General features: G+C 62.7%; 47 protein-coding genes and 1 riboswitch. Of the genes, 19 read left to right on the top strand and 28 right to left on the bottom strand.

Annotated features, from left to right (window positions below; genetic code table 11):
- Positions 1-1,177: hypothetical protein (locus ACFQ95_RS22795; protein WP_422834767.1), on the bottom strand; the 1,177-nt coding region annotated here is incomplete at its 3' end.
- Between the two features lie 40 nt (positions 1,178-1,217).
- Positions 1,218-2,294 carry a Bug family tripartite tricarboxylate transporter substrate binding protein gene (locus tag ACFQ95_RS22790; RefSeq protein WP_422834765.1) on the bottom strand — a complete coding sequence of 359 codons (1,077 nt, stop codon included), beginning with the start codon at positions 2,292-2,294 and terminating at the stop codon, positions 1,218-1,220.
- A 176-nt stretch (positions 2,295-2,470) separates the two neighbouring features.
- On the opposite strand from ACFQ95_RS22790, the gene ACFQ95_RS22785 reads away from it, so the two are divergent.
- On the top strand, positions 2,471-3,163 hold the full coding sequence (locus tag ACFQ95_RS22785; protein WP_422834763.1) for a GntR family transcriptional regulator: 693 nt from the start codon (positions 2,471-2,473) through the stop codon (positions 3,161-3,163).
- Between the two features lie 9 nt (positions 3,164-3,172).
- Here ACFQ95_RS22785 and ACFQ95_RS22780 read toward each other — a convergent pair whose 3' ends face one another.
- Positions 3,173-4,162 (bottom strand): LysR family transcriptional regulator, encoded by a 990-nt coding sequence (locus ACFQ95_RS22780; protein ID WP_422834769.1) that lies wholly within the window; start codon positions 4,160-4,162, stop codon positions 3,173-3,175.
- Positions 4,163-4,299: 137 nt separating this feature from the next.
- Here ACFQ95_RS22780 and ACFQ95_RS22775 point away from each other — a divergent pair, with 137 nt between their 5' ends.
- Positions 4,300-5,820 carry a CoA-acylating methylmalonate-semialdehyde dehydrogenase gene (locus ACFQ95_RS22775; RefSeq protein WP_422834761.1) on the top strand — a complete coding sequence of 507 codons (1,521 nt, stop codon included), beginning with the start codon at positions 4,300-4,302 and terminating at the stop codon, positions 5,818-5,820.
- 170 nt (positions 5,821-5,990) lie between these two features.
- Positions 5,991-7,715, top strand: coding sequence for a GMC family oxidoreductase (locus ACFQ95_RS22770; RefSeq protein ID WP_422834759.1), 1,725 nt, complete (start codon positions 5,991-5,993; stop codon positions 7,713-7,715).
- A 23-nt stretch (positions 7,716-7,738) separates the two neighbouring features.
- Here the strand turns inward: ACFQ95_RS22770 and ACFQ95_RS22765 are convergent, their stop codons facing one another.
- Genes ACFQ95_RS22765 through ACFQ95_RS22755 form a run of 3 tightly spaced genes read right to left on the bottom strand, consistent with a single transcriptional unit; the run spans position 7,739 to position 11,285 of the window.
- A complete protein-coding gene (locus ACFQ95_RS22765; RefSeq protein WP_422834758.1) occupies positions 7,739-9,880 on the bottom strand; it encodes a GspE/PulE family protein in 2,142 nt (713 codons plus the stop codon).
- Complete coding sequence (locus ACFQ95_RS22760) at positions 9,880-10,350, bottom strand: hypothetical protein (RefSeq protein WP_422834756.1); 471 nt, start codon at positions 10,348-10,350, stop codon at positions 9,880-9,882. The genes ACFQ95_RS22765 and ACFQ95_RS22760 overlap by 1 nt, the downstream gene beginning before the upstream one ends.
- Positions 10,347-11,285 carry a prepilin-type N-terminal cleavage/methylation domain-containing protein gene (locus ACFQ95_RS22755; RefSeq protein ID WP_422834755.1) on the bottom strand — a complete coding sequence of 313 codons (939 nt, stop codon included), beginning with the start codon at positions 11,283-11,285 and terminating at the stop codon, positions 10,347-10,349. The genes ACFQ95_RS22760 and ACFQ95_RS22755 overlap by 4 nt, the downstream gene beginning before the upstream one ends.
- 465 nt (positions 11,286-11,750) lie before the next feature.
- Here ACFQ95_RS22755 and ACFQ95_RS22750 point away from each other — a divergent pair, with 465 nt between their 5' ends.
- A complete protein-coding gene (locus ACFQ95_RS22750) occupies positions 11,751-12,509 on the top strand; it encodes a sulfite exporter TauE/SafE family protein (protein ID WP_422834754.1) in 759 nt (252 codons plus the stop codon).
- 14 nt (positions 12,510-12,523) lie between these two features.
- Here the strand turns inward: ACFQ95_RS22750 and gudD are convergent, their stop codons facing one another.
- A complete protein-coding gene (gene gudD / locus ACFQ95_RS22745; RefSeq protein WP_422834752.1) occupies positions 12,524-13,867 on the bottom strand; it encodes a glucarate dehydratase in 1,344 nt (447 codons plus the stop codon).
- A 26-nt stretch (positions 13,868-13,893) separates the two neighbouring features.
- On the opposite strand from gudD, the gene ACFQ95_RS22740 reads away from it, so the two are divergent.
- A complete protein-coding gene (locus tag ACFQ95_RS22740; protein ID WP_422834751.1) occupies positions 13,894-14,046 on the top strand; it encodes a hypothetical protein in 153 nt (50 codons plus the stop codon).
- Here the strand turns inward: ACFQ95_RS22740 and mrdA are convergent.
- The 4 genes from mrdA to ACFQ95_RS22720 are packed head-to-tail and all read right to left on the bottom strand — an operon-like array spanning position 14,027 to position 18,523.
- On the bottom strand, positions 14,027-15,970 hold the full coding sequence (gene mrdA, locus ACFQ95_RS22735) for a penicillin-binding protein 2 (RefSeq protein ID WP_422834749.1): 1,944 nt from the start codon (positions 15,968-15,970) through the stop codon (positions 14,027-14,029). The two genes, ACFQ95_RS22740 and mrdA, sit on opposite strands and share 20 nt — an antisense overlap.
- Complete coding sequence (mreD, locus tag ACFQ95_RS22730) at positions 15,967-16,497, bottom strand: rod shape-determining protein MreD (protein ID WP_422834747.1); 531 nt, start codon at positions 16,495-16,497, stop codon at positions 15,967-15,969. The genes mrdA and mreD overlap by 4 nt, the downstream gene beginning before the upstream one ends.
- A gap of 31 nt (positions 16,498-16,528) precedes the next feature.
- Positions 16,529-17,461, bottom strand: coding sequence for a rod shape-determining protein MreC (gene mreC, locus ACFQ95_RS22725; protein ID WP_422834745.1), 933 nt, complete (start codon positions 17,459-17,461; stop codon positions 16,529-16,531).
- A gap of 15 nt (positions 17,462-17,476) precedes the next feature.
- Entirely contained in the window at positions 17,477-18,523 is a 1,047-nt protein-coding gene (locus tag ACFQ95_RS22720) for a rod shape-determining protein (RefSeq protein WP_422834743.1), read from the bottom strand.
- Positions 18,524-18,723: 200 nt separating this feature from the next.
- Between ACFQ95_RS22720 and gatC the strand changes: the two genes are divergently transcribed.
- From gatC to gatB, 3 genes are read left to right on the top strand one after another with little or no spacing between them, the layout of a single operon-like run.
- Positions 18,724-19,023, top strand: a complete 300-nt coding sequence (gatC, locus tag ACFQ95_RS22715; RefSeq protein ID WP_422834741.1) for an Asp-tRNA(Asn)/Glu-tRNA(Gln) amidotransferase subunit GatC — start codon at positions 18,724-18,726, stop codon at positions 19,021-19,023.
- Positions 19,024-19,047: 24 nt separating this feature from the next.
- On the top strand, positions 19,048-20,553 hold the full coding sequence (gene gatA / locus ACFQ95_RS22710) for an Asp-tRNA(Asn)/Glu-tRNA(Gln) amidotransferase subunit GatA (protein ID WP_422834739.1): 1,506 nt from the start codon (positions 19,048-19,050) through the stop codon (positions 20,551-20,553).
- Complete coding sequence (gene gatB / locus ACFQ95_RS22705; RefSeq protein WP_422834737.1) at positions 20,554-22,035, top strand: Asp-tRNA(Asn)/Glu-tRNA(Gln) amidotransferase subunit GatB; 1,482 nt, start codon at positions 20,554-20,556, stop codon at positions 22,033-22,035. It abuts the gene before it with no gap.
- A gap of 54 nt (positions 22,036-22,089) precedes the next feature.
- Here the strand turns inward: gatB and ACFQ95_RS22700 are convergent, their stop codons facing one another.
- A complete protein-coding gene (locus ACFQ95_RS22700) occupies positions 22,090-22,683 on the bottom strand; it encodes a DUF4124 domain-containing protein (protein ID WP_422834735.1) in 594 nt (197 codons plus the stop codon).
- 44 nt (positions 22,684-22,727) lie between these two features.
- Entirely contained in the window at positions 22,728-23,438 is a 711-nt protein-coding gene (pyrE, locus tag ACFQ95_RS22695; protein WP_422834733.1) for an orotate phosphoribosyltransferase, read from the bottom strand.
- Between the two features lie 10 nt (positions 23,439-23,448).
- Between pyrE and ACFQ95_RS22690 the strand changes: the two genes are divergently transcribed.
- Entirely contained in the window at positions 23,449-24,270 is an 822-nt protein-coding gene (locus ACFQ95_RS22690) for an exodeoxyribonuclease III (RefSeq protein WP_422834731.1), read from the top strand.
- On the opposite strand, the gene ACFQ95_RS22685 is transcribed toward ACFQ95_RS22690, so the two are convergent.
- From ACFQ95_RS22685 to ACFQ95_RS22650, 8 genes are read right to left on the bottom strand one after another with little or no spacing between them, the layout of a single operon-like run.
- The gene (locus ACFQ95_RS22685) at positions 24,267-24,704 is read right to left on the bottom strand and encodes a nuclear transport factor 2 family protein (protein ID WP_422834729.1); all 438 of its coding nucleotides are present in this window, start codon (positions 24,702-24,704) and stop codon (positions 24,267-24,269) included. The genes ACFQ95_RS22690 and ACFQ95_RS22685 overlap by 4 nt on opposite strands.
- Before the next feature lie 11 nt (positions 24,705-24,715).
- Positions 24,716-25,501 (bottom strand): SDR family NAD(P)-dependent oxidoreductase, encoded by a 786-nt coding sequence (locus ACFQ95_RS22680; protein ID WP_422834727.1) that lies wholly within the window; start codon positions 25,499-25,501, stop codon positions 24,716-24,718.
- A gap of 10 nt (positions 25,502-25,511) precedes the next feature.
- A complete protein-coding gene (locus tag ACFQ95_RS22675) occupies positions 25,512-26,057 on the bottom strand; it encodes a DUF3833 domain-containing protein (protein WP_422834725.1) in 546 nt (181 codons plus the stop codon).
- On the bottom strand, positions 26,042-27,289 hold the full coding sequence (locus tag ACFQ95_RS22670) for an MFS transporter (RefSeq protein ID WP_422834723.1): 1,248 nt from the start codon (positions 27,287-27,289) through the stop codon (positions 26,042-26,044). Before ACFQ95_RS22670 ends, ACFQ95_RS22675 begins: the two co-directional genes overlap by 16 nt.
- The gene (locus ACFQ95_RS22665; RefSeq protein WP_422834721.1) at positions 27,286-27,786 is read right to left on the bottom strand and encodes a chalcone isomerase family protein; all 501 of its coding nucleotides are present in this window, start codon (positions 27,784-27,786) and stop codon (positions 27,286-27,288) included. Before ACFQ95_RS22665 ends, ACFQ95_RS22670 begins: the two co-directional genes overlap by 4 nt.
- A 22-nt stretch (positions 27,787-27,808) precedes the next feature.
- The gene (locus tag ACFQ95_RS22660) at positions 27,809-29,029 is read right to left on the bottom strand and encodes a class I SAM-dependent methyltransferase (RefSeq protein ID WP_422834719.1); all 1,221 of its coding nucleotides are present in this window, start codon (positions 29,027-29,029) and stop codon (positions 27,809-27,811) included.
- A 27-nt stretch (positions 29,030-29,056) separates the two neighbouring features.
- Positions 29,057-29,836 carry a DUF1365 domain-containing protein gene (locus ACFQ95_RS22655; protein WP_422834717.1) on the bottom strand — a complete coding sequence of 260 codons (780 nt, stop codon included), beginning with the start codon at positions 29,834-29,836 and terminating at the stop codon, positions 29,057-29,059.
- The gene (locus ACFQ95_RS22650; RefSeq protein WP_422834715.1) at positions 29,833-31,320 is read right to left on the bottom strand and encodes an NAD(P)/FAD-dependent oxidoreductase; all 1,488 of its coding nucleotides are present in this window, start codon (positions 31,318-31,320) and stop codon (positions 29,833-29,835) included. The genes ACFQ95_RS22655 and ACFQ95_RS22650 overlap by 4 nt, the downstream gene beginning before the upstream one ends.
- Positions 31,321-31,455: 135 nt before the next feature.
- Here ACFQ95_RS22650 and ACFQ95_RS22645 point away from each other — a divergent pair, with 135 nt between their 5' ends.
- Together ACFQ95_RS22645 and ACFQ95_RS22640 are read left to right on the top strand one after the other, a co-directional pair.
- Complete coding sequence (locus ACFQ95_RS22645; protein ID WP_422834713.1) at positions 31,456-32,382, top strand: MerR family transcriptional regulator; 927 nt, start codon at positions 31,456-31,458, stop codon at positions 32,380-32,382.
- A 109-nt stretch (positions 32,383-32,491) separates the two neighbouring features.
- Positions 32,492-33,124 carry a LysE family translocator gene (locus tag ACFQ95_RS22640; RefSeq protein ID WP_422834711.1) on the top strand — a complete coding sequence of 211 codons (633 nt, stop codon included), beginning with the start codon at positions 32,492-32,494 and terminating at the stop codon, positions 33,122-33,124.
- A 3-nt stretch (positions 33,125-33,127) separates the two neighbouring features.
- Here ACFQ95_RS22640 and bla read toward each other — a convergent pair whose 3' ends face one another.
- Positions 33,128-34,006: a class A beta-lactamase gene (gene bla / locus ACFQ95_RS22635; protein ID WP_422834709.1), complete on the bottom strand. Its 879-nt coding sequence runs from the start codon at positions 34,004-34,006 to the stop codon at positions 33,128-33,130.
- Between the two features lie 112 nt (positions 34,007-34,118).
- Between bla and ACFQ95_RS22630 the strand changes: the two genes are divergently transcribed.
- The gene (locus ACFQ95_RS22630; RefSeq protein WP_422834707.1) at positions 34,119-34,982 is read left to right on the top strand and encodes a LysR substrate-binding domain-containing protein; all 864 of its coding nucleotides are present in this window, start codon (positions 34,119-34,121) and stop codon (positions 34,980-34,982) included.
- A gap of 68 nt (positions 34,983-35,050) precedes the next feature.
- Here ACFQ95_RS22630 and ACFQ95_RS22625 read toward each other — a convergent pair whose 3' ends face one another.
- A complete protein-coding gene (locus ACFQ95_RS22625) occupies positions 35,051-35,905 on the bottom strand; it encodes a M48 family metallopeptidase (protein ID WP_422834705.1) in 855 nt (284 codons plus the stop codon).
- Positions 35,906-35,937: 32 nt separating this feature from the next.
- Here ACFQ95_RS22625 and ACFQ95_RS22620 point away from each other — a divergent pair, with 32 nt between their 5' ends.
- The 3 genes from ACFQ95_RS22620 to ACFQ95_RS22610 all read left to right on the top strand — a co-directional run bounded on the left by ACFQ95_RS22620 (position 35,938) and on the right by ACFQ95_RS22610 (position 39,556).
- The gene (locus ACFQ95_RS22620; protein WP_422834703.1) at positions 35,938-37,305 is read left to right on the top strand and encodes an AmpG family muropeptide MFS transporter; all 1,368 of its coding nucleotides are present in this window, start codon (positions 35,938-35,940) and stop codon (positions 37,303-37,305) included.
- Between the two features lie 140 nt (positions 37,306-37,445).
- Positions 37,446-38,162: a response regulator gene (locus tag ACFQ95_RS22615; RefSeq protein WP_422834701.1), complete on the top strand. Its 717-nt coding sequence runs from the start codon at positions 37,446-37,448 to the stop codon at positions 38,160-38,162.
- Between the two features lie 14 nt (positions 38,163-38,176).
- The gene (locus ACFQ95_RS22610) at positions 38,177-39,556 is read left to right on the top strand and encodes a sensor histidine kinase (protein WP_422834699.1); all 1,380 of its coding nucleotides are present in this window, start codon (positions 38,177-38,179) and stop codon (positions 39,554-39,556) included.
- Positions 39,557-39,599: 43 nt separating this feature from the next.
- Here ACFQ95_RS22610 and ACFQ95_RS22605 read toward each other — a convergent pair whose 3' ends face one another.
- Genes ACFQ95_RS22605 through ACFQ95_RS22595 form a run of 3 tightly spaced genes read right to left on the bottom strand, consistent with a single transcriptional unit; the run spans position 39,600 to position 47,611 of the window.
- Entirely contained in the window at positions 39,600-44,849 is a 5,250-nt protein-coding gene (locus tag ACFQ95_RS22605) for a PAS domain S-box protein (protein ID WP_422834697.1), read from the bottom strand.
- Complete coding sequence (locus ACFQ95_RS22600; protein ID WP_422834695.1) at positions 44,846-46,426, bottom strand: GAF domain-containing protein; 1,581 nt, start codon at positions 46,424-46,426, stop codon at positions 44,846-44,848. Before ACFQ95_RS22600 ends, ACFQ95_RS22605 begins: the two co-directional genes overlap by 4 nt.
- A gap of 33 nt (positions 46,427-46,459) precedes the next feature.
- Positions 46,460-47,611, bottom strand: a complete 1,152-nt coding sequence (locus ACFQ95_RS22595; protein WP_422834693.1) for a response regulator — start codon at positions 47,609-47,611, stop codon at positions 46,460-46,462.
- Between the two features lie 230 nt (positions 47,612-47,841).
- Between ACFQ95_RS22595 and ACFQ95_RS22590 the strand changes: the two genes are divergently transcribed.
- The 3 genes from ACFQ95_RS22590 (at position 47,842) to ACFQ95_RS22580 (ending at position 50,631) form a co-directional block, all read left to right on the top strand.
- On the top strand, positions 47,842-48,630 hold the full coding sequence (locus tag ACFQ95_RS22590; RefSeq protein WP_422834691.1) for a fumarylacetoacetate hydrolase family protein: 789 nt from the start codon (positions 47,842-47,844) through the stop codon (positions 48,628-48,630).
- A 121-nt stretch (positions 48,631-48,751) separates the two neighbouring features.
- Entirely contained in the window at positions 48,752-49,783 is a 1,032-nt protein-coding gene (mgrA, locus tag ACFQ95_RS22585; RefSeq protein WP_422834689.1) for an L-glyceraldehyde 3-phosphate reductase, read from the top strand.
- Between the two features lie 11 nt (positions 49,784-49,794).
- Positions 49,795-50,631 (top strand): hypothetical protein, encoded by an 837-nt coding sequence (locus ACFQ95_RS22580; RefSeq protein WP_422834687.1) that lies wholly within the window; start codon positions 49,795-49,797, stop codon positions 50,629-50,631.
- Between the two features lie 47 nt (positions 50,632-50,678).
- On the opposite strand, the gene ACFQ95_RS22575 is transcribed toward ACFQ95_RS22580, so the two are convergent.
- Together ACFQ95_RS22575 and ACFQ95_RS22570 are read right to left on the bottom strand one after the other, a co-directional pair.
- On the bottom strand, positions 50,679-52,103 hold the full coding sequence (locus ACFQ95_RS22575; RefSeq protein WP_422834685.1) for a hypothetical protein: 1,425 nt from the start codon (positions 52,101-52,103) through the stop codon (positions 50,679-50,681).
- A gap of 122 nt (positions 52,104-52,225) precedes the next feature.
- Positions 52,226-52,322, bottom strand: a riboswitch (cyclic di-GMP riboswitch).
- A gap of 88 nt (positions 52,323-52,410) precedes the next feature.
- A complete protein-coding gene (locus tag ACFQ95_RS22570) occupies positions 52,411-53,133 on the bottom strand; it encodes a GntR family transcriptional regulator (protein WP_422834683.1) in 723 nt (240 codons plus the stop codon).
- Between the two features lie 192 nt (positions 53,134-53,325).
- Between ACFQ95_RS22570 and ACFQ95_RS22565 the strand changes: the two genes are divergently transcribed.
- A partial coding sequence (locus tag ACFQ95_RS22565) for an ABC transporter substrate-binding protein (protein WP_422834681.1) occupies positions 53,326-54,271 on the top strand: 946 nt, incomplete at its 3' end.

The following is a 54,271-nucleotide window of genomic DNA, read 5'->3' as shown; positions in this document are numbered from 1 at the left end:
CCTCCAGCAGCTCGACCGGGTCGCCCCAGCGTTTGGCTGCGGCCACAACGCTGGGATCGCGCAAGGCACACAAAAAGCCTTTGTCGACCAGCAGGTTTTCGCCTGCCGTGACCGTGCTGTCCAGCGTGACCAGGTCCATGTGCACCGGCGGCTCCTCCCAGTCGGGCATGACGCGGCGGATGTAGTCGCTGGGCTGCGCCAGATCAATACCAAAATGCAGGGCACCGGGGGCATTGGAGCCTGCCGGGTACACCGTATGGCGCGGTGCCTTGGGGTTGAAGCCGCAGCCGCCGCCTTCTATCATGCGCCCGCCGACCAGCATGTCACGCAGGATGCGCGCTTCGTCTGACTCGCCTTCGACCCGGCTGACCGTGTCGCCCTCGAAGAACACCCCAATCCTTTCGGCAAAAGGTCGCGCAAAGCCCACCGCCCACTGCGGATAAAGCACACCGGACATGGGCACCACGGCGCTGAAGTCATTCTTCACCGAGTTGTGGTCCCAGAAGTTGGGCCCGTGTGTGGCCAGGTAATGCACGTAGCAGCCGTTTTCTTCGGCCGTCATCTGCCCGCGCCAACGGTTGGTGGCCAGTTGGTTGTCGCGCATCTCGGGCGTGAACGCAATCCGGAAGTCGCTGCCACGTTCGTCGGTGAAACGCAGGTCGAAGTTCTGCCCCTGCGGGTAGCGGCTGGCCGTGGCGCGGATGATTTCGCCCACCAGATCCAACGGAAAACGCGCCTGCGGGGTGTGCAGCAGGTCCAGGTTGCGGAAATAGGTGATCTTGACCCAGCGTTGGCCTTGGCGGCGCAGCTGTATGCACAGCGGGTCGAGGATGGAGCAAAACCAGGTGGAAACCACAAACGTCGCCTTGGCCAGCAGCGCATGCACAGTCTCGGGCACGGCCGTCACCTGTGTGCTGGGCTCCATGTAGATGCGCACACTGGCCCCGCGCGACTTGGCCAGGCCGATCACAGCGTCGATCACACGCGGATCAAGCAGCGGGTCGGCCAGAAACAGCACCTCGTCGCCGGGGCGGATGGCGAACACACGCTGAAAGTTGTCCAGCGCCTGGAAGAAGTATTTGGTGGCGGTGACCGCAGGGTCAGCCGGCGGCGGCAGGCCCTGCCAGGTGTTGCCGGTTGAATAGGTTGGCGCGGTGGCGATAGCGGGTTGGGGCATGGAGAACATCGTCGGATCCAATATCTGAAGTCGGTGGTTTTTAATCGGTCGAAGCCCCGGAAGACTTCACCGCTGCCCCCCAGCGGGCGATCTCGGCCTTCACAAACTGGCCCAACTCGGCGGGTGAACCGGGCGCGACCTCAGCACCACGATCCGCCAGCTGTTTTTTCAGCTCCGGGTCGGCCAGGGCTTTGCGCACCGCCTCGTTCAGCGTGGCCACAATCGGCGCCGGCGTGCCAGCGGGCACAAACAAACCGTCCCAGGCGCTGACGTCAAAACCGGGCACGCCGGATTCCGCAATCGTCGGCAAATCGGGCATGCTCGCAACGCGCGACGCGGTGCTCACCGCCAGGCCACGCAGCTTGCCACCACGCACTTGTGGCGCGGTGTTGGGCATCACATCGATCAGCATGTCGACCTGCCCACCGATCACATCGGTGATGGCCAGGGCGCCGCCACGGTAAGGCACATGCAGCATCTGCAGCCCGGCGGTGGACTTGAGGATTTCGCCCGCCAGATGCGAGGTTGTGCCGTTGCCGGCAGAGGCAAAGGTGTACTTGCCCGGGTTCTTGCGCACCAGGCTCAGCAGTTCCGGCATGGTCTTGGCCGCAAAGTCCGGCCGTACCACTACCATGGCCGCGATACGCGTGAACTGGCTCACGGGCTCGAAATCCTTCACGGCATCAAACCCCGGGTTCTTGTACAAGGTCTGGTTGATGCCGTGGGTGCCATTCGTGCCATAGGCCAGCGTGTAGCCGTCAGGCGCAGAACGTGCCGCCGCCAGCGTGCCGATGTTGCCGCCCGCGCCCGCCATGTTCTCGATCACCATGGCCTGCCCCAACTCGCGGCCCACCCGCGTCAACACCAGGCGTGCCAAAACGTCACCCCCGCCGCCCGGCGGGAAGGGCACGATCACACGTATCGGCTTGCTGGGATAGCCCGCCGCGCCCTGTGCCTGGGCTGGGCTGGTGGGCAAGCCCAAGGCCAGCGCCACCACGGCACAGGAAACTGCAGCGCCCAGCAGATGGCGACGGCCTTGCCGCGGGGTGTTTTGAGTAGCGGCTTGCGCCTGGTTAGCTGGGGGCTGAACAAAAGAAGAAAAGCGGCTGATGCGCATGGTGAAGTCTCCGTGGGGATCTGCTGAGAACGCAGATTTGTTTTGTAATTGCGTGCAATATTAATATTAGCACCCTAAGTATTTTTTGAAAATTAAGGGATAACACTCAGAAAAGCACTCAGTCGCCTCAAGAAAATGCATGCAATTTAGACTTTCACCTCCTTTCAAGCATCTTTATGGCATCGCAAATCGAACGCGTCACGCAGGCTTTGCGCCGCTGCATCTTCTCGGGTCAACTGGCGCCGGGTGAGCGGCTGGTGGAGCTGCAGTGGGCGGCAACATTGCAGGTTTCGCGCACCCCGCTGCGTATTGCGCTGGGTGAGCTGGAGAAACAAGGTTTGCTGGAACGGCTGCCCAAACGCGGCTTTCGCGTCAGGGCATTCACGATGGAGGCCATCAGCGACGCTATCGACGTGCGCGGCGCACTCGAAGGCTTGGCAGCTGAGCGCCTGGCCGAAAAAGGTGTTGCGGCCGAGCCGCTGGCCACCTTGCAAGCCTGTCTGACCGAAGGGCGGGCGTTGGTGGAGGCCGCGCGCGCCGACGGTTTGCGTCTGGACGCCGCGGGCTGGATCGCGATGAACGCGCGCTTTCATGCCTGCCTGGTCGAGGCCGCAGGCAATCAAATGCTGAGCGACGCGCTGGAAATGGTCAGCAAGACACCGATGGCCGGAGCTGCCTCGCTGGGGCTGGACGGCGCGTTGCCGGTGCTGGAGTTTGCGCTGATTGCACGTGCACAGGAAGACCACGAAGACATTGTGCGGGCCCTTGGCAGGCGCGAAGGCAGCCGGGCCGCCAGCCTGATGCGCGAGCATGCGCGCCGCAGCCGCGACAACAAGCAGGCCATACTGTTGCGGCGCCAGAACCCCTGAAACACCGGTTCAGCTGCGTGTTTTGCCGGCGGTGTTGCGCACCGCCGCCTCGTCCGGGGCAGCGCGAAAACCTGCCTGCAAGCCTATTCGCAGATGCTGCACAAACAGCGACACGGCCCGCGGCACGTGCAGGGAATAGGGACGAATGGCGAATATTTTTTCGGCAAATGCGTGCACTGGCCGCCACTGCGGCAGCACTTGCACCAGTTGGCCGCTCGCCAGCGCGGTTTGCACGCTGAAATCCGGCACCAGCGCAATGCCCAGGCCCGCCAGGGCCGCGTCGCGCAAGGCTTCGCTGTTGTTCGCCGCCAGGGGTCCGGCAATCGGCACGGTGGTGCGGCCTGCAGACTTCAAACGCCCCGCCTTGGGTTCAAACGACCAGACTTTGGAGTCCGCTCCACGGGGGTAGTGCAGACAATCGTGCGCGGACAGTTCGGCGGGCGTCTGCGGTGTGCTGCGCCGGGCAAGATATTCCGGACTGGCGACCAGCAAGGAGCTGACATTGCACAGCGGCCAGGCGACATGGGTGTCGGGCGGTGCCGCCGTGTGGCGAATCGCCAGGTCAAAGCCTTCTGTGGCCAGCGAATTGAAGCGGTCCGAAAGCTCCATTTCTATGCGGATGAAGGGGTGTTCGCGCAAAAAGGCCGACACCCGTGGCACCAGTTGCTGGCGGCCAAAAGCCACTGGCGCGGTCACCCGCAACAGGCCACGCGGCTCACCCCCCACGTCACGTGCACCGTTGAAGCTTTGGGCGATGCGCTCGAACGACTCGCGCGTTTCGTCCACCAAACGCTGGCCGGCTTCGGTCAGGCGCATGCTGCGTGTGGTGCGCCGCACCAGCGCCACACCCACCGCGCGCTCCAGCTCGGTGATATGCATGCTCATGGCAGCTTTGCTGACACCCAGCCGCGTCGCCGCCCCGGTGTAGCTGCCTTGGTCGGCCAATACGATGAGCCAGCGCAGGTGCGCCCACAAGCTCTCAATGTTTGGCGGCTCCATCATAGTTGTCACTTTATTGTTCATTTAATTGAACAAACAGTTTAGCGCCGTGGCATAGGCAAGGAGCGCTCAAATTTTTAGACTGACGGCCACGCTTTTGTCTTCATTCCTCATCGTCATTTCACCCTGTCCCTACCATGAGCACATCCAAGATCTCCAGCATTGACCACTACTTCAACGGCCAGGTGGTTGCCGGCACGTCCGAACGCTACCAGGACGTCTACAACCCGGCCACCGGCGCGGTCAGCGGCCGCGTTGCGCTGGCCGATACGGCTGAAGTCGGCAAGGCCGTGGCTGCGGCGCAAGCGGCCTTTCCGGCCTGGGCCAACACGCCGCCGATTCGCCGCGCACGGGTGATGTTCAAGTTCCTGGAGCTGCTGAACCAGCACAAGGACGAACTCGCCCATCTGATCACGGCCGAACACGGCAAGGTGTTCACCGATGCCCAGGGCGAAGTCTCGCGCGGCATAGACATCGTGGAATTTGCCTGCGGCATTCCACAGCTGCTCAAGGGCGACTTCACCGACCAGGTCAGCACCGGCATCGACAATTGGACCCTGCGCCAACCGCTGGGTGTGGTGGCCGGCATCACACCCTTCAACTTCCCGGTGATGGTGCCGATGTGGATGTTCCCGGTGGCGATTGCCGCCGGCAACACCTTTGTGCTCAAGCCCAGCCCAACCGACCCCACACCCTCCCTTTTTATGGCCGCGCTGCTGCAGCGCGCCGGCCTGCCCGATGGCGTGTTCAACGTGGTGCAAGGCGACAAGGTGGCGGTCGATGCGCTGCTGGTGCACCCGGATGTCAAGGCCGTGAGTTTTGTCGGCTCGACACCAATCGCCAACTACATTTATGAAACCGGTGCGCGCCACGGCAAACGTGTGCAGGCCTTGGGTGGCGCGAAGAACCACATGGTGGTGATGCCCGATGCGGATATCGATCAAGCCGTGGACGCACTGGTGGGTGCGGGTTATGGCTCGGCCGGCGAGCGTTGCATGGCCATCAGTGTGGCCGTGTTGGTGGGCGATGTGGGTGAGCGTTTGCTGCCCAAGCTGATAGAACGCACCAAGACGCTGAAGGTACTGAACGGCGAGAACCTGGCCGCCGAGATGGGCCCCATCGTGACACGCGCCGCACACGAGCGTATCACCGGCTACATTTCCACCGGGGTTGAAGAAGGCGCCAAGCTGCTGGTGGACGGACGTGGTTTCAACGGCGCCCAGGCAGGCAATGGTTGCGACAACGGTTTCTGGATGGGCGGCACGCTGTTCGACCACGTGACACCCGAGATGCGCATCTACAAAGAGGAAATTTTCGGCCCGGTATTGAGCTGCGTGCATGTGGCCGACCTCAAGTCGGCGGTCGACCTGATCAACGCACACGAGTTTGGCAACGGCGTTTCCTGCTTCACCCGCGACGGCAATGTGGCGCGTGAATTCAGCCGGCACATCCAGGTCGGCATGGTCGGCATCAACGTGCCGATTCCGGTGCCCATGGCCTGGCACGGCTTTGGCGGCTGGAAAAAAAGCTTGTTTGGCGACATGCACGCCTACGGCGAAGAAGGCGTGCGCTTCTACACCAAACAAAAATCCATCATGCAGCGCTGGCCTGAAAGTATCGCGAAAGGCGCGGAGTTTGTAATGCCTACCGCAAAGTAATGAATTGGGCCTCCCGGCTTTGCACGCCGCACAGCGGCGTGTCATTCGCCTCCTCCCGGGGAGGAGGCGTGGCCGGCTTGGGGCGGCCCTGCGCTCTGCCACATCAGCGTTAACAGCGCGCCATGGAGACTGGGAAACACCAGTCCCGAAAAACAGCGGAGACAAGCTCAATGAGCGACAACAGTTTTGACTACATCATCATCGGTGGGGGCACCGCTGGCTGCCTATTGGCCAACCGGCTCAGCGCCGACCCACGCTTTCGGGTGCTGCTGATCGAGGCCGGTCCTAAAGATGATTACCACTGGATCCACATCCCCGTGGGTTACCTCTACTGCATTGGCAACCCGCGCACCGACTGGCTCTACAACACCGAGCCCGACGCCGGCCTGAACGGGCGCAGCCTGCGTTATCCGCGCGGCAAAACACTAGGCGGTTGCTCCAGCATCAACGGCATGATCTACACCCGCGGTCAGGCGCGCGACTACGACCAGTGGGCGCAACTCACGGGAGACAACACCTGGTCGTGGCATAACGCTCTGCCCTACTTCAAGATCCATGAGGACTATCACAAAGGCGCAGATGCACTGCACGGCGCCAAAGGCACTACGCCTGAGCTGTTGCGCGGTGCCCATCAGAGCCTTGACCCATATCTGCGCGCACTCGACCGCCGCAAGTCAGGTGGTGAATGGCGCGTGGAAAAACAGCGCCTGCATTGGCCCGTGCTGGATGACTTTGCCCAAGCGGCACAGCAGGCCGGCATCCCCGCCAGCAACGACTTCAACCGCGGCGACAACGAAGGCGTGGGCTATTTTGAAGTCACCCAGAAAGACGGCTGGCGCTGGAACACACCCAAGGCCTTTTTGCGCCCCACCTGTTATGGCCGCCCCAACTTTGAGCTCTGGGCGAACGCCCAGGTGACCCAGCTGGACTTGCAAACGCTGCCCGATGGCAGCCAGCAATGCACCGGTGCCACGGTGTGGACCGGCAAAGACATGGTGAAGGTACACGCGGCGCGCGAAGTGATCTTGAGCGCAGGCGCCGTGGGCTCGCCGCAACTGCTGCAACTCTCGGGCATTGGCCCGCGCGCCCTGCTGCAACAGCATGGCATAGAAACCACGGTGGACCTGCCCGGCGTGGGCAGCAACCTGCAAGACCACTTGCAAATTCGGGCCGTGTTCAAGATCAAGGATGCGCTGACCTTGAACGAGATTTCCAGCACTGCGTGGGGCAAGCTCAAGATTGGCCTGGAGTACGCCTTTAAACGCACCGGCCCCATGAGCATGGCGCCATCACAACTCGGTGCCTTCACCCGCAGCGACCCCAGCCAACCCTATGCCAATATCGAATATCACGTGCAACCGCTGAGTCTGGATGCGTTTGGCGAACCGCTGCACAGCTTCCCGGCCATCACCGCCAGCGTGTGCAACCTGAACCCCACCAGCCGCGGCACGGTGAATATTCGCAGCGCACGGTTTGAAGATGCGCCAGCGATCGCTCCCAACTACCTCAGTACGCCCGAAGACCGCAAGGTGGCCGCCGACTCATTACGCGTGACGCGCAAAATCGCCGCGCAACCGGCACTGCAGAAGTACCAGCCCGAAGAATGGAAACCGGGTGTGCAGTTCCAGACGGACGAGGAACTGGCCAAGTTGGCTGGCGACATTGCCACAACGATTTTTCACCCAGTGGGCACCACCAAGATGGCACCGGCCAGCGACCCCATGGGTGTGGTCAATACGCGCTTGCAGGTCTACGACGGGCGCGGTGGCGTGGTGCGCGGCCTGCGCGTGGTGGATGCGGGCGTGATGCCCACCATCACCAGCGGCAACACCAATGCACCGGTGCTGATGATTGCCGAGAAGGCGGCCCACTGGATCTTGCAGGACGCCGGTTAAGGCGGCGCAGAACAAGCCCCTTATCAGGTGGTAAAGGCCAACGCGTTCTTGATGAAGGCGTTGAATTGCTCCAGCGAAGCCGGGCGCGGTGCCATGCGCGTGTGCTCTTGTGCGCCAATGTACTGATCTAGTGCCGCGTTGTCGCCGCTCTCAAATGCAAGCATGGGCAATGCGGCCCCAGCCAGCGAGTCGCGTACCGTCAGCAGCAAGCGCACGCGCTCTTCTACCAGTTGCTCGGTATCGACCACCAGCAGGGCGAAGTCTGAGTCGCGTTCTATGGCATCCCACACGTCCTGCTCGTTGTTCACCACCTGGATGCGCCACGCAAGTTGCTTGAGCCAATCCGTCAAGGTGTTGCGCCATTCGGCGTCTTTGGCCACCAGCAAGATGGCACCCCGGTCTTCCACGTCCTGGCCCAGGGCCACGGCTTTAATCAGCTCATCAGGCGGTTGCACACCCACTGCCTCGCCAATTTCGCGCCAGAAGTCGGCGCCCATCACGCGCAACACTTCGTCCACGGTAGTAAAACCCCGGCGCACACGGTCCAAGGCACTTTCAGACAGGAAGCGCATGCCTTCCTTGCGTGCCAGTGCACGTACATCGCTCAGCGGTGCACCTTGGGCCAGCAAACGCGCAATGCCGGCGCTATTCGTGAGCACCTGCATGATGGCGCGGCGCCCACGGTAGCCGGTGCCGCCACAAACCGTGCAGCCCACGGCACGCAGGCTGCCCTCGAGCCCGGCATGGGCATGCAGCCAGGCTTCAGCCGGAGTAAACAAGGCCTGCGCGGGCTGGGTGCACTGATGGCATAAGGCCCGCACCAGCCGCTGCGAGACAATGCCGCGCACAGCCTCTGCAGCCAGGTCTTTGGCCACGCCTAGGTCCGTCAGACGCGGCAGCACACTCACGGCATCGTTGGCATGTACAGAAGCAAACACCAGGTGGCCTGTGATGGCCGCCTGCATCGCAATGCCGGCGGTTTCGCGGTCGCGGATTTCGCCTATGAGGATGATGTCCGGGTCTTGCCGCACCACAGAACGCAAGGCGCTGGCAAAGCTCAAACCAGCCTTTGGATTCACTTCGGTTTGCGCCAGGCGTGGCATGCGGATCTCTACCGGGTCTTCCACGGTGACGATGTTGACCTCGGTGGTGTTTTTCTCGGCCAGCACGCTGTAGAGCGTGGTGGTTTTGCCCGACCCTGTAGGCCCCGCCACCAACACCACGCCCATGCTGGAGTTGATGAGCCCCTGAAGTTGCTGCCGCTCACCTTCGGGCAAGCCCAAATCCGCCATGCGCACCACACTGTGGCCGCCCAACAGGCGTACCACCAGCTTTTCGCCACCGGCCACGGGCAAGGTGGCAATACGCAAGTCTAGGCGGCGCTTGCCCAGCACGGCGCGTATATGGCCGTCCTGTGCACAGGTGCGGTCGGTGGGATCCATGCCCGCCACGGCCTTCACGCGGGTGATCAGCCGCATCATCACCGGCAGCGGCAGACGCCCGACTTTGCGCAACTGGCCATCTATGCGCATGCGCACCAAGCCACCGCCCGAGACCGGTTGCACATGTACGTCGCTGGCGCCGCGCTCAATCGCCTGGCGCAACATCAGGTTGGACAGCCGCACCACGGCCACGTCGGCCACTTGGTCTTCCACACTGATCTCACCCACGCGTGTGCGCACCGCGCCGGTATCGGCCGCATCGGCTTCGTCCGCCACATCCGGGCCCAAGGTTTCGCGCAGGGCACGGATGTCTGCCGGCGGCGCCACCACCAATTCAATCGGGATGCCGCAGGCAAAACGCAGGTCTTCGTATAGATCGGGTTGCGCAGGGTTGGACACGGCCACCACCAGGTAACCGTCGAGATGGCGCAATACCACAGCGTCGTGCTCGCGCGCCACGCTGGTGTTGAGCCAAGTGGCGGCCTCCGCAGGCAAACTGGCCGGAAGCGACTCAATGCGCAGCCCATACTGACGCGCCACTTCACGCGCCAACGCCCATGGCGTCAAGCCGCTGGACGCCGCAGCCAACGCCCAGGCCGGCTCCAGCTCGGCAGGCAAGACCGGTAGCGTCTTGGCCAGCCCTGGTTGCATTTTGTCGAGCACCTGGGCCAGCCACGTGGAGTCCATCACGGGATGAAGGACGACGGAGGGGGTGGTGAGCATCATGGGTTCTTAACTGTCAAGCGTCGACCATCGCTGAGATTCACGGAAAGCTGGTAACCGCCGCGCACCCGCAGGTAGGTCACACCCACATCCAGCGGCATGACGGTTTGCAGGTCTTCTGGATAATCGCCGTTGACCTGCACGTGGTCGGCCAGATTGGCGGCCAGCAACTCCAGCATGGCGCGGCGACCACGGTCCAGGTCGGCAGGACTGGGAGGCGACGGTGGCAGCAACCACCACAACGCGCTGCACAGCAAGCCCACCAGTAAAAGCAAGGTGGCCACCTGCCGCCAAGGGGCCCGCCTTACCTCGTCGAGCGCCATCGATCTGGGCTGAAGTTGTGCTGCGCGCGCCTCGCTTGTTTCTTCCTCTCGGGAAGCGCGTTGCACCAGTTGCTCCCAGTTGGGCGCCTCGCGTAGCTCGGAGCCGGGCGCTGCTGGTTCAGTGTGAGGAGGGGTGGGGGTACTCATCGCTTTGCCGCCGATGGGGTGGACGAAGCCGTTGTTGCCGCTGGTGCAGGCGTGCCGGCACGTACAGCCGCAGGCATGGCAATCTGAATGGAGGTTAGCTTGCCATTCCACTTGATGGGTGGATCGGTCGGCCAGTAGTAGGAAATGCCCGTGACCTCAAAGCGGCAGCCGGTGACAAGCTCGCCGCGGCTGGCATTCGCACTCAGGCCGTCGACCTTGAACGACGTCTTGCCGTCGGTCAAATTGCCCAGATCATCCCAACTGCGTTGGGTTTTCTGGCCGTCCCAAGTGGTCACGTCCAGAATCACTTTCACATGTATGCCCGCGTTCACGCCCGTCAGCAACTTGCCGTCCGTGCCATATACCGACAAGGTAGCGGCGCAGGTCCAGGTGTTGTTGGATCCCGGTGTGCTCCCATCTTCCCAGTCACCGCCGCCCGTGGGCGGCACCACTGCACCCGCGGCCGCACGGTTCACCAGCGGGAAGGCCAATTTGTCAGCGGTGAGCCAAATTTTGTCCCCTGCGTCGAAAGGCAGGGCTTGGCGCAGTTCTGCCAGGCGTTCAGCGCTGGCGTTGCCGGTGAGGTCGGCAATCAGCCCATAACGCGCCTCATTGGGCGAGGAAGCGAAAAAACCGGCGGGTGCGCGGATCAACAGCAAGCGTAAACCGCCAGGCTCGTTGAAAGCAGCATCAGGCACCACCTGCAAGCGCGGAGGCGCTTTTCCGGGCAACGCCCCGCGCTGCAAGGCACGGCGGCCAGAGGCATCTTCAATTTGCACTGCGGTGGAAATCTGGTCCACCTGCAGCAGCAGTTGCGCCAGTTGCGCCCGCTCTACATAACGCAGGTAGCTGGGCACCGCCAAAGCCACCAGCACGGCCGCGATGGCCACCACAACCAACAACTCCAACACGGTAAAACCGCGACGGCGAAGCAAAGACGTTGGATGCACGATCAGACCATCTCCCTGGGCGAAGTTGATCAGTATGCCAATGAATATAAAAATTGGGCTCCAAGGTGTCGGTCGCGAACAACGCCTGCCTGCATGCAGGCAAAACACAGCATTCGCGCCCAAACGAAATCGAATCCGAACCCAAGCGCCGCCATTCGCACCGCACGGATGGCCCAAATGGGAGGGAAACCCCCAATGCACTGAATATGTGCGCCGGATAAAGTCTCGTCACTCGCTTACAGGGGCCTACAAAGCCGCTGATAAGCACGAGGGGCCGAGGAGACAAACCTAGCCACACGACCAAAAATATTCAGCTAACATCCGCACGAGATGTATTCACAAAGCGCCGCATCGTCGGCGCTTTTTTATTTGCCCACGGCGCCCAAACGCCCGTCTGGCCTCACATTCCCCCCTTTGTCTCCTTCGTTTTTGCCTTAGCGCCGTTCGGTCATGGATTTGTTTGTTGTTTCCCTAGCGTCCTTGCTGGCGGGTTTTGTAGACGCCATCGTCGGCGGCGGCGGCCTTGTTTTGGTCCCTGCGCTGTTTGCCACCTTCCCCTCTGCGCACCCGGCCACCCTGCTCGGCGTGAACAAAGGTGCATCAATTTGGGGCACGGCTTTTGCCACCTGGCGCTTCAGCCAACGTGTGGAAATGCGCTGGAAAACGCTGCTGCCGGCCGCAGGCGCCGGGTTCACTGGGTCGATGACCGGCGCCTGGATGGTGACGGTGATGTCGCCCGACTTTCTGCGCAAGCTGCTGCCCCTGGTGCTGGTGGCAGTGCTGGCCTACACCCTGGCCAAGAAGGAACTGGGCCGCGTGCACGCGCCGCGTTTCAACGGACCGCAAGAGATCTGGGTGGCCAGCATCATCGGGCTGACGATTGGCGTGTACGACGGCTTTTTTGGGCCGGGCACCGGCAGTTTTTTTGTATTTTTGTTCGTGCGCTGGCTGGGCTACGATTTTCTGCACGCTTCGGCGGCGGCCAAGCTGCTGAACGTGGCCACCAACCTGGCGGCGCTGATCCTGTTCACAGCAAAGGGCCACATCTGGTGGCACTTTGTGGTGGTGATGGCAGTGGCCAACGTCGTGGGCAGCCTGATCGGCACCCGCCTGGCCATGCAACATGGCGCAGGCTTTGTGCGCAAGTTTTTCATTGTGGTGGTGTCAGCGCTGATTTTGAAGACGGGTTACGACGCCTTCTTGCGCTGAGCACCTGGTTTGGCTTAGCGCACCATGCACGGGCGCTTGGCGTCAAACTTCCAGCCCGGAATCAGATACTGCATGGCGATGGCGTCGTCGCGCGCACCCAGACCATGGTCGAGGTACAGACGGTGGGCGCGCTCCACGGAATCCATGTCCAGCTCCACGCCCAGGCCCGGCTTGGTAGGCACCTTTACTTTGCCGCCGACAATTTGCAGGGGTTCTTGCGTGAGGTACTGGCCGTCTTGCCAGATCCAGTGGGTGTCGATGGCGGTGATCTGGCCCGGTGCGGCAGCCGCCACGTGGGTGAACATGGCCAGGGACACGTCGAAGTGGTTGTTCGAATGCGAACCCCAGGTGAGGCCCCATTCGTGGCACATCTGCGCCACGCGCACCGAGCCTTGCATGGTCCAGAAATGCGGGTCGGCCAATGGAATATCGACGGCATGCGTTTGAATCGCGTGGCCCATCTGGCGCCAATCGGTGGCCACCATATTGGTGGCGGTGGGCAAGCCGGTGGCCTTGCGGAACTCGGCCATGACTTCGCGGCCGCTGAAGCCGTCCTCGGCACCGCAGGGGTCTTCGGCATAGGCCAGCACACCATGCAGGTCGCGGCACAGGCGGATGGCGTCTTTGAGCAGCCAGCCGCCGTTCGGGTCTAGCGTCACACGTGCTTCCGGGAAACGTGCATGCAGCGCACGAATGGCTTCGACTTCTTCGTCACCCGACAACACGCCACCCTTGAGTTTGAAGTCATTAAAACCGTAGCGTGCATGTGCGGCTTCGGCCAGGCGCACAACACTGTCGGCGTCCATGGCTTTCTCGTTGCGCAGACGGAACCACTCGTTGTCGCCATCGGGCTCGGTGCGGTAAGGCAGCTTGGTGGCGTTGCGGTCGCCGATGTAGAACAAGTAGCCTAGCATTTCGACTTCGTCGCGTTGCTGACCTTCGCCCAGCAACTGCGCCACCGGCACGCCAAGGTGTTGGCCCAAGAGGTCGAGCAACGCAGCCTCCAGTGCGGTCACGGCGTGCACGGCAATACGCAAATCAAAGGTTTGGTTGCCACGGCCACCCACGTCCAGACCGGAAAACGCCTGACGCGCCTTGTTCAGCAGTTGTTGGTAGCGGCCAATCGATTCGCCGACGACCAGGTCGCGGGCGTTTTCCAGGGTCTTGCGAATGTTTTCGCCACCGGGCACTTCACCCACACCAACGCGGCCGGCACTGTCTTTGAGCAGCAGCAAATTGCGCGTGAAGTACGGCGCATGTGCACCGCTGAGGTTCATGAGCATCGCATCCTGGCCCGCAACGGGAATGACGCGCAGCTCGGTGATCACGGGAGTGGAGGAGAAAACTTGTGATGACATGGATCGCCCAGATTCAGAATTAATGCGTGAAACCAAAGAAGGCAATTGTTAACGATAACAAGCAATCGCGCAAGTTTGTTCGCAACTTTGAAACCAGCGCTCTGGAAAAAACCGCAAAAACCACGCCCGCCACGCCCGCGTCAGGCGGCGCAGCCGCCATCAGGGAGCGGAAAGACTGATGTCGCTGGCCAGGCGGGGCGTGCCTATGGGCGCTGCGCCCTGCCCCTTGCGCACATTGGCGATGTCTTCCTCGCTGGGGTAAATGCCTTTGAGCCAATAGTCAAATACCCGCCGCGCAATCGGTGCGGCCACACCCGCACCCCAACCGGCGTTTTCCACGATCAAGGCCAGCGCGATCTGCGGATCTTCAGCCGGTGCATAGGCCATGTAAACGCCGTGGTCACGTTGGCGTTCCTCCATCCGGGCGCTGTTGTATTTCTCTTTCGCGCCTATGGTCACCGCTTGGGCGGTCCCGGTCTTACCGCCCGACAGGTACTGCGCACCGGCAAACACCTTGGTGGAGGTGCCTTCCTGTGTCACACCCACCAAGGCACGACGCACGATGTCGACATTCTGCGGCTTGTAGCCAAGGTCGATCGGGGCGTTCTTGCTCACCGGCTCGCGCGCATGGGTGATCGGATCGATCAGCGACAAGCCCAGATGCGGTTTGTATTGCACACCGTTGTTCACCAAGGTGGCTGTGGCCGAGGCCAACTGCAGCATGGTGAAGTTGTTGTAGCCCTGGCCAATGCCCAGGGAAATGGTTTCGCCGGCGTACCACTTCTTCTGTTCGGCGCGTTTATAGGTCTTGCGCTTCCACTCGGTGCTGGGCAGCACACCACGCACCTCGCCGTTGACGTCGATCCCGGTGATCTGGCCAAAACCCAAGGGTTTCATGAAGTCGTAGATGGTGTCCACGCCCATGTCATTCGCCAGTGAATAGAAGTACACATTGCTCGACAACACAATGGCGCGGCGCATGTCCACCGCGCCGAGTGCAATGTCGCCGTGGCTGCGAAAGGTGTGTCCGCCAAAGGTCCAGGAAGCGTTGTCCTGGATGATGGTGCCGGCCGCGCGTTTGCCGGTTTCCAGCGCCCCCAGGGCCATGAAAGGTTTGTAGGTAGAGCCTGGCGGGTAAGTGCCACGCAGTGCGCGATTGAGCAAGGGTTTGTCGATGGATTCGTTCAACGCCGCCCAGTTTTCGACATCGATTCCATCCACAAACAGGTTGGGGTCAAAGGTTGGCTTGCTGACAAAGGCCAGTACCTCACCGTTCTTGGGGTTGATGGCCACCAGTGCGCCGCGCCGGTCGCCATACAGGTCTTCCACCAGTTTCTGCAGCTTGATGTCTAGCGACAGCATCACCGATTTACCCGGCGTGGCGGGATTGCTGGCGAGCTTGCGCACGGCCCGGCCACCGGCCGAGGTTTCCATTTCCTCAGCGCCCGCCGTGCCATGCAATTGCGACTCGTAGCTCTGCTCTATGCCGAGTTTGCCGATGTATTCGGTGCCACGGTAGTTGTCGGCTTCGTCCGAATCGTCGATCCGCTCCTTCTCGGCGCGGTTGATGCGGCCGATGTAACCCACCACATGGCTGGCCAATTCACCGTAGGGATAGGTGCGGAACAAGCGCGCCTTCACTTCCACACCAGGAAAGCGGTAGCGCTGGGCGGCAAAGCGGGCCACTTCGTCATCGGTCAATCGCGAACGGATCGGCAGCGACTCGAAGTTGCGCGAGTCTTCCATCAGCTTTTTGAAACGCTTGCGGTTGCGCGGCTGGATGTCGACGATCTGTGAAAGTTCGTCGATGGTGTTTTCCAGGTTCGCCACCTTGGAAGGCGTGATTTCAAGGGTGTAGGCCGAGTAATTGGAGGCCAGCACCACGCCGTTGCGGTCCAGGATCAGGCCGCGGTTGGGCACCACCGGCACAATCGCCGTACGGTTGTTTTCGGCCTGATCGCGCAAGTCTTGGTAACGCACGATCTGCAGATAAACCAGGCGCGCGACCACCCCCGAAAACGCCAGCACCACCACCAGGCTCGCCACCAGGATGCGCTGACGAAAACGCCCGAGTTCAGCCGCGACGTTCTTGATCTCGGTCATAACGGCCGGTCCGCGTCCGGGTTCGGCGCTTTACGCTGTGGCGCCAGCAGCAACACACTCACGGCCGGCCACAGCACGGCCTCGACCACCGGCGCCAGAATCGCCTGCCAGCCGGGAAAACTGCCACCACCGAGCATGCGCAACGCAGCCTCGATGAAATGCGCAGCAAAGAACAAGGGGAACACCTGCAATGCCTGAGAAGGCACGCTGAACCACAACAAGCGGCGGTGGATGGCAATCGCCAGATAGGTCAGTACGGCATAGGACAATGCGTGTTGCCCCAGCAGCGTCGACTGGTGCACATCCATACACAGGCCGTAAACAAAGGCCGTGCCGATCCCCACACGTTGCGGCTGATGCACCACCCAGAACACCAGCAGCATGGCGACAAAGTCGGGCACCCAGGGCGCACGCCCCCACAGCCCCATGTTGCCAATCATGTTCAGCAACAGTGCGACAAGCAGGCTGGAGCCAATGAAGATGGGTTTCGCCGGCAGCAACAGCTGCTGGCCTTGCGGCATGATCATGGCTGACCCCGTGGCACAAACAACATCGGCATCATTTCTTCACGCCCTTGGCTGGGGAAGCTGGCTTGGCGGGCCCTTTGGCCTCGGTCGCTGGCCCCGGCATGCTGACAGCCGTTGGTTGTAGCACGACCACGTGCCGGACACCAGACATCTGCCCCATAGGTTTGCAATAGATGCGCGCAAACGCCGAGTCGGCGCGCCGGTCGATACGCTCGACCGTCGCCACACGCAGACCACCTGGATAAACCCCGTCAGCGCCGCTGGTGGTCAACATATCGCCCACTTGCACGTCGGAGTTGCCGGCCATGAAACGCAGCTCCAGCACCCCGCTGCTAGACGCATCGCTGTAACCATAGGCGACGCTGCGCAAACCGGTACGCGCGTTCACCACCGGGATGGCCTGGTCTTTGTCGATCAGCAGCGTCACCTCGCTGACCATGGGAAACACACGCGTCACTTGCCCCAACACGCCGGACTCGTCCATCACCGGCGATCCCGCCTCTACACCCTGGGTCGCCCCCTTGTCGATGATGACCTTGCGGCTGTAGGCGTCTGCCGTGTCGTACAGCACCTCGGCCGCCTGGCTTTTCACAGCCAGTTGCTCGCGCAGTGACAGCAGTTGGCGCAGCCTTTGGTTTTCCTGGCTGAGTTGCTCCACCTGGCTTGCGCGCACCGACTGCAGCGCCAACTTGTGTTCGGCCTCGTCTGCCAGCGCTTGGGCTTTCGCCAAAGACTCGAAATAACTCCCGCCACCCTGTACCAGGCGAACCGGGCCCATGGCGAGCCATTGCAGCGGATACAAAGCCGTGGCAATCGACGCCCGCAAGGGTTGAATCAGTTTAAAACGCGCATCGGCCACCATCAGAAACAGGGCCAATGCGCTGAACACCATCAGCTTTGTGAGAGCCGAGGGGCCCTGCTTAAAGAACGGTGGCGGAGTCCGGTCCAGCGTACCGAGTGGCATCGCTGCGCCTCAACGTTATTCGCTGGTGAAAATCGAGCCGCCGAGGCGCTCCATGCGCTCCAGGGCAATGCCGCAGCCGCGCACCACACAGGTCAACGGGTCTTCGGCCACCAGCACCGGCAAGCCGGTTTCTTCAGCCAGCAGACGGTCCAGGTCGCGCAGCAAAGCACCACCGCCGGTGAGCATCATGCCGCGCTCGGCAATGTCTGCACCCAGTTCGGGAGGGGTTTGTTCGAGCGCGTTTTTCACGGCGGCGACGATGTTGTTCAGCGGATCGGTCAAGGCTTCCAGGATTTCGTTGCTCGAAATCGTGAAGCTGCGCGGCACACCTTCAGACAGGTTGCGGCCCTTGACTTCCATTTCCTTGACTTCAGAGCCGGGGAAGGCCGAGCCAATTTGCTTCTTGATGGCTTCAGCCGTGGGTTCGCCAATCAGCATGCCGTAGTTGCGGCGGATGTAGTTGATGACGGCGTCGTCAAAACGGTCGCCGCCGACGCGCACGCTGCCCTTGTAAACCATGCCGCCGAGCGAGATCACACCGACTTCGGTGGTACCGCCGCCAATGTCCACCACCATGGAGCCGCTGGCTTCGCTGACCGGCAGGCCAGCGCCAATGGCGGCTGCCATCGGTTCTTCAATCAGGTAAACCTCGGAAGCACCGGCGCCCAGGGCCGATTCACGGATGGCGCGGCGCTCCACTTGGGTGGAGCCGCAAGGCACACAGATGATGATGCGCGGGCTCGGGCGGAAGATGCCGCGGGGGTGCACCATCTTGATGAACTGCTTGAGCATCTGCTCGGTGACCGTGAAGTCGGCAATCACGCCGTCTTTCATCGGCCGTATGGCTTCGATGTTGCCGGGCACTTTGCCCAACATGGCCTTGGCTTCTTTGCCAACCGCCTGAATCGTCTTTTTGCCTTGGGGTCCACCTTCGTGGCGGATGGCCACAACCGACGGTTCATCGAGCACAATGCCCTTGTCACGAACGACGATCAGGGTGTTGGCAGTGCCAAGATCGATCGCCAAGTCGGTAGAAATGTACCGACGAAAAGCTCCAAACATGAAATTCCTCTCGGGCGCGGCCGGCACTTCGGCAGACCGCCACCACTGTAAAACGGGTAAAAACCTAGATTTTTGATGCTGTTGTGACCGAATTCGCAGCCGTTACACCAAAGGCGGGATAATACCGCATCCCCTGTGAATAACCATTGCCGGACCCAAGGCAGGCGCAGATTTACCTGCGCTTTTTAATGTAATTTTTTATGGCTCTGACTCCCCAAGATCTTGACCGCATTGCCAATTTGGCAAGGCTGGAGCTTCAACCTTCAGAGAGTGAGCACATGCTCACGCAGTTGAACGGGTTCTTCGACATCGTGGAACAGATGCGGGCTGTGGATACCTCGGGTTTGGAACCCCTGGCGCACCCCGTGGCCGTGATCCAGGACATCACTTTGCGCCTACGCGCCGACGCCGTGAGCGAACCCAACCAGCGCGATCTGAACCAGCAGTCTGCTCCAGCGGTGGAACGCGGCCTGTTCCTGGTTCCCAAAGTGATCGAGTAAGTGATCGAATAAAGCCAAAATTTCATGACCTCTGAAGCACATCTCTCGTCTGGTGCCACGCCAGATCTGCACGACCTGACCGTCACCGCGCTGGCAAAACAGTTGCGCGACGGCAAAGTATCGGCTGTTGAAACCGCCCAGCACTTCCTGGCGCGCGCCAAATCTCAAGCCGCATTGGGCGCGTTCCTGAGCATCGACGAAGCCGCGACCCTGCAACAGGCGCAAGCCGCCGACAAACGCATCGCCGCTGGCAGCGCCGGTGTACTCGAAGGTGTGCCGATCGCGCACAAAGACATCTTCGTCACCAAAGACTTCCCCACCACCGCCGGCTCGAAGATGCTAGCGGGCTACCGCTCACCTTTCGACGCCACCGTGGTGTCGCGCATGGCCACCCTTGGTGCGGTCACGCTGGGCAAGCTCAACTGCGATGAATTCGCCATGGGCTCGGGCAACGAAAACTCGGCCTACATGCCGGCGCTGAACCCCTGGGACACAACGCGTATCCCCGGCGGCTCGTCGGGCGGCAGCGCCGTGGCCGTGGCCGCGCGTCTGGCTCCTGCGGTCACCGGCACCGACACCGGCGGCTCGATTCGCCAGCCATCGTCGTTCTGCGGCATCACTGGCATCAAACCGACCTACGGCCGCGCCTCGCGTTACGGCATGGTGGCGTTTGCCTCCAGCCTGGACCAAGCCGGCCCCATGGCGCGCACGGCCGAAGACTGCGCGTTGCTGCTCAGCGCCATGTGTGGCCCGGACCTGGACCGCGACTCGACCTCACTCGACGTGCCTGCAGAAGACTACAGCCTGCGCTTGAACGATTCGCTGGAAGGCCTGCGCATCGGCCTGCCGAAAGAGTTTTTTGGTGAAGGCCTTTCTGCCGACGTGCGCCAAGCCATAGACGCCGCGCTCAAAGAATACGAAAAGCTGGGCGCCAAGCTGGTGGAGATTTCGCTGCCGCGCACCGAACTGTCCATCCCCGTGTACTACATCATTGCGCCGGCCGAAGCGTCGAGCAACCTGAGCCGCTTCGACGGTGTGAAGTTCGGCCACCGCGCCGACCAATACACCGACCTGCTCGATATGTACAAGAAGAGCCGCGCCCAGGGCTTTGGTGACGAGGTCAAGCGCCGCATCATGATAGGCACCTACGTGCTGAGCCACGGCTATTACGACGCCTATTACCTGCAGGCGCAAAAGATCCGCCGCATGATTGCCGACGACTTCCAGCAAGCGTTTACGCAATGCGATGTGATCGCCGGCCCGGTGGCACCCACCGTGGCGTGGAAGCTCGGCGCCAAGTCCGACCCGTTGGCCAACTACCTGGCCGACATCTTCACCCTGCCTTCTTCGCTCGCCGGCCTGCCCGGCATGAGCGTGCCCGCAGGCTTGGGTGAAGGCGGCATGCCCGTGGGCCTGCAGCTCATAGGCAACTACCTGCAAGAGTCGCGTTTGCTCAACGCCGCGCACCGCCTGCAGCAAGCCACCGACTTCCACCTTCGCCAACCCTCTGCTTCCAAGCTGGTTTCCTGAATGAACAAACCATCCACCAAAGACAGCAAGTCGACCACCAAGTCGTTGCTGGTACAGGGCTACGAAGTTGTGATCGGCTTCGAAACCCACGCCCAGCTCTCCACGGCGAGCAAGATTTTCAGCCGCGCTTCCACCGCCTTTGGCGCCGAGGCCAACACCCAGGCCTGCGCCGTGGACATGGCCTTGCCGGGCACCCTGCCGGTGATGAACGTGGGTGCGGTGGAACGCGCGATTGAGTTCGGCCTGTCGGTCGGCGCACACATCGCACCACGCAGCATCTTCGCGCGCAAGAACTACTTCTACCCCGATCTGCCCAAGGGCTACCAGATCAGCCAGTTCGAGATTCCGGTGGTGCAAGGCGGCTCGGTGGAGTTCTACCTGGGCGACGAGAAAAAGTCGGTGCGCCTGGTGCGCGCCCACCTGGAAGAAGATGCCGGCAAGTCGCTGCACGAAGACTTCATCAACCAGACCGGCATCGACCTGAACCGCGCTGGCACACCACTGCTGGAAATCGTCACCGAGCCCGACATGCGCTCGTCCGCCGAAGCCGTGGCCTATGCCAAGGAACTGCACAAGATCGTCACCTGGATTGGCATCTGCGACGGCAACATGCAAGAAGGCTCGTTCCGCTGCGATGCCAACGTGTCGGTACGCAAGCCGGGCGAGCCGCTGGGCACGCGCCGCGAAATCAAAAACCTGAACAGCTTCAAGTTCATGCAGCAAGCCATAGACTTCGAGGTGCGCTGGCAGATCGAGCAAATCGAAGATGGCCTGGCGATCCAGCAAGCCACCGTGCTGTTCAACCCCGACACCGGCGAAACCCGCGCCATGCGCACCAAGGAAGACGCCGCCGACTACCGCTACTTCCCAGACCCGGACTTGCCACCACTGGTGGTGGCCCCGGAATGGGTGGAACGTGTGCGCGCCGCCATGGTCGAACTGCCACGTGTGATGGCAGCACGTTTTGCCGCCGACTACGGTTTGTCGGACTACGACGCCACCGCGCTCACACAAAGCCAGGCCACCAGCAGCTACTTCGAAGCCGCGGCCAAGGCCAGTGGCCAAGCCAAGCTGGCCGGCAACTGGATCATGGGTGAACTGTCGCGCCGCCTGAACGCCGATGACCTGTCGATCGACCAGTCGCCCGTCAGCGCCGAGCGCCTGGGCCAGTTGATCACACGCATTGCGGACAACACCATCTCCAACAACGCCGCGCGCCAGGTGTTCGAGGTATTGTGGAGTGATGCAGACGCCGAGGTCGACGCGGTGATCGAGGCCAAGGGCCTGAAGCAGATGAACGACACCGGCGCCCTGGAAGCCATTGTCGACAGCGTGATCGCCGCCAATGCCAAGAATGTGGCGGAGTTCAAGGCCGGCAACGACAAGGCGCTGAACGCGCTGGTTGGCCAGATCATGAAAGCCAGCGCTGGCAAGGCCAACCCCGGCCAAGTGAATACGCTGTTGCGGGCCCGACTGGGTTGATATCAGCCGAACCGCCTGGTCAGTTCACTGGCCAGGCGTTCGCGCACCGCGACACTAAAGACCGCCGTTGCCCCAGAGCGGTTTCAAGCGCACAAGCTCATCGTCAAAGCGCTCGTTCACGCGCTTCTTCTCCTGCTGTTGATCGTTGATGAAGCGTTGCTGGCCGCGCACACTTTCTTCTTGCTCCGCAATCTGCCGACGCACCTTGGCCGGCGCCTTGCTCGGATCCTTTTTGTAGAACTCCATCTCGGCATCAATCGCTGCCCGCTGTTGGCCCAGCTCGGCCAAACGTTTGTTCGCGGCTTCCATCACCCCATCGACCTGCTTGAGCGCAGCTTCACGCTCACGGTCGTGCGCGGCGCGGTCTGGGTAACGCATCAAAAGCGCGCGGTTGCGGCGGCGTTCTTCGTTGACACGGGCACTTTGCTCAGCTTCTTTGCGTTGCTGCGCTTCCAGCTGCTCACGCTCGGCAGCCGTCAACGAAGGGCCTACAGCGCGTCGGGTAGAGCCGCTCGGATTGAGCTCGCGCTGCTCACGGTCCAGGCACTCTTGAATAGGCCGGTCCGAGGTCAGCTTGCGCCCCTTGGAATCGGTGCAGCTATAGATACTTTGCGCCTGGGCTAGTCCTGCAAAGCCCACTGCACACAAGAGAATTGTTTTTAGTTGCACCGTCCAGCCAGCCACACAACCCCTTAATTTACGCCGTAGCGTTGTCGGTAAGCCAGTACACGCGCGTGGTGCGCTCCCAGGTCCGGCGTTTCATGATGGGCGAGATACTGCAATAAATCGGCCAATTTCGCAATCGAGCAGACCTGCAGTCCAAGTTGATTCTGCACATATTGCACCGCGCTGTGGGGCACGTCCTGGCCGTTCTCGGTGGCCATTTCCTGGCGATCCAGCGCAATCACCACCGCGTGTGGCGTGGCGCCCGCAGCCTGGATGATGGAGATGGATTCACGCACGGCGGTGCCAGCCGACATCACGTCATCCACCACCAGCACACGGCCCTTCAAGGGTGCGCCCACCAGATTGCCACCCTCACCATGGGCCTTGGCTTCCTTGCGGTTGTAGGCAAACGGCACGTTGCGCCCCAGGCGCGCCAACTCAATCGCCACCGAAGCGCCCAGTGGAATCCCTTTGTAGGCCGGGCCAAACACCATGTCAAACTCGATGCCGCTGTCGAGCAGGCGGCGCGCATAGAACGACGCCAGGCGGCCGAGCTTGGCGCCATCGTCAAACAGGCCGGAGTTGAAAAAATACGGGCTCATGCGCCCGGCCTTGGTTTTGAATTCGCCAAAGCGCAACACCCCCGAATCGACGGAGAATTGCACAAATTCCTGGGCCAATGCGTCTTGTTCGTTTGGCGTTGCGCTCTGAGCCGCGCCCTTGTTGTCTACCGTCATGGAGAAGTCCTTGTTCAAATTAACCAGCCTTAACCTCAACGGCATCCGCTCCGCCACCACCAAGGGTGTGGAAAAGTGGATTGCTGGTATTGCGCCAGATTGTATTTGTGTGCAGGAAGTGAAGGCGCAGGCCGCCGATGTGCAGGGCAAGTTTGAGCAACTTGCCGGCCTGCAGGGCCACTTTCATTTCGCGCAGAAGAAGGGTTACTCGGGCGTAGGCCTCTACACCCGCCACGCACCCAGCGAGGTGATCGTGGGCTATGGCTCCACAGAATTCGATGCCGAGGGCCGGTATGTGGAGGCGCGGTTCGACACGCCCAAACGCAAGCTGTCCATCATCAGTTGCTACTTCCCCAGCGGCTCGTCGGGCGAAGAGCGCCAGCAAGCCAAGTTCCGTTTTCTGGCCGAGTTCTTGCCGCACCTCACCGAACTCAAGCGCACGCGCGAATTCATCTTGTGCGGCGACGTCAACATCGCCCACCGCGAAATCGACCTGAAGAACTGGCGCAGCAACCAGAAAAACAGCGGCTTCACCCCGGAAGAACGCTCGTGGATGACCCACCTGCTGGCCCGCGCCGACCTCGACCCGCTGGCCGCCAACGGCCTGGGCCTGATCGACGTGTACCGCCAATTACACCCCGACACCACCGACACCAGCTACACCTGGTGGAGCAACCGTGGCCAGGCCTACGCCAACAACGTGGGTTGGCGCCTGGACTACCACCTGGCCACCAAGGGTGTGGCCGACAAGGCGCTCAACGCCTCGATCTACAAGGATGAGAAGTTCTCCGACCACGCGCCTTTGACGATCGAGTACGACTGGAGCATTTAAGCCCGCGACGATGAAGTCGACGTGCCGATCCTGCGCCGCAGCCAGCGCAGCACGGTGCCCAGCAGCGGCAGCTGCTCATACAGCTCGGCCGCCGCGTCCCAATAATCGCGGTGGTATTGGATGCGCCCCGCAGGGCTCAGGCGCAGGTGGCTGCTGCCGTGCACGTTTTGCGGCCGGCCGCGCAGGATAAAGCTGAAGTCCCAGGTGAGGAAACACTGGTTGCCATCGACCAACACGTCCAACACCTTGAAGCGCGGCGCCTCCAGGCCGTCGAACATGTGTTGGTAAACCGCCTGGATGGCGGGCAGGCCACGCACTTCGTTGAACGGGTCTTTGAAGTAGGCCTGCGGGTCGTAATACAGCTGCAGCCGCGCCACGTCTGCAGGTTTCATGTGCTCGAACATCGTCACGATCAGCTTGACGCGTGGGTCCATCTTCAAATTCCTCAAAGTCCGGTGACGCGGTGCACCACGCGAAAGTAGAGCCCATAGGGCAGCAGGCGCATGAACTTCAGCCAACGCGTGAAGCGTTTCGGGAAGTGGATTTCAAAACGCCCGGCGGCCCAGCCGTGCATGATGGCCTGCGCGGCCTGTTCGGGGCTGATGAGCGCAGGCATGTTGAAATCGTTGCCAACGGTGAGAGGTGTGGCCACAAAGCCTGGGTGCACCACCGACACCCCTAAGCCTTCACTCGCCAGGTCGAGGTACAGCGATTCGGCCAGATGCGTCAGCGCCGCCTTTGACGGGCCATAGGCCATGGCCTTGGGCAATGCGCGGTAAGCCGCCACACTAGACACCAGACTGATGTGCCCGCCTTTTCCCGCTTTGGCCTGGCGCAACAGTTGTGGCAGCACCGCGTCCAGAAAATTCAACGCCCCCACGTAGTTGGTGTGTATGTGGCGCAGCGCCTGGTCCAGCGAGAACTGCTGCGCTCTCATATTTTGATAGTGGCCCGCGCAATAGATACAAGCGTCCAGTTGCCTGTGGTGCATTAAAAGTTCGGCCACTGCGGCGCGCAGGGCGGCAGCGTCTTGCACGTCCAGCGGCAGGGCCATGCAGCCCCGGTGTGTCTGCACAAATTCCTGCAGCAGCTCGGCCTTGCGCGCCGACAGCACCACGCGCGCACCCGCTGCGTGCAGCGCCTTCGCCAGCGCCAGCCCTATGCCGCTGGAAGCGCCCACGATCCACACGGTTTTGTCGCGCCAGTCTTGCAATGATGGGTTGTTTGCCATGGTGCAGCGTCTAGAGCTTGGTGAACGACAAGGTGAGGTCGCCCACGTGGATGCCAAACTTGCTCATCCTGGTTTTGTTGAGCAAAAGCTTGTCGTCCATCAGGTACATCCAGTCATCAAAATCGACGTCGTACACCGACCCGTTGACCGGCACCTGCAAGGTGTAGCGCCAGCGCAAGGCGTTGCCTGCGGCCTCACCACGCGCCTCGCCCACCACGTCGTCGGCACGGCCGGTGTAGCGGCCACCACCGAGATGGCGCAGGCGCCAGATACGGCGCTGGGTTTCGCCGTCGCTGTACAAAAAGTCTTCTTCCAGCGTGCCGTCATCGCCTTGCCAGGTGCCTTTGAGCTGAACGGTAAAACGCCGCAGCACCTTGCCCGCGCGATCGGTCACCAAGCCATGGGCGACGAGTGGGCCATTAAAGTACTGGCGCAGATCGAGCAGCGGTTTTTCGTCGGCATAGTCAGCCGGCGTGGGGGCCGATGCACAGCCCGAGAGCAATAACGCAGCAGCACCCCAAACGAGCAGGCCACGGCGATTTACGGTGGGGCGCATAAGGCCTCCTTGTCGGATTGGATGAACAGGCGAAACAGCAAGGCCACAGCACCGAGTTTTAAAACACAGGGCAGCACGCAATAGGCGATGGTCAACGCCTGCAAAGCCTGCGGGTCGCGCTGGCCTGGCGTGTAACCCAGGCTTTGCAGCAGCGGCAGGGCCAGGCCAGCGGCCACGGCCAGGTTGAGCTTGGTGGCGAAGTTCCACCAGCCAAAAAACGCGCCCTCGGTGTGCCCCGCCAAACCCGCGCGTTGCACCACCCGCGCCAGCATGGCGCCGGGAATGGCGAGGTCGGCACCCAGGGCGACACCGCTGCCCAGGCATACCAGCAAAAAGCCTGTTTGGTCGCCGTTGGACAACACGGCAGCCCAGCCAAAACACACAAGCGCCAGCAGCATGGCCATGGCCCAGGCGCGCGCTTGGCCCAGCCGCGCCACCATGCGTAACCACAGCGGCAGCGAGAGCGCTGCGGCCACGAAGTAACTCGCCAAATAAAGCGCTTCAGACTGCGGGGTTTGCAAACGGTCGCGCACAAAAAACAGCAGCAGCGTGGCCGGGATGGCGGCCGCGATGCCATTGAGCAAAAACACCGCCAGCAACGGCTTGAAGCCTGGCGTGCGCCAAGCCAACCCTGCGTCATGCTCACCCGGCTGCGATACAAACTCAGCCCTTGGCGCACGGCGCAACAGCACCAAGCCCACGAGCAAGCTTACGGCGAGAGCGGCACTGGTCACGCCCAAACCGACTAGCGAAGGCAACACACTGGCGCACAACACGCCGCCCAAGGCCATGCCTTCGCGCCAGGCCACCACACGGGTTTGCTGCAGGCCGTCGCCCCCCAGGCGCGCACCCCAGGCCTGGTGCATCACACTCAGCACGCTGTAGCCCAGGTAGGTCAACAACAGCGCCAGCGTGCACCACAGCAACAAGCCTGTCTGGCCGAGCGCGGGCGGGAAAAACAGCAACACAAAGCTGATGGCCAGCAGCAAAGCAGCCACGACCATGGGACGCAGTGGTGTGCTGGTGCTGAGCCAGCCATCGGCCAGGCGGCCAATCCACGGGTCGACCAATGCATCGGCCAAACGTGCGCCCAGCAACACCAGGCCCAACGCGGCCAGTGGCACACCGTAGTTTTGTGCGTAGTAAGCGGGCAACGTGACGTAGAGCGGCAGCGCTACAAACGCCAGCGCGAAGCCTAACGAACCGTAGCGCAGACCATCAAGCCGCTTCATGACGGCAATCCCAACAGTTTTTTGCGCAATGCGGGCTCAGAGGTTTGCGGCGCCAGCCAGATGCCAAAGAACAGGCGGCTGAACAACGGGTCGGCCACGCTGCGCGAGGGTTTGCCGTTGACAAAAAACGCGGCCCCCACGGCCGGGTCGTGGCGGCCGCTGATGCGGTCGCCCTCTTTCACATCGGGGAAAGCGGCCTCCATCTCGGCCAGCCAACGTTGCCCCGTGGCGTCGTTTATGCTTTGCTGGCGGCGCATTTCTTCGAGCGAACGTTTGGCAATCTCCTTGCCTTGCAGGCTGCGCGCATAGGTCAGCTCCAGCGCCAGCGGCTGCGTCCACCATTGCGCGCCAACCCGAGCGGGTGCCCACAGGCGAATGTCGTAGACCAATAAGCCGAAGAAGCGCATTTGGCCGTCGCCCTGCAATTGCCAGCCGGGTAACTCTTCGGTGTACGCGCGCAAGCTCAATGGCAGCGCGGCCAACGCCGCCAATCCCATGAGCGTACGCCGCCGGTACACGCTAGTCCCGCACCAGGGTGAACTGCATGACATTGGTATTGCCCGCCGCAAACGCCGCTTCGCAGTACGCCAGGTAAAACTCCCACAGCCGCATGAAGCGGGTGTCGAAGCCCAGTTGCCGCACCTCGGCGTCACGCTGCATGAAGTCTTCGCGCCAGCGTCTCAGGGTCTCGGCGTAGTCCAGGCCAAAGGCCAGTTCGTTGACCACGCGCAGGCCAGCCTTCTCGGCTTGCGCGCGGAACACGCTGGGGCTGGGCAACATGCCGCCGGGAAAGATGTACTGCTGGATGAAGTCGCTGGAGCGGGTGTAGCGCTCGAACAGATCGTCGCGTATGGTGATGCTTTGTATGCAGGCACGGCCGCCGGGCTTGAGCTGCCGGTGCACGGTCTGGAAGTAGCCATCCCAATAGGCGCGGCCCACGGCCTCGAACATTTCGATCGACACCACGGCATCAAACGCGGGCTCGTGGATGTCGCGGTAGTCCTGCAAACGTAATTCGGCCCGGTCTTGCAAACCGGCGTCCAGCAAGCGTTTTTGTCCCCAGGCCAATTGCTCGCTAGACAGCGTGACACCCGTGAGCCGGGCGCCGAAATCGCGCGCCGCGCATTCGGCCAAGGCGCCCCAGCCGCAGCCGATTTCCAGCACACGCTGGCCCGGCGCCACGTTGCATTCACGCAGCGCGCGTTGCATCTTGGCTTGCTGCGCTTCGCCCATGGGGCGCTGCAGGTCGCCGTCGAACCAGGCGCTGGAGTAGTTCATGCTCGGGTCCAGCCAGAGCTTGTAGAAATTGTTGCCCAGGTCGTAATGGGCGTGGATGTTTTTGCGGCTGCCGGCGCGGCTGTTGCGGTTCAGCCAGTGCTGCACGCGGTGCACCAACGCGCCCAACCAACTGCCGTAAACCACGTCTTCCAGCGCTTCGCGGTTGCGCACAAACACCTCCAGCAGAACGCGCAGGTCGGGTGTGCTCCAGTGGCCGGCCACAAAACTCTCGGCAAAACCTATGTCGCCTGAGCGCAGCGCCGCCGAGCAGACGGCCCAATCCTTGATGCGAATTGCGGCACGTGGGCCTTCGGCGCCGCCAAAGTGCGCCGCGCCGCCATCGGGCAACTGCACGTCAATACTGCCGTACTGCAGCCGCGCCAGCAGTTTGAACACGCTACGCGCGGCGGCGGGGGCGCCGTTGGGTAGACGAAACGATGAAACGAGGGTGGAAGAATTCATAACCATACAGCGTTATTTCGCGCAGCCTCAACGAGTCAAAAAATGGTGTGGCGCCACAGGCTTGCCAAAAAACGGCGTGCGTTTGACCCACAGCCGCAGCGCCTGCCAGTGGATGCGCGCCATCAGCATCAGGCTGAACGCGGGCAGTGCCCAAAAGGCCGCACGTGCGCTGTGGCTGGTGAGCGGCTGCAGCGCGCCGGAGATGCTGGTGTGCAACAGCGGGCCGCTGGCATCGTCGTGCTCAATACGCGCCACGGTGCGCTCACCGCTGTGCAAAAAACGAAAGCGGTAGCCACCCTCCACCGCACAGAACGGCGACACATGGAATACCTTGGCGGCGGTCAATTCGCGGCCATAGGCCAACGTGGGCCCGGCCAGCAGATAACAGTGGCGCTCACCAAAGGTGTTGTTGACCTCGACCACGATGGCAGCCAGCGCACCATCCGCACGCTGGCAGTACCAAAAACTCACCGGCTTGAAGGCATAACCGAGCACACGCGGAAAGCAGTGCAGCCAGACCTCACCGGTCGCGTCGGTGATGCCCTCACGGGCCAACAACGTGTCCAGCCAGGCCAGCGCATCAGGGCCGCCGTCGCCATGGTCGGCATCGTGAAAACTCAGCCAACCCCAGCCGTTGCGGTTCAACGCCGCACACGCCTGGGCGCGCAAAGTGCGCATGGGCAGCATGAGAAAGTAGCTGTTGTAGCGAAACTGGTGCGCGCGCGGGCGCAGGCGCTTGTGCAGCACCGGGCCACGGCCGATCAAGGCCCGGGCGGGCCGGTCGGCCATGGGCGCCATGGACTTCATGACATAGCCCTGCTTTGCAAGTCCAGGGTGGCCGCCACTTTTTGCGCCACACGCAGGCCCGACAACAAGCCGTCTTCATGAAAGCCATAACGCGTCCAGGCGCCGCAGAACCAGACCTTGCCGTTGCCCTGGATGTCGCCCAGGCGTTGCTGCGCCTGGATGGCAGCCTGGTCGAACACCGGATGGGCGTAGTCATACTCGCCCAGCACACGGGGGGCGGCAGGCTCGCGCACCGGGTTCAGCGACACCATGGTGGGCTGTTGCCACGGCAGCGGCTGCAAACGGTTCAACAGGTAGTGCAGGCAAACCGCCTGGCTCTCCTGCCCGCCCGCGCCGCGCTCGTAGTTCCACGCCGCCCAACTGCGGCGGTGGCGCGGCAGCAGCGTTGTGTCGGTGTGCAGCACGGCGCGGTTCTGGTGGTAACGCACGGCGCCCAGAATCTGCTGTTCTTCGCGCGAGGCATCGGACAACAAACGCAGCGATTGGTCGCTGTGGCTGGCCAGCACCACGGCATCAAAATGCTCCACACCATGGGCGGTGCGCAGCACCACGCCGCCGGGCTGGCGTTGCACGCCAAGCACGGGTGTGTTCAGCCGCCTCTCGGTGATTTGGCGCAGCAGCTTGTCGACATAGTGGCGCGCCCCGCCACGCACGGTGAACCACTGCGGCCGGTTGGCCACCTGCAGCAAGCCGTGGTTATGGCAGAAGCGGATCAGCGTCTGGACAGGGAACTGCAGCATCTGCTCCGTAGGGCACGACCAGATACACGCCACCATGGGCAGCAAATACCAGTCACGAAACTCGGCGCTAAAGCCGTGTGCCTGCAAAAATTCGCCAATCGGTTGGGCCAGGGCGGCCTCCTGGCCTTCTTCCGCCAACGCGGTAGTGATGCGGTTGAAGCGCAGCAGGTCGCGCAGCATGCGCCAAAAGCCCGGGCGCAACAGGTTGCTGCGTTGCGAAAACACGCTGTTGAGGTTGCTGCCGCTCCACTCCAAGCCCTCGCGGCCATGGCTGGGCAGTTGCACCGAGAACGACATCTCGCTGGCCACCGTCTCCACGCCCAACTGCGCAAACAACTGGATCAACAGCGGATAGGTGCGCTCGTTGAACACCAGAAAGCCGGTATCCACACCGCAGCGCTGGCCCTCCAGCGCCACATCCACGGTGTGGGTATGGCCGCCAAAATACACACCCGCTTCAAACAGCGTGACGTGTGCCTGCTGGCTCAGCGTCCAAGCGGCGGACAAACCCGCAATGCCCGAGCCCACCACCGCCACGCGCGCACCGCGCCCGGTACCGGCCCATCCGGCGCGTTGCCCCAAGCTCGCCAAATAACCCGACAGCCCCACGGCATGCGCCGCTGCCCCCTGCGGCGGAACTTGGCGCAGCGGAAGCGCATGCTGCGATTTTGCCGCCACGGCCCTCGCCCCCGGCTGCGCCTGGGCGGGCCTTGGCGTGGGAGACAATGCGTAAGTTCTGTTCATGTTTTGTCCTAGTCAAAACGGCTTTCGGTCGCTATATTAAGTAGAAATTCATGTTTTGTCTCATCTTTGTCCAAGACAAAAAATTCCTGATGGCCAATCCCAAGCTGCCCAAGTCGGCCCACGCCAGGTGTTTCCATGGCTGAAGCGGCTGCTTTGCTGGGCATTGCGGCGGTGGAACGCGACACCGGCATCAGCAAAGACAGCCTGCGCATGTGGGAACGGCGCTACCAGTTCCCGCAACCCCAGCGCGACGCGCAGGGTGAGCGCGCCTACCCGCTGGACCAGGTGCAAAAGCTGCGGCTGATCAAACGCCTGCTCGACCTGGGCCACCGCGCCGGGCGACTGGTGCCCACCGACGTCGACAGCCTGCAAGCCCTGCTGGCACAAGCGCAGCAGCAAAGTTTTGGCGCCGCGCCCGCACGCCCTGAGCTGACACCGTTTTTGGACGACTTGCGCGCTCATGACGTCGAAGGCCTGCGGCGCAAGCTGACCCAGGCGCTGCTGCGCTCGGGGGTGGGAGATGGGGTGATATCGCTCATTGCACCGCTGACTACGCAGGTGGGCGAGCTTTGGATGCGCGGCGAGCTACAAGTTTTTGAAGAACACATCTACAGCGAGTCGCTGCAGCTGGTTTTGCGCCAAGCCATTCTGAGCATGCCGCAGCTGGCGCGCCACGAGCGCCCACGCGTGCTGCTGACCACGCTGCCCGACGAGCAACACGGCCTGGGCCTGCTGATGGCCGAGGCCTTGATGGCGCTGGAGGGTTGTGAGTGCCTGTCACTAGGCGTGCAAACCCCCGTGGCCGACATCGTGCTGGCCGCCGCCGCACATCGCGCCGACATCGTCGCTTTAAGCTTTAGCGGCTACCTGGCGCCCAACCAGGTGAGCGAATCCTTGGGCGCCTTGCGTGCACAGCTGCCCACCGCGCTGGAGTTATGGGCCGGCGGCAACAGCGCGGCATTACAAAAGCGCAGCGGTCACGCGCGGCTGTTGCACGTGACCCAACTGACGCAGATCGCCGAGCAGGTGCAGCGCTGGCGAGCCGAGGCCGCAAGCACATGACGGCCTAGCTCGATGCAAGGCGCAAGGCTTGCGGCGGCAGACGCCTTGGCGATCGACTACGATGCCATCCCCAAGCTGCTGCCGTGAATGCGTTGAAAAGAGGCCCGCCATGTTCCCCATAGACACCCTTCTCGCCTACCTGGCCGCCTGCGTGGTGGTGGTGTTATCGCCGGGGCCGGACAACATCCTGGCCATCAGCCGTGGCCTGAGCCAGGGGCGCATGGCAGCGGCGTTGTCGTCCCTGGGCGCGGGCATTGGCATCATGTGCCACGCGCTGGCGGCAGCGTTTGGGCTGTCGCTCATCATCCAGAGCTCGCCGCAGGCGTTCTGGCTGGTGAAGGCCGTGGGCGCGCTCTACCTCCTGTGGCTGGGCTACAAGGCACTGGCGGCGGGTAACCTGATTTCGTTCACACCCTCGGCCCATCTGCCACTGCGCAAGGTGTTCATCACGGGCGTGTTGTCCAATGTGCTGAACCCCAAGCCCGGCCTGTTTGTGCTGGCGTTCCTGCCGCAGTTTGTGCACGCCAGCCGGGGCTCGGTGACGCTGCAGATGCTGGGTTACGGCGCCATCTTCGCGCTGATGACGGCCATCATCTTCACACTCATGGGTGGCTTTGCCTCACGCCTGGCGGGCTGGCTGCAGGCCCGGCCCCGCGTCATCAAGGGCGTGAACATTGGCGCCGGACTGACGTTTATGGCGGCCGGCCTGTCGGTGCTGACCTTGAAGCAGCGCAGCGTTTAAAGCTCAGCCAGCAAGCTGCGCCAGCAGCGCGCCCACACCGGCCAGGGCGGCTTCCTTCACATCCATAGGCGCCTGGCTCTCGGCCAGGTAAGCCGTGACCAGCCAGGGTTTGCCTTGTGGTGGCACAACAAAACCCACGTCGTTGGCGCCCGTTTTGTTGGTGCCGGTTTTCTCACCCACACGCCACTGCGCTGGCAGCCCGGCGCGCAGGCGTTTGCCGCCCGTGGTGTTAGCCTCCAGCCATTGCTGCAGTTGTGTGCGTGAAGCCGGCGACAACGCGCTGCCGAACAACAGCTTCTGCAGCGTGGCGGTCATGGCCTTGGGTGTGGTGGTGTCCAGGGGCTCATTTTTGGCGGGCAGGTTCAGGCTCGGCTCGGTGCGATCGGTGCGCGTCACCTGGTCGCCCAGGCTGCGCAGAAACTGTGTCAGGCGCTTGGGGCCGCCGTAGCTCTGCAAGATCAAATTGGCCGCCGTGTTGTCGCTGGTGGTGATGGTGGCGTGGCACAACTCGGCCAGCGTCATGCCTTCGCCGCCCACGTGTTTTTCGGTGATGGGCGACCAGTCGACCAAGGCGTTTTTCTCGAAGCGTATGCGGCGCTCCAGCGACTCTTGCTTGCGGTCTACGCGCGCCAGCACCAGCGCACTGGCCAAGGTTTTGAAGGAGCTGAGCATCATGAATCGCTCGTCCGCCCGGTAACCATGGCCCTGGCCAGTGGCGGTATCCAGGATATAGACGCCCAAGCGCCCCTGGGCGGTTTTTTCGAGCTGGACGAACCTGGCGTCCAGATCCGTTGCAAGGCTCCTGGCCCAGAGAATTCCTGGGCTCGCCAGCAAGGCCGTGGCAGCTACGCCATAACCGGTAAAAGTACGTCTCGTGAGCATTGTTTTCCTCTGTAAAAGCGCGAATCGTAGTGAGCGACGAGTCTTCTCACAAACGGGAATAATTGCACCCTGCCCCGAGAAAAACTTGGGGCTCAAACAAAACGCAGACCCTATGGACTTGCCCCTCAATGCACTACGCGCCTTTGAAGTCTCGGCGCGGCACCTGAGCTTCACACGTGCCGCTGTTGAACTGCACCTCACACAAACGGCGGTCAGCCAGCACGTCAAAAACCTCGAGGCGCGCCTGGGCGTGCAACTGTTTCGGCGTGTGCCACGTGGCCTGGCGCTGACCGACGAGGGCCAGGCGCTGCTGCCGGTGCTGGTGGAATCGTTCGAACGCATCGCCACCACACTGCAGGTGTTCAAAGGCAAACAAAAACGCGAGGTATTGTCGATTGGCGTGGTCGGCACCTTCGCCGTGGGTTGGCTGCTGCCACGTCTGCGCGACTTTCAAAACCGCCACCCGTTTGTCGAGCTGCGGCTGCTGACCAACAACAACCGCGTGGACCTGGCCGGCGAGGGGCTGGACTTTGCCATTCGTTTTGGCGACGGCAATTGGCATGGCACGGCCGCGTTGCCGCTGATCAACGCCCCGCTCGCGCCGGTGTGTGCCCCGGCTTTGGCCGAGCGCATTCGCCAGCCCAAGGACCTGAGCCGCGAGGTGCTGCTGCGCTCTTACCGCTCGGACGAATGGCCCACCTGGTTTGCCGCCGCCGGCCTGCCTGCACCGCTGGTCAGCGGCCCCATGTTCGACTCGTCGCTGGTGATTGCCGATGCCGCCGCTCAAGGTGCTGGCGTGGCCTTGCTGCCGACCAGGCTGTTCAGCAGCGCGCTGCAGAGCGGCCGGCTGGTGCGCCTGTTTGACGTGGAAGTGCAGGTCGGCCAGTACTGGCTGACACGGCTTGGCACACGCAAACAAAGCGCCACCATGCGCGCATTCAGCGATTGGATTACGGCCAAGGCAGCCGCAGCTTGATGCTATGAATAACGCAGCTGCCGAGGCTTGTTCAGCAAGCCTTAACTGCCAAATTTTTTAAAGACAGATCAGCGTTTTTGCGACTGCTCGTACAGCCCTTGCACCTTGGGCAGGTTGTCTTCCAGCTTGCGGATGCGGTCCGGGCCTTGGGGGTGCGTCGACAAAAAGCCAATGCCGCCAGAGCCACCGGCCTGCGACATCTTCTGCCACAAAGTGACCGATGCACGCGGGTTGAAACCCGCGCGTGCCGCCAACTCCAAACCCACTAAATCGGCTTCGGTTTCATCGCTGCGGCTATAGGTCAGCGTGAGCAACTGGGTGCCCAAGTTGGCCGCCACATCGCCGAGTTGCCCCAGTCCGAGCAACTGCGCACCCAAGGACAAACCCAGCGAGGTGCCGGTGCTTTTGGCCATGCGTTCACGCGCATGTTCACGCAGCGCGTGCGCCATTTCGTGGCCCATGATCATGGCCACCTCGTCGTCGTTGAGCTTGAGCTGGTCCAGGATGCCGGTATAGAACGCAATCTTGCCGCCGGGCATACAAAACGCATTCACCTGTTTGCTGCCTATGAGGTTGACCTCCCAGCGCCATTGCGTCGCGCGCGGGTTCCACTGTGTGGCGAAAGGAATGATGCGCCGCGCAATCCCGCGCAGACGCTGCAGCTGGGGGTTGTTGTCGGATGCCAGGGCCCCCTGGGCGCGCGCCTCGGACAACATTTTGCTGTACTCCTGCTGGGCAGCATCCTCCAGCTTTTCGGCCGAAACGAACTGGCGTGTCCAGGAGGAACTGCCCACATCGACCTGCGCTGCGGCAGGCAACACCGCCGCACCCGCCGCCGCTGCAGCGCCCAGGTGCAGAAACAGGCGCCGCCGCGCCGTAGGTTGCAGACCGGATTGGGATTTAGCTTGGCATAGAAAACACATGGCTAATAATAGTCATCAATCTCTGTGCCACTATGTCAGACAAAGCATCTCTTTCCAAATCCCCCATCTCCTGGCACACGGCATTCAAGGTCTATGGCGAACGCGCCACCCTGCGCATGCTGGCCCTGGGCTTTTCCGCCGGGTTGCCGCTGCTGCTGGTACTGGGCTCCCTGAGTTTCTGGCTGCGCGAGGCGGGTGTTGACCGCTCCACCATAGGCTATCTGAGTTGGGTGGGCCTGGCCTACGCCTTCAAATGGGTCTGGGCACCGCTGGTCGACCGGGTGCCGCTGCCGGGCTTGACGCGCTGGCTGGGCCGCCGGCGCAGCTGGCTGCTGCTGTCGCAACTGGGCATTGCCGCCGGGCTGGCCGGCATGGCCGTCACCGATCCCAGCGTGGCACTGAAACCCATGGTGTGGTGTGCGCTGGCGGTGGCGTTTTGCTCGGCCACACAGGACATTGCGCTGGATGCCTACCGTATTGAATCGGCCGACGTGGACCGCCAGGCCGCGCTGGCCGCGGCCTACCAAACCGGCTACCGACTGGCCATGATCTGGGCCGGCGCCGGTGTGCTGTGGATTGCCGCACGCGCCGAGGTGGCCAATGCCGCCACCTACCAGGCCGGGGCCTGGCAAACCGCCTACCTGGTGATGGCGGCCAGCATGCTGAGCGGCATCGTCACGGTGCTGGTTTCGACCGAACCACAGCCCGCACCACGGGCGCCGGCACGCAACGCCGCCGAATGGCTGCAAACTGCGCTGTTCGACCCGTTTGCCGACTTCTTCCGGCGCTACAAGATGCAGGCGGTGTTGATCCTGGCATTGATCGCCACCTACCGCATCAGTGACGTGGTCATGGGCATCATGGCCAACCCGTTTTATGTGGACATGGGCTATACCAAGGACGAAGTCGCCGCCGTCACCAAGGTGTTTGGTGTGGTGATGACCTTGGTGGGCACCTTCATTGGCGGCGTGTTGTCCATGCGCTTGGGCGTGATGCGGGTGTTGATGCTGGGCGCCGTGCTCAGCGCCGCCAGCAACCTGCTGTTCGCCTGGCTGGGTGGCCATGGCCACGATGTGCAGGCGCTGGTGCTGGTGGTATCGGCTGACAACCTGGCCGGCGGCATAGCGTCGGCGGCCTTTATTGCCTATCTCTCCAGCCTGACGAGCATCAGCTACACCGCCACCCAGTACGCCTTGTTCAGCTCGGTGATGCTGCTGTTGCCCAAATGGCTGGCCGGCTTTTCCGGCGTGGCGGTTGACCACTATGGCTACGCAAGCTTCTTCACCGGCACGGCCCTGCTGGGTGTGCCGGTGCTGCTGTTGATAACACTCGCCGGGCGCTTGGCGCCCGCGCCATCCGCGGCCCTGCCGGAGTCCGCCAGCAAGTCGATTGCCTCGTAGAACACGCTGGCCCTGCCCAGGTTTACCTATCTTTACGGAGGGGACAAACCACGGCGCCACGCGCCAGGGAATATCGCTCATCCCATATTCCCAAGTCCGGGATGGCCCCCAAAAGCCATCGCCAAGACTAAACTGATCCCATGAGCGCACAACTTCTGATGATTGAAGACGACACCCGCCTCTCCCACATGGTGGGTGAGTACCTGGGTTTGTCGGGCTACACCGTGACCGAATGTGCCACCGCGCAGGCGGGCCTGTCACACCTGGAAGAGCCACCGACCGGCCAACGTCCGGATCTGGTGATCCTCGACCTGATGCTGCCCGATATGGACGGTCTGGAGGTCTGCCGCCGCATCCGCGCCGCCGAGGGTGAGCTGGCGCGTATTCCGGTGCTGATGCTCACCGCCAAGGGCGACCCGCTGGACCGCATCATCGGCCTGGAACTTGGTGCCGATGATTACCTGCCCAAACCCTTTGAGCCACGCGAACTGCTGGCCCGTATCCGCGCCGTGTTGCGCCGCCGTGTTGAAGGTGCGCCAGCCAATGCCAAGCTGCTGCGCTTCGGCTCGCTGGAAATCGACCGCGACGCGCGCGCGGTTTCGGTCGCCGGCCAGCCCGCCGATCTCACCGCCTACCAGTTCGACCTGCTGGTCACGCTGGCCGAGCGTGCCGGTCGGGTGTTGTCGCGCGATCAAATCATGGAAGCCGTGCGTGGCCGCGAACTCGAAGCCTTTGACCGCTCCATCGACGTGCACATGGGCCGCATCCGCGCCGCCATCGAGGCCGACCCGAAGAATCCCAAACGTATCGTCACGGTGCGTGGTGCGGGCTACGTCTTCGCCAAGCAGCAAGACTAGGGCTGCGGATCGCCATGCCCAAACCGTCTGAGGGCCACGCCGCCCTGCCCGCGGTACTGCAACGTTTGTATGTACGCATCTGGCTGGCAGTGCTGCTGGCCGTGGCGGTGTTGACCATTCTGGTGGGCTGGGCCTGGCGCGCTGCCACGGACCCTCCGTTGCGCGACCTGGTGGTGCGCAACGATGCCGGGCAAATCATAGGCCAGGGCATTTCGCGCCGGGGCCACAACCCGGAGGACGAAGGCCAGGAAACCGCCGACGCCACACCGGTGCCGCGTCATCCGGATCAGCCCAATACGGACAGCGAAGACGAAAACCGCGCCCCGGCACACGGCGCCAGCCGCCTGCTGCCGCCCATAGACCCCGATCTGCCGCCGCCCCCGCCGGCCTACACCCGTGGCCCCGAATTCGTGGTGCGCATGGCCGACGGCCAGCATCTGCTGGTGCACCTGCCGCGGCCCCCGCGCGCGCAATGGAATCGGCCGCCGTTCGGCTTTTTCTGGATGCTGGGCCTGGTGGGCGTGGCCATGGCCTTGGCCATGTACCCCATCATCCGGCGGCTGACGCGGCGGCTCGAATCGCTGCAGCGCAGCGTGGACCAATGGGGCCAGGGCGATTTGTCGGCGCGTGTGCCGATCAAGGGCAACGACGAAGCCGGGCTGCTGGCACAACGCTTCAACGACGCCGCAGACCGCGTGGAAAGCCTGGTCAAGTCGCAAAAGTCTCTGCTGGCCAACGCCTCGCACGAGTTGCGCTCGCCGCTGGCGCGTATCCGCATGGGGCTGGAGTTGATGGGCGACGCCTCATCGGCACCGAAAACCGAGATCAAGCGCAACATCGCCGAACTCGACGAGCTGATCGAAGAGATTTTGCTCGCCAGCCGGCTCGATGCCCACGAGAGCGACCTCGGCACGGTCGAAGAAGTCGACATGATTGGCCTGGTGGCCGAGGAGTGCGCGCGCACCGGCGCAGGCTTTGTGACCGGCGCCCATCCCGACCCTGAGGCCGAAGTCGGCCTCGACACGGAAGACAGCGATGGCCACCCCGTCATCGTGCACGGCGTCACCAAGCTGTTGCGCCGCGCGGTGCGCAACCTGCTGGAAAACGCGCGCCGCTACACCACCGGCCCCGTGACCGCGACGCTGCAACCCGCTGGCGACAGCGCTGTGCTGCGCGTGTTCGACCGCGGCCCAGGTGTGCCACCCGAGCTGTGTGCCCGCATCTTCGAACCGTTTTACCGCTTGCCCGGCGCCAGCGAGCGTGACGGTGGCGTAGGCCTGGGACTGGCGTTGGTCAAATCCATCGCCGAGCGCCACGGCGGCAGTGTGCGCTGCGAAGGCCGCGAGGGCGGCGGCGCCTGCTTCGTCATCGAACTGCCGCGCCAAGCCGCCTGATCGCGGCTGGCGGGAGAGCGCGAACAGAGCCGCAACAGCCTGGTCAGGCCACGGCCGCAGGCAGGGCGCTCAACGCGGCATCGAAGTCACAGTCGGCCACCAGTTCCGCCACGCGTTTCAAGGGGTGTGCCAGAGGGGTGCCGGCGGCCAGCATTTGCAGTTCGTCGACCACCGTTGCCGCCTCCATGTCGCCCTCGGTCAGCAACAGTGCCAGCTTGGCCAGACTTTGCTGCAGCACAACGCTGTCTACCGGTGCAACAGCCACCATCGATGTGGGCGCTGCGGGCACACTGGCTTCGGCAGCTTGCAGCGCGTCCAGCCCGGCCATCACCGTGGCCAGTTCGCTCAAGGTGCTGGCCAGCAAACGTTTAATGGTGTCATCATCGGCCCCCGCTGCACACGCCTGCTCAAGTTGCCCCGCAGCCGCGGCCACCGCTTTGGCACCAATGGTGCCGGCCGTGCCTTTGAGTGTGTGTGCCGCGCGCGTGGCGGCGCTGGCATCTGTGGCAACACGCGCCTGCGCAAACAACTGGTCAAAAGCGCCCTGGGTGTCGTGGAATTTGCCGAGCAAACGCCGGTACAGCTTTTCGCTGTCCATGACGGCGGCCATGCCGGCGTGCAGGTCAATGCCCGGCAAGCCCAGGGCGAAAGCGCCGGCAAGGCCACCGGCCACGGCGTCAGAAGACGCTAGCTTCTGCGGCGCTGCAGCACCAAGGGCGCGGCTACCGGTCTTGGCCAATACCCGCTTGGGCTGTATCCATTGGGCCAGGGTGGTAAACATCTGCGCCACGTTCAAGGGCTTGGCAATGTGGTCCTGCATGCCCGCCTCCAGCACCTTCTCACGGTCACCGGCCATGGCATTGGCGGTCATGGCGATGACGGGCAAGGCATCGTAGCGCGCCATCTTGCGGATCTCGCGGGTGGCGGTGTAACCGTCCATCACCGGCATCTGGCAGTCCATCAGCACGCCGTCAAACTCAATCGCGGCCGTGGCCAGCGCATCCAGGGCCTCCTGGCCGTGGTTGGCCACCACCACCTCCATGCCGGCGTTGCGCAACAACTCCGTGGCCAGTTCCTGGTTCATGTCATTGTCTTCCACCAGCAGCACACGCGCACCAACCAGCCGGGCCATGGCCGAGGCGGCGGTGTCGGCCCGGCTTTCGGCACGTGTCTCCACCACAACCCCTTTGCCCAGAGATTCCCCCACAGCCTCCAGCAAGGTGGACGAAGTGATGGGCTTGGTGAGTACCGTGGACAGCGCCAGGCCGCGCTGGGCAGCGGCACTGAGGGCATCGTCGCGGCCATAAGCCGTGACCATGATCACATTCGGCGTATGTGTCAGCTCCTCGGTGTGCAATTTCTGTAGGGTGGTCACCCCGTCCATCTCGGGCATCTTCCAATCCATCAACACCAGGTCGTAGGGCAAGGACTTTTGGTCGGCCTCGCGCACCATGCGCAACGCATAGGCACCGGTGTCGGCGGCATCCACGGCCAAGCCGAACGAGCCGGCCATGGTGGACAGGATTTCGCGTGCAGACGCGTTGTCGTCGACCACCAGCACGCGCAGGCCCGCGAGTTCGTCGGCACGGAACATACGCCTGGCCTGGGGTGCGTCCTGCACGCCAAATCGCGCATGGAAATGAAACGTCGACCCCTTGCCGGGAGTGCTCTCGACCCAGATCCGCCCGTGCATCAGTTCAACCAGCGTCTTGGAGATCGCCAAGCCCAAACCGGTGCCGCCATACTTTCGGGTGGTCGAGGCATCGGCCTGGCTGAAGCTCTGGAACATCCTGCCGCACTGCTCCTGCGTCATGCCTATGCCGGTGTCCTGCACCCAGAAATGCAGGTCCACACCCTCGCTGTCTTCACCGGCCTTCTCAATGCCTATGATGATTTCGCCTTTTTCGGTGAACTTGACGGCGTTGTTGCCCAGGTTGAGCAACACCTGTCCCAGGCGCAGCGGATCACCACGCAAGGCCGTGGGCACGTTCGCCGCCGCATTGAACAGCAGCTCAAGCCCCTTGTCTTCGGACTTGAAACTCAGCAGATTGGCCAGGTTGTCCATCACATCTTCGAGACGGAAATCGATGCTCTCCATGCTCAGCTTGCCGGCCTCTATCTTGGAGAAGTCGAGGATGTCGTTGATGATGCCCAGCAGGTTCTCGCCCGAGCGGTGCACCTTCTCAATGTAGTTGCGCTGCTTCTTGTCCAGCTGCGTTTGCAGCGCCAGATGGCTCATGCCTATGATGGCATTCATGGGCGTGCGGATCTCGTGGCTCATATTGGCCAAGAAGTCGCTCTTGGCGTGGGTCGCCTCCAAGGCCAATTCGCGTGCCTGCCGGATATCGTCTTCTGTTTTTCTCTGCTGCGTGATGTCCTGGTAGGCCCCGTACATGAACAACAGCTTGGCGGTCGCCTCGTCGTGCACCATCTTGCCCACGGCATGCACCCAGACCACCTCGCCATCGACGGGACGCTTATAGGCGTAAATCGAGTCGTACATCTCGTACTTGCCGTCGACCGCGCCCTGGTAGCGTTCCACCGCGGTTTTCGCCGCTTCCGGATTGGCGGCCTGCAGGCGTTCAAGCCATTCGCTGTCGAGTTTGTAGCGCCCATCGGCTTTGATAGGCTCACCCAGCAGGCGTGCTGCACGCTCCGATTGGTAGTAATGGCCCGGGTCGTTGTAGTCCACATACCAGTAGCCGCTGCCGGTCAGCTCCAGTGCAATATCGCTGAGGAAGTTGATGCGCTGAATCTCCGACTCCATGCGCCTACGCTCCGTCACGTCGTAGACCCAACTGACCAATTGGCTTGTGCCTTCATGCACCATGCGGTTGGCACTGATCAGCACCGAGCGCACCGCACCGTCCTCGCGCAGCAACTCGGCTTCATAGTCTTTGACAACCCCGTCCTGCAGCAACAGCTCGACAAACTGCTGACGGTTTTCCGGGTGCTTCCACAACGAGGCGACATTGCGCGCCAGCAATGCATCCACCGTCAGCCCCATCAGCTTGGACATCTGCAAGTTGGCAAAGGCGGTGACACCGGTTTCGGAATTGATGGTCACCCCCACGGGGCTGTTCTGCAGGATTTGCTGCAGCCGCTCGCGCTCTTCGGCAACCGCGTGCTCGGCCGCCTTGCGCTCGGAAATATCCTCCATCATCCAGATGGCCGCACGCTGGTAACCGGCCACCTGAACCGACTGGCCCGATATGGCCGCCATGAAGTCGGCGCCATCCTTGCGCGCAAAACGCCATTCGGCGGCAAACACGTTTCCCGCCCCCAAGACAGGCCCGGCCATACGGCCAAACGTCAGATAGGCCTCCTCGGAGGCATGGATGCAGGCGGCCGGTTGCCCGACCAGTTCTTCCAGCGTATAGCCGAGTTGGTCGGCGACCCGCTGGTTGGCGCGCACGATCACACCATCGGCGGTGTAGATGATGCCGTTGGGCGCATTGCGGAAAATGGTTTCCTGCTCGCTCAGCAGCTTCGCGATCTCCTGCTCCTGCTTCTTGCGCTCGGTGATGTCGCGCACCGAGGCAAACAGGCTGGTCTCTCGCCCCTCCACCGCGGGCAGCAACGCCAGCCCGACTTCGAGCGCAAACTCCGAGCCATCCTTGCGCCGCCCCAACAGCGCGTGTTTGGCATCGTCCAGCTTGAGCGCGGTGTCGCTTGCCAGAAAATGATCCCGCAGGTCGACGCGGCCATGCGGCTGCGCCACGGGCACCAGCAGATCAATCGGCTGCCCCATCAGCTCCGCTTCGGCATAAGCAAAAATCTCGCACAGGCGCGGGTTGACCATGGTGATCTGCCCCTGGCGGTTGGCCACCAGCAAGCCATCGGGCGAGGCCTCGATGATGGCCCGGAACCAGGCCTCGGTCGATTGGATGGCGTTCTTCTGCGCCTCCAGCTCCACGGCCTGTTGTTCCAGCGTGGCTGCTTGCTGCTGCATCGCCTGGGCCTGGCCGCGGGTTTCCTCCAGCAGCCGCTGGGTGCGCAGGCTGCGCTCGAGGATTTCCAGGTTCATGGCGACTATGGGCAACAAACCTTCGAGCAGGGATTGGGCGCGCTCATCCATGGGCTCAAACGAGGCGATCTCCAGCACCCCCAACAGCCGACCGCTGCGCAGCAAGGGCAGCACGGTGATCACCGCCGGCGCAGCCTTGCCCAGACCCGAGCTGATGTGCAGGTAACCGGGCGGCACATCGGTCAGCACGATGGGGTTACGCTCCAGCGCACACTGCCCCACCAGGCCTTCGCCGAGCGCAAAGCGTGGGGTGAGCTTCGGGTCTTCACGCATGGCGTAGCTTCCCAGCTGACGCAGCTGACGCGTCTCTTCCTCGAAGAGGTAGAAGGCGCCGTGCCCCACATGGGCCAGCGGCGCCAGTTTGTGGAAGAGTATTTGCGACAGCTCGGAAAAGTCCATTGCCGCTTGCAGGGCGTTGGCAATGTCGGCTTGATGGCTCTTGACCCAGCCCAGGCCTTGCGTCGACAGTGCACCGGCCTGCAACACCTGGATGGCCTTCGCCATGTCGCCAATTTCGTTGTTGTAATCGGTGTGCGGCACCACCACACCCAGGTTTCCTTGCGCCAATTGCTGGACCGCGTGTTCAACCGCCGCCGAAGGCCGGCGTATCGACCTGGCAATCAGCAGGCTGACGGCCACCGTCACCAGCAGCCCCAGCGCCAGCAGCCAGACCGCGCGCTGAATCGCTTCAGCCATGTTGGCCACCGAATTCTTGGCCCACAGTTTGGCATCTTGTTCCATGCCATTCGCCACTTCGTCCAGCGCTTTGTTGGCCCTCTGCCCGGGCGCACGAAACTGCTGCGACGCCAAATACGCTGAGACCTCGGACTCTTCGCCACGTGCCATCATGGCCATTGCGTTGTGATGGTTGACCATCCAGCTGGCGTACTCGGTTTCAAACACCTCGAGCAGCTTGCGGTTCTGCTCGGTCAGGATACGGCCACGCAACTCTTCAATCCCCCGCATCACCTGGGCATCGGCATCGCGTACGGTTTGCAGTGCGCCATCGCGCGCACTTCCCGGCCCGGCCAGCGCCGCCTGGCGGATTTCACGGCCGATCAGCATGAACTGGATCTGCGCGTTTTTGGTGTTGGAGATGCCCAACAACTGGTTCTGGAAAAGGACCTCGATCTCGTGCGCCACCAAACGCTGCGCCGACAGGCCGGTCAGACCTATTGCCGCCGTAACGCCCAGCAAAACCAGCACCACCAGGGTGAGTTTGGTCTGCAGTGTGCGGCGCTCCAGCGCGCCGGTGAAAACGTTCATGTCTCGGCCTTTTCGGTATTCGGACCGCTGGTGACGGCATGGCCCCCCGGCCCGTGGCGCCGCAGGCTATCCAGCTGGCTGGTCAGCAGTTGCACCAGATCATCCATTTGGTGTGCCGCCTCCACCCCCGGGCGTTCGCGTAGCCCCAACTCGAGCACACCCACCAGGCGGCCCGCAGCCAGCAGCGGCCGCAGCGACAACACCGCGGCACGCGCACCACCCAGGCCTGAGCGCAGGTTCCACACACCTTCGGGCGGGGTATCGATCAGTTGCGCCCGGCCATCGGCGGCACACTGCCCCAACAGCCCCTCCCCCATGGCGATGTAGGGCGGCGGCATGTCGGCACAGGCACTGAAACCTGCGAGCCACAGGCCGGGCGCGGCCGGTTCCAGCGGCTCTACCCAAGAGGCTTGGGTGACATACAGCACACCCTGCACCGCCCCCACCAGTTCGCGGGCCTGACGGAAGAAAACCAGAGACAAGGCTTCAAGACTGCCAGCGGCCTGCATCTGCAGCGACAACTCACCCAGGCTTTGGCGAAAATCTGCGCGTTGCTGTTGTTGTTCAGCATGGCGCTGCAACTGCGCTGCAGCCGTGCGCTCCGCTCTGCGGCTGTGCAGGATTTGCACCAACATGCGCGCCAACACCAGCGCGAGCGCGCCAGCCAGCAACGCGCGGGTGGCGCTGTCGTCCCAAGTAATGGTGCGCGACAAATCCTCCAGCACCACCAGCGTCCAGGGGCCCGACGGGTCGTTCCAATCCACCTGTGCCGCCGCCAGCGCATAACGCTTGCCGTCCAGAGATTTAAAGCCTGCCGTCAAGTCCAGCGCCAACAGGGCCGGTGCCTGCTTGTCAAACTGATCGCCGAACTGTTTGAGTTCGCGGATCGCCTGCAGCCTCTGCGGCGTGGCCTGTCCCGTCAGTTGCCCGATCCACTCCGGCCGGCTGGCCGCAAACACAATACCCTGCGGCGACAACAGCATGGCGGCGTCGAACTTGCTGGTCAGCAGTTGATCCACACGCGCCAGCGAGGTGCGCGCGACCACAGCTCCGGTCCCAAACGACTCACGCACCTGATTGAAGAACACCGGCGCCGAGTAGAACAGCGAGCGTTCACCACGCACCAGGCTGACCGCCGCATAAATGCTCGTCTGCCCCTTCATCGCCAATTGGACATAGGGGCGAAAACCGACTTCTGTGCCGGTCATGAGCGGGCCAGCCTTTTCCCACGATGAGGCCACCTTGCCATCGCGCCCTACGACGAACACCCCGTCGGCGTTGTAGGCCTGCCCCACCGTGGCCAGCACCGGTACCACGGCCTCGTCCCAGCCGGGCACCCATTTATCGGCCTCTGCCTTGATGTTGCCGTCCAGCAAACCCAGCAGTGCAACCGCCCCCATCAAGCTGCCATTCAAGGTAGCCGACATCAGCTCCACACTGCTGCGCCGCGACTCGGTTTGCAGCAGGTCCAGGCGCTGGTATGCGCGCAAGCGCTGATCGCTCCACCACACCACACTGGCCACCAGGCAGGCAAACACCAGCACCAGCGTCCAGAGCGTTCGCGGACGCTGCAACATGCGGGTCAGGCTAGCCGATGGCTGCACGCCCGCTCACCCTCGGATGAGCTTCAAGGTTTCAGCTTTTTCGGCCAGCTCACCGTCACTGTCGGCAAAGGTGAGTGCGATCTGCTGAAACTGGTCAGCCACGGCGACAAAGGCGTCCACCATGTCCGGGTCGAAATGGCTGCCACGCCCCTGGGTGATCACGGCCACCGCACTGTCATGCGACATGCCCTCCTTGTAGACGCGGCGACTGATGAGCGCGTCGTACACATCGGCCACGGCCATCAGCCGGGCGGAGATCGGAATCTGGTCACCCGCCAAACCCTCGGGATAACCGCTGCCATCCCACTTTTCCTGGTGGCCGTAGGCGATTTCCTTGGCGTATCGCAGAAAAGCCACCTCCGTCCCCAGGCTGGCTTCCGCGTGCTGAATGGCATCCCGGCCAAGCCGGCAATGGGTCTTCATGATTTCGAATTCGTGCGGTTCGAAGCGCCCCGGCTTAAGCAAGATCCGATCCGGAATGCCCACCTTGCCGATGTCGTGCAAGGGGGCCGACTTGTACAGCATGTCAATCGTCTGCTCGTTCAGGTAGGCCTCGAAACGCGGGTGCTGGCGCAGTTGCGTGGCCAGCAAGCGGATGTAATGCTGGGTGCGCCGAATATGGTTGCCGGTGTCGCTGTCCCGGGTTTCCGCCAGCGAGGCCATGGCGAGGATGGTGACGTCCTGGATGGCGGCAAGTTCGCGCCCGCGCCGCTGCACTTCGGTCTCCAGGTATTCGTTCTTGTCGCGCAAGAAATCCGCTGCGGCCTTCACCTGCAACTGCGTGCCCACACGTGCCAACACAATCGGCGGATTCATGGGCTTGGTGATGAAGTCCACGGCCCCGAGTTCCAGGCCCTTTTTTTCTTCCTCGGTGTTGTTCAGCGCCGTCAGGAAGATGACCGGGATGTGCCGCGTGGCGGGGTCCTGCTTGAGCTGGGCACAGACCTCGTAACCCGACATCTCGGGCATCATGATGTCCAGCAGAATCAGGTCCGGCTGCGGCTGTGCATGCGCCATGGCCAAGGCCTTCATGCCGCTGTTGGCAATCTTCACCTTGTAGAGCTCTTTGAGCAGCTCCGACACCAGCAAGAGGTTGTCGAGCGTGTCGTCAACCACCAAAACGATAGGCTTTTGAGAACTGCTCGGTAAATTACTCAAGTGTTTGCCCGGTTGCAAGAACGTTGAACAACATCCGGTAAGAGCCTGAACAGACCGTAGACAAGCTCCACGAAACCTTTCGCACCTGTAAACGAGTATGTATCAGAGAGCAAGCACTTGTCCATCATGGCCGAACCTGCCCAACGCCATTCCATCCTCAAGCGAGCGCCCCGGTACACACATGCCGCGCTTGCCCGGATACTCGATGCCTGTTCAACAAAGGCTTTGACATGGAAAAATCGGTCCTCTCGCTGGCGCTTGCATTGGCTGCAGCCCGCCGTTCGCATACCGCCGTGGACGCCGCAGGCTGGGAAGTGGCCGTGCCCGACATCGGCACTGCCTACGCCGTACAAGACGCCGTAGCCGCCACGCTGGGCTGGTTCCCCGGCCCGGCACCAACACACTGGAAGGGCGGCGCACCCAACACCGGCAGCCCCGCCAGCTATGCGCCGCTGCCGTCTGAGGGAGTGCAGACCTCGCCCGCCGTCCGCCCATGGAGCGGCCACTTCCTACACACCTTCGAAGCCGAAGTGGCCGTGCGTGTGGGCACCAGCCTCAGTGCCACGCAAGCCGCCAGCATCAGTGTGGCCAACCTGGCCGACGTACTCGACGGCATGGCCGTGTCGATTGAACTGGTGGACAGCCGCTGGCAACAAGGCACGGACGTGGCGCCCCTGCTGCGCACCGCCGACATGCAAGTGCACGGCGCGCTGACGCTGGGCGCGTGGCAAGCCTTCACCGCGCGCAGCGCAAGCGATTGGGCGGCGCAAACCTGCGAGGTCTATGTCGATGGCAAACCCCATGGCGACCAGCGCAGCTACACCGGCTCACACCCCACAGGCGACCCGCTGTGGGTGGTGCCGCTATGGCTGCGCCATGTGGCCGAGCGCCACGGCACGGTGCCCGCCGGCAGCATTCTCACCACCGGCAGTTGGTGTGGCCTGCTCAGGCTCAGCGCGCCGGGCACGGTGCGCACGGTGTTCCCGGGCATTGGCGAAGCCAGTCTCACGCTGAACTGAAGCCCTGGTGTCTATGGAATCCCTGCGGGGCGGACGGCTTTGCACGGGCCGTCACGCCGGGGGAAAACGCGCTCCCTAGAATGAATTGACCTCATCCCATTCACCCGCAGGAGACACCCGCATGCCCTATTCCGCCGCCGCCAACCGTTATGACACCATGGCCTACCGCCGCAGCGGGCAAAGCGGGCTCAAACTACCGGCCATCACGCTAGGCCTGTGGCATAACTTCGGCGACGCCACCCCTTTCGAGAGCCAGCGCGCCATGCTGCGCACGGCGTTTGACCTGGGCATTACACATTTCGATCTGGCCAACAACTACGGCCCCACCGCTGGCGCGGCCGAGATCAACTTCGGCGAACACCTGCGCCGCGATTTCCGGCCCTACCGCGACGAGTTGCTGATCTCCACCAAGGCCGGTTATGACATGTGGCCCGGCCCTTACGGCAGCGGCGGCTCGCGCAAGTACGTGCTGTCCAGCCTGGACCAAAGCCTGAAGCGCATGGGGCTGGACTACGTTGACATCTTCTACTCGCACCGCTTCGACCCCGAAACCCCGCTGGAAGAAACCATGGGTGCACTGGCCACGGCCGTGAAGCAGGGCAAAGCCCTTTATGTGGGACTCTCCAGCTACTCCGCCGGCAAAACCCGCGAAGCCACGGCGCTGCTGCGCGACATGGGTGTGCCCTGCCTGATCCACCAGCCCTCGTACAACATGCTCAACCGCTGGGTCGAAGAGGAACTGCTGGACACGCTGGAAAGCACCGGCGTCGGCTGCATCGCCTTCAGCGCCTTGGCCCAGGGCCTGCTGACCACCAAATACCTGAATGGTGTGCCGGCCGATGCACGCATCAACCGCGCCGGCGGCGGCACCTTCAAGCAGGACCATTTGGCAGCAGAAAACATCGCCCGCGTCAAAGCGCTGAACGACATCGCCGCTGAACGCGGCCAAAGCCTGGCGCAGATGGCCGTGGCCTGGGTGCTGCGCGACCCGCGCGTCACCTCCGCGCTGATCGGCGCCAGCCGCCCCGAACAGATCACCGAACTGGTGGGTGCGCTCAAGCAAAGCGTGTTCTCGGCCGAAGAACTGACGGCCATAGACAAACATGCGGTGGACGGCGGACTCAACCTGTGGGCGCGCTCTTCAACAGCCTGAGCGGGGAAAAAATGACTCGAAAACTACGTCTGGCCTTGCTGGCCGCTGCACTTTTCATGAGCGGCTTGGCACATGCCGAGATCGACACCAAAGTCGCAGAAGAGCTGATGCACAAGGCCGGCCTCTGGGACCAGCTTGGGCAGATGGGGGCCCAGGCCGAGGCTGGATTCGCACAGCGGCTGAAGCAGTCGGATTCCACGGCGACGAGTTCGGAAGCCCAACGCGCGTCCGCCGCCATGGGGCGGGCTTTCGGGCCCGAGTTGTTGCGCGCGACCAGCACCAAGGTGCTCGCGCAAAACTTGAAGCCCGAGCAGGTGGCCACATTGCTGCGCTGGTTTGACTCGCCTCAGGGCCAGGCCGTACGCCAGGCGGAAGTCGATGCCGCCAAGAAGATCGTCAGTCCCGACGCCAGCATGCGCGAAGGCCGCGTGTTGTTCGACGCCTTGCCGGATGCCCGAAAGGCCTTGTTGGTACGCATGGTGCAAGCCACCCGATCCGCCGAGTTCATGCTGGAGACCTCGGGCAACATCGCCATCGCCATGATGCAGGGCGCACGTTTGGTGCAACCCGAAAGCGCGGCCGTCACCGAAAGTGAAATACGCGCCCAACTCGCGGCCCAACGCCCGCAGATGCTCACGCTTTATGCGGCGTTCTCCATCGCCTCCTTTGCCACCATGTACCAGGACATCCCTATGGAGACCTTGCAAGCCTACGCCGATTTTCTGGAATCCGAGGTAGGCCGGCACTTCAACGATGTCACGCTGCAGGCGGTCAACGCTGCTTTTATCCAGGGCGCCAAGGACCTGGGCCAACGGCTGCCCGGCACCAAGGACGCCTCCAATGTCTGACACCCGAGCATGGCGCCCTCGCGCCCTGCTCGCTCAGGACAAAAGCATCACTTCGCTGCCGCCACCACGGGTGCAGCGTCGAGCAGCGTCACAACGTCTTCCTTCTTTTCTGAACTGAAGCCCATTTGTGCGGTGACGGCGATCTTGCCGTCTTTGCCCTGCACGGCGCTGAACGAGGCGATGCCCATGGCACGCTCAAACAAGGCGGTTTTCTGGCCGCTGCCGAGGTCCGCCGCCACCACCTGCGTCAGGCCGCCTTCCTGCGACACCAGGATGGGCCGGCCTTCCGCATTGAACCAATTGATACGCCAGAAGTAATGCGTCATGTTGGGCGCGCCGTTGGCCTGGAACAGGCTCTCGTACGAATCCATGCGCTGGCATTCGGCCATCATGAAGTTGCGCTGGCGGCAGGCGCTCATGATCTGCACCTGTTTGTCTTCGATCGCGATGTTGATCGGCACCAGCTTGCGGTTGTCGATGTTGAGCAGCGCGTAATCGTCCTTGCGTGTCATGCCCAAGGTGCTGCCCAGCGCCTTGACGCTGCCGATCAGCGCGCCCAGGCTGTTGTTCGCCCCGGCCTGCTGTTCCGGGTTGCGCTCCAGCAGCAGGTAGCCGGTGCCCGAAACGTTGCCGCTTTGCAGCGACGCGATGGAGAAAGCTTCTGGCGCGGCAAACGAGGTCATGCCCTTGCCCGGCACGTAGCGGTAGCCGGTGTTGTCGCGCGCTACGATAAAGCCGCGCGCCAGGGGAATCAGGCGCTGGCCGGAGAACTTCTTGCCGCTGGCGGACACCACGCTCCACATGCCGCCGCGCGACTCGGCCTTGGCGATCTCGATCGGTTCGGCGCCGCTGGCGGCGCGGCCGCTCTTGAGCACGAACTGGCCCGCGCCGGTTTGCGCCAGGTAGGTGAAGTCACCCGTGCTGGCATCAAATCCGTAAGACGTGATGCGGCCCTCGGGGTCGAGGTAACGTGCACCGTCAATCGCGAATCCGTCGCGGAAACGCTCGAAGCTCACGCCTTGTGTCAATGCCGGCCACTTGTCGAACAACGCAGCAATGTCAGCTTCTCCCGGTGCCGCCGCACTGGCGGGCGGCGGCACCGCAGGCTGAGGCACTGAAGCCGCAGACACCGCCAGCGGCAGCACGGCCGCAGCAGGCAGCTTGTGGACGCCAACACTTGCCGCCGCGTCCGCTGCCACGGACTCGTCACCAGACTTGCCGGTGACGAACCAGTTCAACAACTTCACACGCTGCTCTGGTGTCAATGGTGTGGCGCCGCTGCCATCGACCGCGCCGGCCTGTCCCGGGCGCCCTTTCAACTCTTCTTGCGACTGCAGGAACTTGTTCATCATGAACACTCGCTGCTCCGGCGTCAGGAAGTCCAGCGGGTGGGCCGCGTGGGCCAGGGCGGAAAGACTCAGGGAAGCGGCGAGCGCGTAAAGCTTGAAGGCGCGACCAACGGTCAAAGGCATGGAAAAAAGCTCCGTGAATGAAGGACTGACAAATCCGATCTACGGGCATTCGACGGCGCCAAAAACAAAGCCCGCAGCCATATGGCAACGGGCTCCTGTGCGTGTGTATGGGCGCCTTGCGCCCATGCAGCCCCGCTACCGTGGATGCGCAGGCTGGCCTGGCATCTTTAGGTGGTGGCTTTGCGTCGCCTCTTTTCAGAGGGTATGCCCAGTGTTGATGGTAACGCTGTTGTTACAAGTTTCGCAGCACGGCGTAATTGACGCATCAATCAACGCCGCGAGCGCGAAAAAATGCACAGCTTTGTGCTCAGTCCAGGATCACTGAAATCGCCTCGGTCGCGGCCAACGAAGACAAACCCGAGTCCTGCGCTTCGTTGTCCCGCGAGGCCGCACGCGCGCTGGCCAGCAGTTCGCGTTTGGTGTCCATGATGTGCCGCTCCAGCAACTCCACCACCGCCGGTACATCACGCGCACGGCATGCCGCCACCAAGGCGCGGTGGTCGGCCTGCGGGTGATCTTTGCCCGTGGCCACCGACATCGCCACATGGGTGTAGCGGTCGGTGTTCAAGCAATATTCCTCGATCAGGCGGCGTAGCCGGCGATTGTTCGCCGGAGCCGACAAGGCCAGGTGGAAGCGGCGGTTGTATTCGGCCCATTCGGAGACATCGGTCGAGGCCTGGTAGGCGTCCAGGATCTGGTCCATGGCCTCGAAGTCGCGCTCCACCATATTCGGTACGGCCAGCTTGGCGGCATGGCATTCCAGCGCCACACGGATGTCGAGCAACTCGCAGATCTGCTCCACCGTCATGCGTGCCACGGTGACACCACGGTTTTGCTGGTGGACCACCAAACCTTCGAATTCAAGCTGGCGCAAAGCCTCGCGCACGGGGATGCGGCTGGCGCCAAAACGCGCGGCCAAGGTGTCTTGCCGCAAGGCCGTGCCGCCTGGCAGCACGCCGCTGAGGATTTCCGCGCGCAACACGCTACGGATGGTTTGGTGTACGGGCTGCTGCCCTTTGGTAATCGCCATGCTGCACCTTATCACCGGAACGTGTCATCTCAGTTCATGGATGGCACATCCAAGTCGTTCATTGGATTCGGTATTGACTTCGTGTGGTGACTGCTCATTATAATTGGATCCAATTTTGTAATCATTGGATTCAAAGATACAAAATTTGGCTACTAATTTCATCAACTTGGATATTTTTTGCCGGAGAATTTCATGAAAGCTCGCCTTCGTCCCGTGCTTCTGTCGCTGCCGCTGCTGTTCGCGCTCAGCACCCTCGCGCCTGTGGCCCACGCCCAGGAAACCGTCTCCATGGGTGCCGTGTTGTCGTTGACCGGTTCGAACGCCACCGTGGGCGAAGACGTGCGCCGTGCCGTCGCGCTGGCCGTGGAACACGTCAACGCCAAGGGCGGCGTGCTCGGCAAGAAGTTCAACGTCATCGTCGAAGACTCCGGCGGCAACGCCACCACCGCGCTCAACGCCGCGCGCAAGCTGGTCAGTGTGGACAAGGTGCCCGTCGTCATTGGTGAATACTCGTCCGGCATCACCCTGCCCATGGCCCAATACCTGGTGAAGGAAGGTGTGGCACACATCAACATCGCCAGCACCAGCGTGAAGATCCGCGACCTGGGTGCGACCTCGTTCAACCTCATCGGCCTGGAAAACCTGGGCAACAAGTTCTCCGCCGCCGACACCTGGGCCCTGGGTTACCGCAAGGTCGCCATGCTGGCGCCGAACAACGCCTACGGCCAAGGCGTGGTGCACGGCTTCAAGGAAGAGTTTGAAAAGCTCGGCGGCAAGATCGTCACCGAGCTGCTCTACACCCAGGGCCAATCGACCTACCGCCGCGAGCTGCAGCAGATGGCGCGCAGCGAACCCGACGCCTACATCTACTCGGCCTACGGCCAGGAATCGGCCGTGGTCAACCGCGAAGCCATGGAACTGGGCCTGCGCGCCAAACCCTGGTACGCCATCCTGATCAGCATGAGCCTGTCCGACACGCCGGCCGACATCGCCAAGGGCCAGCTCGGCATGGAGGTCGGCAGCGTCTACGGCGAAGCCGGCAAGGCCTACGCCGATGCCTTCGCCGCCAAATACAAGGAAGGCATGAAAACCTCGTACACCGGCTACGCCTATGACGCCGTACTGATGACCGCCGCCG

The sequence above is a fragment of the Variovorax sp. HJSM1_2 genome (genome assembly GCF_049316285.1).
Taxonomy (GTDB): Bacteria; Pseudomonadota; Gammaproteobacteria; order Burkholderiales; family Burkholderiaceae_C; genus Rhodoferax_B.
Note: the sequence above shows the minus strand (reverse complement) of the source record. Positions and strands in the feature narration are given on the sequence as shown.

What these genes read in the sequence shown, in the direction of transcription:
- ACFQ95_RS22790 (WP_422834765.1), bottom strand. Translation starts at nt 2,294, where the DNA reads ATGCGCATCAGCCGCTTTTCTTCTTTTGTTCAGCCCCCAGCTAACCAG.
- ACFQ95_RS22785 (WP_422834763.1), top strand. Translation starts at nt 2,471, where the DNA reads ATGGCATCGCAAATCGAACGCGTCACGCAGGCTTTGCGCCGCTGCATC.
- ACFQ95_RS22780 (WP_422834769.1), bottom strand. Translation starts at nt 4,162, where the DNA reads ATGGAGCCGCCAAACATTGAGAGCTTGTGGGCGCACCTGCGCTGGCTC.
- ACFQ95_RS22775 (WP_422834761.1), top strand. Translation starts at nt 4,300, where the DNA reads ATGAGCACATCCAAGATCTCCAGCATTGACCACTACTTCAACGGCCAG.
- ACFQ95_RS22770 (WP_422834759.1), top strand. Translation starts at nt 5,991, where the DNA reads ATGAGCGACAACAGTTTTGACTACATCATCATCGGTGGGGGCACCGCT.
- ACFQ95_RS22765 (WP_422834758.1), bottom strand. Translation starts at nt 9,880, where the DNA reads ATGCTCACCACCCCCTCCGTCGTCCTTCATCCCGTGATGGACTCCACG.
- ACFQ95_RS22760 (WP_422834756.1), bottom strand. Translation starts at nt 10,350, where the DNA reads ATGAGTACCCCCACCCCTCCTCACACTGAACCAGCAGCGCCCGGCTCC.
- ACFQ95_RS22750 (WP_422834754.1), top strand. Translation starts at nt 11,751, where the DNA reads ATGGATTTGTTTGTTGTTTCCCTAGCGTCCTTGCTGGCGGGTTTTGTA.
- gudD (WP_422834752.1), bottom strand. Translation starts at nt 13,867, where the DNA reads ATGTCATCACAAGTTTTCTCCTCCACTCCCGTGATCACCGAGCTGCGC.
- mrdA (WP_422834749.1), bottom strand. Translation starts at nt 15,970, where the DNA reads ATGACCGAGATCAAGAACGTCGCGGCTGAACTCGGGCGTTTTCGTCAG.
- mreD (WP_422834747.1), bottom strand. Translation starts at nt 16,497, where the DNA reads ATGATCATGCCGCAAGGCCAGCAGCTGTTGCTGCCGGCGAAACCCATC.
- mreC (WP_422834745.1), bottom strand. Translation starts at nt 17,461, where the DNA reads ATGCCACTCGGTACGCTGGACCGGACTCCGCCACCGTTCTTTAAGCAG.
- ACFQ95_RS22720 (WP_422834743.1), bottom strand. Translation starts at nt 18,523, where the DNA reads ATGTTTGGAGCTTTTCGTCGGTACATTTCTACCGACTTGGCGATCGAT.
- gatC (WP_422834741.1), top strand. Translation starts at nt 18,724, where the DNA reads ATGGCTCTGACTCCCCAAGATCTTGACCGCATTGCCAATTTGGCAAGG.
- gatA (WP_422834739.1), top strand. Translation starts at nt 19,048, where the DNA reads ATGACCTCTGAAGCACATCTCTCGTCTGGTGCCACGCCAGATCTGCAC.
- gatB (WP_422834737.1), top strand. Translation starts at nt 20,554, where the DNA reads ATGAACAAACCATCCACCAAAGACAGCAAGTCGACCACCAAGTCGTTG.
- pyrE (WP_422834733.1), bottom strand. Translation starts at nt 23,438, where the DNA reads ATGACGGTAGACAACAAGGGCGCGGCTCAGAGCGCAACGCCAAACGAA.
- ACFQ95_RS22685 (WP_422834729.1), bottom strand. Translation starts at nt 24,704, where the DNA reads ATGGACCCACGCGTCAAGCTGATCGTGACGATGTTCGAGCACATGAAA.
- ACFQ95_RS22680 (WP_422834727.1), bottom strand. Translation starts at nt 25,501, where the DNA reads ATGGCAAACAACCCATCATTGCAAGACTGGCGCGACAAAACCGTGTGG.
- ACFQ95_RS22675 (WP_422834725.1), bottom strand. Translation starts at nt 26,057, where the DNA reads ATGCGCCCCACCGTAAATCGCCGTGGCCTGCTCGTTTGGGGTGCTGCT.
- ACFQ95_RS22670 (WP_422834723.1), bottom strand. Translation starts at nt 27,289, where the DNA reads ATGAAGCGGCTTGATGGTCTGCGCTACGGTTCGTTAGGCTTCGCGCTG.
- ACFQ95_RS22665 (WP_422834721.1), bottom strand. Translation starts at nt 27,786, where the DNA reads ATGGGATTGGCGGCGTTGGCCGCGCTGCCATTGAGCTTGCGCGCGTAC.
- ACFQ95_RS22660 (WP_422834719.1), bottom strand. Translation starts at nt 29,029, where the DNA reads ATGAATTCTTCCACCCTCGTTTCATCGTTTCGTCTACCCAACGGCGCC.
- ACFQ95_RS22655 (WP_422834717.1), bottom strand. Translation starts at nt 29,836, where the DNA reads ATGAAGTCCATGGCGCCCATGGCCGACCGGCCCGCCCGGGCCTTGATC.
- ACFQ95_RS22650 (WP_422834715.1), bottom strand. Translation starts at nt 31,320, where the DNA reads ATGAACAGAACTTACGCATTGTCTCCCACGCCAAGGCCCGCCCAGGCG.
- ACFQ95_RS22645 (WP_422834713.1), top strand. Translation starts at nt 31,456, where the DNA reads ATGGCTGAAGCGGCTGCTTTGCTGGGCATTGCGGCGGTGGAACGCGAC.
- ACFQ95_RS22640 (WP_422834711.1), top strand. Translation starts at nt 32,492, where the DNA reads ATGTTCCCCATAGACACCCTTCTCGCCTACCTGGCCGCCTGCGTGGTG.
- bla (WP_422834709.1), bottom strand. Translation starts at nt 34,006, where the DNA reads ATGCTCACGAGACGTACTTTTACCGGTTATGGCGTAGCTGCCACGGCC.
- ACFQ95_RS22630 (WP_422834707.1), top strand. Translation starts at nt 34,119, where the DNA reads ATGGACTTGCCCCTCAATGCACTACGCGCCTTTGAAGTCTCGGCGCGG.
- ACFQ95_RS22625 (WP_422834705.1), bottom strand. Translation starts at nt 35,905, where the DNA reads ATGTGTTTTCTATGCCAAGCTAAATCCCAATCCGGTCTGCAACCTACG.
- ACFQ95_RS22620 (WP_422834703.1), top strand. Translation starts at nt 35,938, where the DNA reads ATGTCAGACAAAGCATCTCTTTCCAAATCCCCCATCTCCTGGCACACG.
- ACFQ95_RS22615 (WP_422834701.1), top strand. Translation starts at nt 37,446, where the DNA reads ATGAGCGCACAACTTCTGATGATTGAAGACGACACCCGCCTCTCCCAC.
- ACFQ95_RS22610 (WP_422834699.1), top strand. Translation starts at nt 38,177, where the DNA reads ATGCCCAAACCGTCTGAGGGCCACGCCGCCCTGCCCGCGGTACTGCAA.
- ACFQ95_RS22605 (WP_422834697.1), bottom strand. Translation starts at nt 44,849, where the DNA reads ATGAACGTTTTCACCGGCGCGCTGGAGCGCCGCACACTGCAGACCAAA.
- ACFQ95_RS22600 (WP_422834695.1), bottom strand. Translation starts at nt 46,426, where the DNA reads ATGTTGCAGCGTCCGCGAACGCTCTGGACGCTGGTGCTGGTGTTTGCC.
- ACFQ95_RS22590 (WP_422834691.1), top strand. Translation starts at nt 47,842, where the DNA reads ATGGAAAAATCGGTCCTCTCGCTGGCGCTTGCATTGGCTGCAGCCCGC.
- mgrA (WP_422834689.1), top strand. Translation starts at nt 48,752, where the DNA reads ATGCCCTATTCCGCCGCCGCCAACCGTTATGACACCATGGCCTACCGC.
- ACFQ95_RS22580 (WP_422834687.1), top strand. Translation starts at nt 49,795, where the DNA reads ATGACTCGAAAACTACGTCTGGCCTTGCTGGCCGCTGCACTTTTCATG.
- ACFQ95_RS22575 (WP_422834685.1), bottom strand. Translation starts at nt 52,103, where the DNA reads ATGCCTTTGACCGTTGGTCGCGCCTTCAAGCTTTACGCGCTCGCCGCT.
- ACFQ95_RS22570 (WP_422834683.1), bottom strand. Translation starts at nt 53,133, where the DNA reads ATGGCGATTACCAAAGGGCAGCAGCCCGTACACCAAACCATCCGTAGC.